Origin of the sequence: Roseomonas gilardii (assembly GCF_001941945.1) — a bacterium.
Taxonomy (GTDB): Bacteria; Pseudomonadota; Alphaproteobacteria; order Acetobacterales; family Acetobacteraceae; genus Roseomonas.
Map to the genome: position 1 here is coordinate 1295523 of NZ_CP015583.1, position 56639 is coordinate 1352161.

Genomic DNA, 56639 nt, shown 5'->3' on the forward strand with positions numbered 1-56639 from the left:
AGCGGCCGCCCGACACCTCGATGCGCTCCACCGGGATGTCCTCCAGCCGCGACACCAGGGCCAGCGGCACCGTCTTGGGCGTGGCGTCGCCCGCGGTGAAGAGCAGCAGGGCCGAGGCCGCGCTGGCGGTCCGCGCCGCGACGGGCTTGCGCTCCGCTTCCAGCCCACGGTCGCTGCCGATGCCGGCGGCGCGCGCGATGCCGGCGGGATCGGCGATCATGATGACGGTGCCGTCGCCCAGGATGGTGTTGCCGCTGAACACGGTGAGGTGCCGCAGGATCGGCGCCACGGGCTTCACCACGATCTCCTCGGCATCGAAGATCCGGTCCACGACGATGCCGAAGAGGTCGCTGCCGACCTGTGTCACCACGACGAAGCCGCCTTCCTCGCCCGCGCCGCCATCCAGCCGCAGCAGGCCGGACAGGGAGACCAGCGGCAGCAGCCGGTCGCGCAGCCGCAGCACGGCGGCATCCTTGATGCGCTCGATCCGGGCGCCGCTGCCACCCACGCGCACCAGCTCCAGCACGCCGATCTGCGGGATGGCGAAGCGCTCGCTCCCCGCCTGGACCACCAGCGTGGAGACGATGGCGAGCGTCAGCGGGATCTTCACCACGAAGGTGCTGCCCTTGCCCTCCCTCGAATGTACCTCGACCGTGCCGCCGATGCGCTCGATGTTGGTCTTCACCACATCCATGCCGACGCCGCGGCCGGACACGGCGGTGACGGCGGCGGCGGTGGAGAACCCGGGATGGAAGATCAGCCGCTGCACATCGCGCTCGCCCATGGCGGCGAGCTCGGCCTCCGTCGCCAGGCCCTGCGACAGCGCCTTGGCACGGATGCGCTCCAGCGCCAGGCCGCGCCCGTCGTCGCCCACCTCCATGATGATGTGCCCGCCCTCGTGATAGGCATTGAGCAGGATGCGGCCGGTCTCCGGCTTGCCGGCGGCGCGGCGCTGCCCGGCATCCTCCAGCCCGTGATCGGCGCTGTTGCGCACCATGTGCGTCAGCGGATCGCGGATCATCTCCAGCACCTGGCGGTCGAGCTCCGTCTCGGCGCCGCGCATCTCCAGCTCGATGCGCTTGCCGAGCTCGTGCGACAGGTCGCGCACCAGCCGGGGCAGCTTCTGCCAGGCATTGCCGATCGGCTGCATGCGCGTCTTCATCACCCCTTCCTGCAGGTCGGAGGTGATGTGGGACAGGCGTTGCAGGGGCACCGAAAGGGTGGCGTCATCGCGCCCGCGCACGCTCTGCAAAAGCTGGTTGCGGGTCAGCACCAGCTCGCTCACCAGCACCATCAGCTCCTCCAGCACCTCCACCGAGACGCGGATGGTCTGTTGCTGCGCCACGGGCGCGGCCTCCGGGGCCTCGGCCGGCGGGGCGGCAGCCCTGGTGGGACCCGCAGGCTCGGGCGGCGGCTGCACGGGCGCGGGGAGCGTGGTAGGTGCGACGGCTTCGGGGGCCTCGGCCAGCCGTCCCGCATAGGCTTCGTCCAGCGCGTGCAACAGCGCGGTATCGTCGCCTTCCAGCTCCGCCCCGGTGCCGGCGATATCGGCGACGATGAGCTTCACGCGGTCCAGCGCCGAAAGGATCAGCGTGACGCCGGGCGAGGTGACGGGGAGCTGCCCGTCGCGGTAGCGGCCCAGCAGGTTCTCCGCCGCATGGGTGACGCGCTCCAGCCTCGGCAGGCCGAGGAAGCCGCAGGTGCCCTTGATCGTGTGCACCAGGCGGAAGATCTCGGAAAGGGTCTGGCGGTCCTCCGGCGTTCGCTCCAGCCGCAGCAGCGCGTCGTCGAGGGCCACCAGCCCTTCATTGGTTTCCGTCAGGAAATCGGCGAGCAGCTCGTCCATCGTCGTCCCGCTTCGGTCGCGGCGATGGGATAGCGCACCGGTCACGAAGATTCCGTGAAGACGGCGCCGGAAGCCCGCGGTTCGGCGGGGCGATCAGCGGGCCGAAGCGCCGGTCAGCGCCAGCGGCGGTGCATCCAGAGCCACTGCCCCGGATGCTCGCGCACCCAGCCGGCGATGACGTCGTTCATCGCCTGCGTGGCGCCATCGACGTCGATCCGGCCCTCCGCATCGCGCGGCAGGTCCAGCGGCTCCGTCACCTCCACGCGGAAGCGTCCGCCGGGAAGGCGGATGGCGCGCACGCCCCGCACCGGGCAGTCGAAGCGCCGGGCCAGGTTGGCGAGCAGGGGATTGGCCGGGGTCGGGCGCCCGAGGAACTCGATCTGCGGCCCGCGGCTGAAGCGCTGGTCCACCAGCATGGCGACGATGCCGCCGGCCTGCAGCACCTTGGCCAGCTTCGTCGGGGCGGTGATGCCGGCCGGGACCATCTCGCCCATCAGGTCGCGCCGCATGCCGATGATCAGCCGGGCGATCGCCTTGTTGTTCGGCGTCCGGTAGAGCACAGCGGTGTCCAGCCCGTGCTTGCGCGCCGCCACGGCCGGCAGTTCCCAGTTCGCGAGATGCGAGGCGAAGACCACCACGGGCCCGCCGCTCTCGCGCACCTGCTGGAAGCGCGTATAGGTCGCGTCGTCGATCTCGACGCGGCCGCCCGGCCGGCGCTCCTCGGTCAGGTCCCAGATCGCGCCCAGATGCACGTATTCGCAGGCGGTGCGGCCGAGATTGTCCCAGGCCTCCAGCGCCACCTGCTGGTGCCAAGCCTCGTCCCGCTCCGGGAAGGAGGCGCGGATGTTCTCCAGCGCGATGCGATGCTGCTTGAAGAGCGGGCCGAGCTTCCGGGCCACGGCGGCGCCGAAGCGCGGGCCGCGGTCCGGCCCCATGGCGCGCATGGCCGCGAACGCGCCGCGCACCAGCAGGGCCAGTGCCTGGTCGCGCCATTGCAGGGCGCGGAGCTGGGCCTTGCGCCAGCGGTAGCGGAGTTCCGGGGTCACGGTCTCGGCTTTACAGCGTCACCACGATCTTGCCGAAGACCCGGCGGCTTTCCAGCCGGTCCAGCCCCTCGGTGAAGCGCTCCAGCGGGATCACCGTGTCCAGCACCGGGGTCATGCCGCCCGCCATCTTGGCGAGGCCATCGGCCACGTTGCGCATCGAGGCACCGAAGGAGCCGAAGATCCGGAGCTGGCGCTGGAAGATCATCATCAGGTTGGTCTCGGCCGAGACGCCGGAGGTCGAGCCGCAGGTGACCAGCCGCCCGCCCATCCGCAGCGACAGCAGCGAGCCCGCCCAGGTGGAGGCACCGACATGCTCGAACACCACGTCCACGCCCCGCTTGCCCGTGACGCGCCGGGCGACGGTGGGGAAGTTCTGGGTGTTGTAGTTCACCACATGGTCGGCGCCGAGCGCCTTCGCCTTCGCGCATTTCTCGTCGTCACCCGCCGTGGCGATGACGGTGCAGCCGATGGCCTTGGCCTCCTTGATCGCCACCGTGCCGATGCCCGAGCCCGCGGCCTGGATCAGGATCGTCTCGCCCGGCTCCAGCCTCGCATTGTCGAAGAGCATGTGCTCGACGGTGGAGAAGGTGATGGTGGCGCAGGCGGCGTCGTTCGTGGCGACATTCTCCGGCACGCGGATCAGCAGCCGCGCGGGGATGTTCACCAGTTCCTGTGCGAAGCCGTCGAGATGGAAGCCCATCACGCCGCCGACATTCTCGCAGAGGTTGTCGCGCCCCTCGCGGCAGGCCCGGCAATGGCCGCAGGTGAGCGCGCCATAGGGCGCCACGCGGTCCCCCGCCCGCCAGCCCGTCACGCCCTCGCCGGCGGAGACCACCTCGGCCACCGCTTCGGCGCCCGTCACCAGCGGCAGGTTGCGCCTGGCGAAGGCCATGCCGCGCCAGCCCCAGACGTCGATATGGTTCAGCGCCACCGCCAGCGGGCGGATCTGCACCTCCCCCGGGCCGGGCGGCGGGGGCGGGGCGATGTCGTCGATCCGCAGGTCGCGGTCGCCATGCAGGCGCAGGGCGCGCATCAGCGGGCACTCCGATTCACGTTACGCATCAGCGTGGCTCCGCCGAGAGGACGAGGCAGGTGTTCTGCCCGCCGAAACCGAAGGAGTTGGACAGCACATGCGTCACCCGGGCGTCGCGCGCCACGTTCGGCACCACGTCCAGGGTGATGCTCGGATCGGGCTCGTCGTGGTTGATGGTGGGCGGCAGGCGGCCGTCGCGGATGGTGAGCAGCGAAAACACCGCCTCCAGCGCCCCGGCGGCCGAGAGGGTATGGCCGATCATCGACTTGTTGGAGGAGATGGGCGGCGCGTCCTCGCCGAAGACGGCGCGCATGCCGAGATTCTCCATCTTGTCGTTCTCGGGCGTGCCGGTGCCGTGCGCGTTGACGTAGGAGATGTCCTCAGGCTTCAGCCCGGCATCGGACAGCGCCACGCGCATGGCGCCGATCACCGCGTTGCCGTCCGGGTTGGAGCGGGTGCGGTGGAAGCTGTCGGCCCGCTCGCCGCAACCGGAAACGAGGCCGAGGATACGGGCGCCGCGCGCCACGGCGCTGTCATAGTCCTCCAGCACCAGCGCCGCCGCGCCCTCGCTCATCACGAAGCCCGCACGGTTCTTCTCGAAGGGGCGGGAGGCCTTCTCCGGTTCCTCGTTGCGGGTGGACAGGGCCGAGAGCAGCGAGAAGCGGATCAGCGATTCCGGCTGCACCGTGCCATCCGCGCCCACCGCGATGCAGGCCGTGGCCTCGCCGCGCTGGATGGCCTCCACGCCGAGCTGGATCGAGGAGGCGCCGGTGGCACAGGCGGTGGTGATGGCCACCGGGGCGCCGCGCGTGCCGAAGCGCTCGGCCAGGCGCTCGCCGATGCCGCCATAGAGGATGCGCTCGTGGATCTCCGGGTGGCCGATCGCCGCACGGGTCATCGCGGCATAGCCGGGGCCGGCCTCGCGGGCGAGGGTGAAGCGTTCCGGCCATTCCATCTCCACCGGCGGCATGCCGAGGAAGAGCGGGCCGGGAAAGCTGCCCGGCTGGCCCAGCGCGGCCATCTCCAGCGCCTCCTGCACGGCGATCGCGGCGATGCGCTCCACGCGGACGGGGGTGGAATAGGGCTCGTGCCCGGCTTCCTCCGGCAGGTCCACCGTGCCGGCGATGCTGGTCCGCAGGTGCTCGGTGGGGAAGCGGGTGATCCGGCGCAGGCCCGAACGGCCGGCCAGCAGCGCGGACCAGCTTTCCGCCACGCCGAAGCCCAGCGGGGTGACGGCGCCGATGCCGGTGACGGCGACCATGGGCCGCCCGAGATGGTCCTGCATGCCGCTCACGCCTTCGCTTTCGACAGGCTGGCCAGGGCCTCGCCGCGCCACTGGCCGAAGCCGGTGACGAGGATCCGCCGGGGCGCCGCGGCCTCGGCCGTTTCCGGGTCCGCCGGGTCGATCGGCGGATAGAAGCCGTCGCGCGACAGCGCCAGCGCCGCCAGGGCGGTGTTCACCATGAAGGCGCCTTCCAGCCCATGCCCGATCAGGCTGCCGGTCCGGCGCGGCACCACCCGCTCCCCGCCCTCGCCGAGCGAGGCCAGGAAGCGCTCCTCCTCGGCCCAGGCGGCGGGGGCGCCGGAGGCGCCGGAGATCACCGCGCGGGCCGGGCCGCCCACCAGCGGCAGCAGCGCCGTGGCCGATGCGGCGGACTGGCCCGGGGTGGAGCGGCGGGCGGAATCCGTGGCCACGGCATCGAGCCGGGCCAGCGCCCTGGCGCCGCGCGCGCGGGCATGGTCGGCGGCTTCCAGCACGAGATAGGCGGCCATGGAGCCCAGCACCATGCCGCCGCCCTCGCGCTCGGACAGGGGGCGGAACCCGCCCTGCCAGAGGCCGCTGCGGGCATAGAGGATCAGCATGTCCCAGCGCGAGGCGGCGAAGCCGCCGCCGACCAGGGCGATCTCGCCGCGCCCTTCGCTGATCCGCGCCCGGGCGATGCGCAGCGCGTCGGCCGCGGCCACCTCCTCCCCCATCAGGGTGCGGGAGGAACCGGTGACGCCGTGCACGATGGAGATGTTGCCGGCCACGAGGTTGGAGAGCTGCGCCAGGAACAGCGTCGGCCGCAGGCCGGTGGCCAGCATCTCGTTCAGCCGGGCGCCCCCGTCATTGCTCTGGGCCAAGCTTTGGGCCAGTTCCGCGGTGATCTGCTCGTCCAGCGCCACGTCGCGCTCGCCGCCGCCGGCGGCCACCACCAGATGCGTCTCGCCCACCAGGTCGCGCGCCCCGGCATCGTCCAGCGCGAGGCCGGCGGCATAGGTGTTGAGGCGCTGCCAGGGCTCCATCTGCCGCTGGTCGCCCCGCTTGGGGATCTGCCGGTCGAGGTCCAGGGCGGGAAGGGGATGCACCATCCAGGGCGCGAAGCCCGTCTCGTCCAGCACCGGGCGGCGGTCCGGCGCGTGCAGCGCTTCCCAGTGCGTGTCGCTTCCCTCGCCCAGCGAGGTGACGAGGCCGATGCCGGTGATGACGACGTCGCGCTGACGCATCAGCTGGTGGCTCCCTGAGCGGAGGGCTGGGCGGCCAGGATCTCGTTCAGCCCGATATCGGCGGCGCGCTCGCGCATCGCCCTCTCCAGATCCGGCGCGGGGAAGGGCATGATGCGCAGCATGATCTCCGCGTCGCAGAGGCGCTTGCCGCCGCTCTCGATGCGCGCCGCGGTCACGGCATAGCCGGAGCCGTCATGCGCGATCCGGGCGGTGACATCGAGCCGCGCGCCCGGCCCGACGAAGGAGCGGAACTTCGCCTCCTTCACCGAGGACAGGAAGGGCATGGCCGAGAGGCCGTTGCGCGCCAGCAGCAGCCAGCCCGCGGCCTGGGCCATGGTTTCCACCAGCAGCACGCCCGGCACCAGCGGATGGCCGGGGAAATGCCCCTCGAAGACCGGCGAGGCGTCCGGCACGGTGCTTTCCACCGCGATGGCGTCGCCATCGAAGGACCGCACCCGGTCCACCATCATGAAGTATTCCAGGCGCACCGGCGTCCTCCGTCTCTGGCCGTCCTGTCCGGCGGTGCCGGGAGGCTTGGGCGTCAGGCGCCCTTGGCCGCCACCAGTTCCTCGACCCGGGTGGCGAGGTTCTTCATGACGAAGTACTGCTCGGCCGGGGCGGTGCCGGCATTCACGTCCTGCGTCCACTTCTCGACAGGCACCTTGATGCCGAACTCCTTGTCGATCGCGAAGACGATGTCGAGGAAGTCCAGGCTGTCGATGCCCAGATCGTCGATCACATGGCTGTCGGGCGTGATCTTGTCGCGGGGGACTTCGGAATTGGCGGCGATGATGTCGGCGATGCGCTCGAAGGCCGAGGCCATGGACGGCTCCTGAATGGGCAAGGGTCGCCGCCCGTACCCCCGGTTCGGGGGAAATCCCAGCCGGGAAAACGAGGGCGTCGGTCGGATTAGGGAGCGGGTGATGGACCGGAATGGGGGCGGGTGTCCATAGGGCTTGCGGCCCCGCCCTTTTCCAGGGGCGCCCCGTGGGCCGGACGGCCCCGGCAGGCCGCGGGGACAAGGTTATCCGCTCCGCGGCGGATCGCCGCGGGGCGCCACCGCCAGACGGCGCGGAGCCGTTCCCCGGACACATGCGATCGGGCTTCCGCGGCGGAGGCATGTGACCCGGGCAGGCCCTAGCCATCACGGCCGCTCCCCGGCCGCCGCCAGCCCTCCTGGGCCAGCACCCAGGCTTCCTGTTCCGGTGTCTCGATCGCCCCCGGTCTTGCCCGCCGCACCTGCGCGATGGCCTCGGGCGCCGACAGCCCCCTGGCCAGCAGCAGCGCGGCGGCCAGGGTGCCGGAACGGCCCCGCCCGCCCCAGCAGTGGATCGCCACCCTTTCCCCGGCATCGAGCCGTTCCAGGGTCTGGCCCGCCAGCACCCTCCAGGCCGGCCCCGGGGCGGGGATGCCATAATCCGGGATGGGAAAGCGGACCCAGCCGATACGCGCGCGGGCAAGCCGCGCCTCCAGCGCCGCGGCATCGGGGAACTCGCGCGGTTCGCAGAGGCTGAGCAGCCAGTTCGCCCCCCAGCGCCGCAGGGCGGCCACATCGGCGGTGAGATCGCCATGGCGGCCCGGGCACTGCATGGCGGCCAGCGCGCCCGGCGGCGGCCAGGGCAGGGGCGTCAACTCCGGGGGCGGCGGATGGGCGGAAAGGGGACCGGTCTCGATGGCGGCATGTCTCCGGGCAGGTCAGGCGCCGGGCCGAACCGGGGCGAGGAGGCGCAGGGCCCGGTCCGCCAGCAGGGCCAGCCAGGCGGTGAAGATGCCACCCTGCAGCACCCAGGCGGGATTGCCGTTCGACAGGCCGACCACGATGGGCGTGCCCAGGCAGCGCGCCCCGGCGACCGCCCCCACCGCCGCCGTGGCGATGGACAGCACCACCGCGACGCGCAGGCCGGACAGGATCACCGGCAGGGCCAGCGGAAGCTCGACCTGGAAAAGCTGCCGCGCCGGGCCCAGGCCGAGCCCCTGGGCGGCGTCACGCACCGGGCCGGGCACGGCGTCCAGCCCCCCGCCGCCGCACGCATCACCGGCAGGGCGGCGTAGAGCACCAGGGCCAGCAGGGTGGGCGCGGCGCCGAAGCCCAGCAGCGGCAGGGCCAGCGCGATCACCGCCACCGGCGGCACCGACTGGGCCAGGGAGAAGAGCGCGTCCAGCAGCGGCCGCAGCCGGCGCCCGGCGGGGCGGCTGGCCAGCACGCCCGCCGCCAGCCCCAGCGCGGTCGCCATCAGCGCCGCGCCCAGCGACAGGGCAAGGTGGCTGCCGAGCAGGACGAACCAGCTTTCCGAGGTCCAGACCGGCCGCGACACCTCCGGGAAGAGGCCGCCCCAGAGCGCGCCCAGATGCGGCGCGGCCAGCAGGGCCAGCAGGAACAGCGCCGCCTCGGCCATGAGGCGCGGCAGGCGGCGCCTCATGGCGGCGCCCGGTCGCCGGACATGACCGGGGACAGCAGGTCACCCAGATGCAGGATGCGCGGAGGGCCGGCTTCCTCCGCCTCCAGCACGAGGCGGTCCGTGCGCCGGTCCAGCATCAGCAGCAGGGCCTGCTTCAGCGTGGCATCCGCCGGCAGCAGGGGCAGGTCCCGCTCCCCGGGTTCCGCCGCGACACGCGCATGGCGGCGGGCGGGCTGGGTGGCGAGGCGGTGGAAGGCCAGCGCCTCCTCGCCCAGCAGCTCGCGCACCGCGCCATCCGCCTGCCGCTCCAGCACCTCGGCGGGGGTGCCGCTGGCCACCAGCTTCCCGTCCCGCAGCACGGCGAGCTGGTCGGCCAGGGTCAGAGCCTCCTCCACGTCATGCGTCACGAAGAGGATGGTCTTGCCGGTGCGGGCATGGATGGCCCGCATCTCCCGCTGCAGGCTGCGGCGGATGCTGGGGTCGAGGGCGGAGAAGGGCTCGTCCATCAGCAGCACCGGCGGGTCCGCCGCCAGGGCCCGGGCCAGCCCGACCCGCTGCGCCTGCCCGCCGGACAACTCGTGCGGCCAGCGTTCCGCGAAGCGCTCCGGGTCCAGCCCCACCAGTTGCAGCAGCTCCTCCACCCGCCGGGCGATCCGCGCCGCGTCCCAGCCCAGCAGCCGGGGCACGGTGGCGACGTTCTCCGCCACCCGCCAGTGCGGAAACAGCCCGACCGACTGGATCACATAGCCGATGCCCCGGCGCAGCGCTTCCGGATCGGCCTGGGCGACGTCGCGCCCGTCCAGCGTCACGCGCCCGCCATCCGGCCGCACCAGCCGGTTCACCATCCGCATCAGCGTGGACTTGCCGGAGCCCGATTCCCCCAGCAGCACGCAGAAGCGCCCGTTCCGGATCTCCAGGCTCACGGCATCCACGGCGCGGCGGGTGCCATAGGTCTTGGTGGCCCCCTCGAAGCGGATCACGACGCAGCCCCCTGGCGCCGGGCCAGCCAGGCCTGCACCGCCGCCAGCCCGGCATCCGCCGCCAGGGACAGCGCCACCACCGGCAGCACGCCGAGCAGGATCAGGTCCGTCGCCAACTGGCCGACACCCAAGAAGACCAGCCGCCCCAGCCCCCCGCCGCCGATCAGCGCGGCCAGGGTGGCGAGGCCGATCGCCTGGATCACCGCCGTCCGCACCCCGCCCAGCACGATCCCTGCGCCGAGCGGCAGCCGCACGCGCCAGAGGATCTGCGACGGGCCGAGCCCCTGGCCGGTGGCCGCATCCAGCACCGGGGCGGGGACGGCGCGCAGCCCGGACAGCAGCCCGGCCGCCAGGGGCAGCAGCAGGTAGCCGCCGATCGCCAGCACCGCTGGGGCGGGCCCGATCCCGCCGATGCCGAGACTGCGCAGCACGGGAAAGGCGGTGGCGAGAGCCGCCAGCGGCGCCATCAGCAGGCCGAACAGGGCGATGGAGGGCACCACCTGCAAGCCGTTGGCGAGGCCCATCAGCGCGGCCTCCAGCCTGGGCCGCCGCAGCGCCAGAACCGAGAGCGGGACCGCCACCAGCGCCGCCAGCAGCAGCGCGGCGGCAGCGATGAAGACATGTTCCACCAGGGCACCGCGCAGCTCGGCGCCCCGCGAGGCGGCCTCCCGCAGCAGGGACAGGGCATCGAGCGTGCCGCTGCCCACCAGCAGCACGAGGCCCAGGCCAAGGCCCAGCAGGAAGCGCCCCGGCGTGCCGCCGCGCCCGGCGGCGCAGCAACCGGCGGCCAGGGCGGACAGCAGCAGGCCGACCCAGACCCCGGCGGCGGGTGCCGCCCGGGCGACGGAGGAGGCGTCCCGCAGGGCTGCCGCCGCTCCCAGCCCCGTGGCCGCCAGCATGGCGAGTGCGGCCAGGGCTACCATCGCCTCGGCCCAGGGCAGCAGCGCCGCGCGCCGGGCAAGGATCGCGGCGCCCAGGGCGGAAAGCAGGAAGACCGCCACGGCCGCCCAGACGGATGGCGTCAGCGGCAGCGCCACCGGGCGTGGGGAAACCAGCCGGTTCGGCGCCACCGAGAGCCAACCCAGCAGGAAGGGCGAAAGGGCCGCCAGGGCCAGGAGGACGCCCGCTGCCAGGGCCTCGCGCGGGATCGGGGCTGCGGCCGCCCGGTCACGGAGCGCCGGCAGCGCCGCGCTGCGGGCCATTCAGCGCGCCGCGCCGAGACTGCGCAGATGCGCCTGCGCCACGTCGCGCGGGTTGGCACCCTCCACCACGACCTTGGCGTTCAGCGTCTGGAGCACCTCCAGGCTGAGGGAGTCGAAGACCGGCTTCAGCCAGTCGCCCATCTTCGGATGGGCGTCGAACACCGCCTGACGTACCACCGGCGCGGGGCGATAGACGATCTGCGCCCCCTTCGGGTCGGCCAGGACCTTCAGCTCCAGCGCCTGGATCGCGCCGTCGGTGCCATAGACCATGGCGGCGTTCACGCCGTTCAGCCGCTCCGCCGCGGCGCGCATCGTCACCGCCGTGTCGCCGCCGGCCAGGACCAGCAGCCGCCCGGGCGGCAGAGTGAAGCCATAGGCCTTCTGGAAGGCGGGCAGGGCGGCCGGGCTTTCCACGAATTCCGCCGAAGCGGCCAGCTTGAAGGCGCCATCGCCGCTCAGATGGCGGGCAAGGTCCTCCAGGCTTTCCAGCTTCGCGCTCTTCGCCAGATCCTGCCGCACGGCGATGGCCCAGGTGTTGTTGGCCGAGCCGGGCGTCAGCCAGACCAGCCTGTTGCGCTCCAGGTCCAGTGTCCGGACCTTCTCCGCCCCCGCCTGCGGATCGTGCCAGGCGGGATCGTCCTCCATCTGGAAGAAGAAGGCGCCGTTGCCCGTGTATTCGGGATAGACGTCCACCTCCCCGTTCAGGATGGCGGCGCGCAGGATGCGGGTCGGCCCCAGTTGCAGCTTGCGCTCGACCGCCACCCCCTGCGCCTCCAGCACCAGGGCGATCATCTGGCCGAGCAGGGCGCTTTCCGTATCCAGCTTCGACCCCACCACGACCGGCCGTCCGGAGGCGGCCTGCGCGCGGACGCGGCCGGGCAGGATGGCGGGCAGGGAAAGGGCAAGGCCAGCCAGGAGGATGGCGCGGCGGGAGAGGGCGGGGGTCATCCAGGGCTCCTCGCATCTCGCCCGGAGCCCCGGGCGGCATGGCGCACCCACGGCGGGAGGGCCGGGGACAGACGGTTACATAGCCCGCGGCCATGCCGGCGTAAGATGGCAGGAGCGCATCCGCCGCACACGCCTTAGCGATGACACCCTGCCGGATACGGTTGCGCGGAGCCTCATTTCCGGATGGACGCCCGGTTCAGGCCGGAGCCCGCGGCCTGGCGCACCTTCGGAAGGACTCGAACTCCGGTCTCCTTCGGGCTGCCGGATCGGGGACCGACGTCCGCTGCGAGGAATGGTAGGGGCGGCCGGACTCGAACCGGCAAGCCTGTGAAGGCAAACGATTTTGAGTCGTTCGTGTCTACCGTTCCACCACGCCCCCGAATGCCGAGAGGGCCCCTGAAGCGGCGTCGGCCACCTCGGAGGGCCCCCGTTGGCGGCGGGAGATTTAAGGGAAGCGGAGGCACAGTCAACCGCAACCGGAGCCGGGGAAGCGGCCGGTTCCCCACGGGTGTCCGCTCCTCCGCAACCACCGCCCGGGGCGGGTGCTTTCCAGCCTGTCCCGGCATGGAGGCGAGAGGGGATGGCGGGTTTCATCGGGCGCTGGCTTTCCGATTCGCTGCGGATCGGGTTGGCCCTGGTCCTGGGAGTGGCGGCGATGCAGGTCCCGGCACTGACGCATGCCTATGACACGGCCCTGCAGCAGGTGAGCGGGGACGCGCGGCGCGACATCGAGCAACGCAAGGAGAAGGCACGGCAGTTCTACGGGCTGGCGACCGGCACGGACGAGGGTGTCATCGCGGCCTTGCGGCAGGCCGAGCCGTCGAATGCCGAGGGGTTGGCCGTCTCGGTCGCCAAGGCGGAGACGTTGCGCCGGGCGCATGAGCGGATCGAGCGTGCGCCGCCGCTGCTGCAGCCGCTGGACGCGGCCTGGGACCTGATCAGCGAGCCCGATGCCGACAAGCGCGCCGTGCTGCGGACGGCGGTCGACACGCACGTGCCGCAAGTCATCCTCGGCAGCGCCGCCGCCACCTACGGGCTTTGCGGCCTGGTCCTGGGCCTGTTCCTGGCGCAGGCCCTGATCTCTCTGCCGGGCAGCCTCGCGCGGCGCAGGCGGCGGCGTCCCTTGCCCGCCTGACGGCGCGGACGCAGCGTGGCGGCCATGATTCGCCGCTCCTCCCTGTCGCTGGCCGTGCTCGCCGCCGCCGCGCCCCTGGCCGCCCTGGCGTCCGAAACCTTCCTGGGCCTCGCCCCCTGCGCCCTCTGCCTGTGGCAGCGCTGGCCCTACTGGGTGGCGGCGGTGCTGGCCCTGCTGGCCGCCTTCCTGCGATCGCGTGGCCTGCTGGCTCTGGCGGCCCTCGCCGTGCTGGTGTCGGGCGGCCTCGCCGTGCTGCATATCGGGGTGGAGCAGCAGTGGTGGCCGTCGCCCCTTCCATCTTGCCAGGCTCCCGCGGCCACGCTGGGGCTGAGCGTGGACGACATGCTGAAGGCCATGGCGGCCAAGCCCGACAAGCCCTGCGACGCGCCGACCTATGTGATCCCCGGACTGCCTGTCACCATTGCCCAGTTGAACCTGCTTTACGCGCTTCTGTTGGGCGGCTTCGGGCTTCGGCAGGCGCTGCGCCGCGACGCCTGACCGGCGCCGGTCCGGGGGCGGAGGGCACCGCCTTCGGGCCAAGGGAGCCGGCCTGAACCTGTCCGGCCGGCAATCTGGCCCGGCCGGAAATGGCCGGGCATCGAGCTTGGTGATGTCCATTTTTTGCGTGTGGACGACAATAATCCCCAAATGTGGGTGAATGACTTCCAATCGTAGCCATAAATAGAACAAATGAGGAACAAATCGTTACCAGGAACCCTCGAAACATGAATTTCACGAATTCCTGATTAATCCCTCTCGCATTTGTGTTTGTTGATGCTACCTAGGGTTGTAAGCGGATAAGGGATTGCACCTGGCAAGGGTGTCTGCCTCTGCCCCGCATGGAAGAATTTTGTCCTTAAATACAACCATGGGTTGCAAAGATGGCGAGCACGACGGCTTCCCGCGCCGGGGATTTCATCGATTCCCTTGGTGTCAACATCCACTCCCAGTTCTACGACACGCCCTACTACGACATCGATCAGGTGCTGGCCTCGCTCCAGTATCTGGGCATCGGCAGCGTGCGCGACGCCACGGGCTATGCCTCGCTGCAGCTCGACCGGCTGGCCTATCTCGGTGAGAACGGCATCAAGCTCGACATGATGGTGGGTGTTCAGGGCGACACCTACGCCAACCAGTTCGCCCTGGTGGAAAAGCTCGCGCCCTATCTGCGCAGCCTGGAAGGCCCGAACGAGGTCAACTACTGGGAGGCCACGCTGAACGGCGTGGGCGGCATCGCCGGCGCCCGGGCGGTGCAGAAGCTGATCGCCGACTATGTGAGCTCCAGCGCCGCGCTGAAGGACGTGCCGATCATCAACTTCAGCGTCGCGGCCTCGGATTCCGGCAGCTTCGCGGCCTATGGCGACAACTCGGCCAATGCCGATTACGGCAACGCGCATATCTACTACGGCGGCGGCGCGACCTCCTACTCCGTGCTCAGCACCTATGTGCCGATGGCCAACCAGATGAATCCGGGCCAGCAGATGGTCATCACGGAATCAGGTTATCCGACACAGACCTCCGGCGCGGGCAACCAGGGTGTGAGCGAGGCGGTCCAGGCCAAGTACACGCTGAACCTGCTGCTGGACACCTACAAGCTCGGCTATGCGGCGACCTATCTCTACGAACTCGTGGACTCCTTCCAGGACCCCACCGACACCAACCAGGAGGCGCATTACGGCCTCTTCAACTACGACTGGTCGGCCAAGCCCGTGGCGGTGGCCATCCACAACCTGACCACCATCCTGTCCGACACCGGCAGCACGGCGGAAAGCTTCACCACCGGTACGCTGGGCTACTCGGTCTCGGGCCTGCCCGCTACGGGCAACACACTGCTGCTGGAGAAGTCCTCCGGCACCTACGAGCTGGCGGTGTGGAACGAGCAGAAGCTCTGGGACAGCGCCACCCTCAGCGAGATCGCGGCCAAGAGCACCACGGTCACCGTGACCCTCGACCACACCTTCGGCACCGTGAAGGTCTATGACCCGCTGCTCGGCACCGACGCCCAGAGCATCTACTCGAACGTCAGCCAGCTCCAGATCAGCCTGACCGACCATCCGCTGGTCATCGAGATGGCGGATGCCAAGAGCGTCGCCATCTCGCCGGGTGGCACCACCAGCACGACCGACGCGCACACGATCACGCTGAAGCTGTCCGGAGACAGCTGGCAGGGCGATGCCCAGGTGAAGGTCTTCATCGACGGCGTGGCGATGAGCGACACGGTCACCGTGACCGCCCAGCACGGCAGTGGCCAGACCCAGGACCTGACGCTGAGCGGCCATTGGGATGCCGGCGCCCACACCATCTCGGTGCAGTTCCTGAACGACGCCTATGGCGGCACGGCCGGCACCGACCGGAACGCCTATGTCGACCAGATCCTCGTGGACGGCAACGAGTTGCTGACCAGCGCCTCCTGGCTGACCTACAACCGCACGATCGACTACGCCGTCTCCCTGACCGACCAGCTCGTGGCGGGCAAGACGCCGGTCACGATCAGCAGCGCGGTGAGCACCACCCTCGCCTCCACGGCGGACAACCTGGTGCTGACGGGCTCCGCCGCGCTCAAGGGTGTCGGCAACGCGCTGGACAACACGATCACCGCGAACGATGCGGGCAACAATCTTTATGGCAAGGACGGGGCGGATACGCTGAACGGCGGCGCCGGCAACGACTACCTCGATGGCGGCACCGGCGCGGATCACATGGCGGGCGGCCTGGGTAACGATATCTATGTGGTGGACAATGCCGGCGACGTGGTGACCGAGGCGGCCAATGGCGGCGACGACAGGGTCTATGCCTCGATCAGCTACACCCTGACCGACAATGTCGAGCGTCTGACCCTGAAGGCTGCCGGCCTGACCGGCACCGGCAACGCCCAGGACAATATCCTCTACGGCAGCGACGGTGCCGATACGCTGAAGGGCATGGCGGGCAATGACACGCTCTACGGCAATGCCGGCAACGACACGCTGGAGGGCGGCGACGGCAACGACACCCTGAATGGCGGCACCGGCGCGGACCGCATGACCGGCGGTGCGGGCAACGATGCCTATATCGTGGACAATGCCGGCGACGTGGTAGTTGAGGCGGCCAATGGCGGCGACGACCGGGTCTATGCTTCGATCAGCTACACCTTGACCGACAATGTCGAGCGACTGAGCCTGACGGTCTCCGGCCTGACCGGCACCGGTAACGCCCTCGACAACATTCTTTACGGCAGCGACGGCAAGGACGTGCTGAAGGGCATGGCGGGCAACGACACCCTCTATGGCTATGCCGGCAACGACACGCTGATCGGCGGAGCAGGCAATGACGTGCTCTTGGGCGGCGCCGGGGCCGACACCTTCCTCTTCCTGAAGAGCGACGGTGCCGGCCGCGACACGGTCGTGGACTTCAGCCATGCCGAGGGCGACGTCATCAAGCTGCAGGGCTTCGGCGTCGATAGCTGGGCCGAGGCCCATGCCGCGATGAAGCAGTCCGGCACCAATGTCATCATGACCCTCGATGGCGGGGAGGTCATCACCTTCAAGAACATGACCGTCGCCGGCTTCCACGCCAGCGACTTCCTGTTCGGCTGAGGATCGGTCCGCCGGTCCCGCGAGGCGCCCGTCCCATGGCCGGGCGCCTCATGCTGAGCGGACTGGCCCGTCAGCTCTCCAGCTCGCTGTCCCAGTACAGGTAGTCGCGCCAGCTCTGGTGGAGATAGTTCGGCGGAAAGGCCCGCCCATTGTCCTGCAATTCCCAGGAGGTGGGCTGGCGCGGCGCCACGCGCGGGATCATCTGGCAATCCCGGGGCAGGCGCGAGCCTTTGCGCAGGTTGCAGGGGCCGCAGGCGGTCACGACATTCTCCCAGGTCGTCCGCCCGCCGCGGGAGCGGGGGATCACATGATCGAAGGTCAGTTCCGGCGTGGGAAACCCGTCGCCGCAATACTGGCAGGAGAAGTGATCGCGCAGGAACACGTTGAAGCGCGTGAAGGCCGGCTTGCGCGCCGAGGGGATGTACTCCCGCAGTGCGATGACGCTCGGCAGCTTCATGGTGAGAGTCGGAGACCGCACCTCGTGCTCGTATTCGCTGAGCACGGAGACACGGTCCAGGAACACGGCCTTCACCGCATCCTGCCAGGACCAGAGCGACAACGGATAATAGGACAGCGGCCGAAAATCCGCGTTCAGCACCAGCGCTGGGAAAGTGTGACCACCGTCAGGCAAGTGTGGCTCCCCATCCCGGAGGGACGGGGCCACCAGCGCTGGGGCCTGTCCGGACGATCAGGCCCCAGATGAAGTGGCGCCGTCCGATGTGTGTGGCTGGTTTGCCATGCAGTGGGCCGGGCCGCAACAGCTTGTGCCGCAAAGGTCACGAAGGCTTCATGCAGCGCCGCAGGAAGGCCGCGCCCGCCATCATGCCATCCGGCGAGATGGTGTGGTCCACGCCCGGCTCGAACCGGGAATCCACCGGCACGCCGAGCTGCCGCAGCCGGAGTGCGGCACGGCGGGATGCCTCGGCGGGGACCACGGGGTCGGCCTCGCCATGCACCAGCAGGACCGGCGGGGGAGGGTGCACCAGCGCGTGCTCCAGCCCCTCCGGGTCCAGCAGCGCCCCCGCATAGGCGAGGATCGCGGCGGGCGGGCGGGGCAGGCGAAGCCCCGTATGGAGCGCCATCATGGCGCCCTGGGAAAAGCCGAGCAGCACCAGATCACCGTGATCCAGTCCCAGCCTTTCCAGCCAGAAGGCGATCCGGCGCGCCAGGAGCGGGGCGGCCGTCTGGATGGCGGGCACCAGCACGGCAGGGCGCCGGTCACCCAGGGAGAACCATTGCCGGCCGAAAGGCGCGCCGTCATAGGGTTCCGGTGCATCCGGCGCCAGGAAGAGCGCGTCCGGCAGGACCCCGCCCAGGGCGGGGGCGAAGGGCAGCAGATCGTCGCCCCGGGCGCCGACACCGTGCAGCAGCACCACCAGATGCCGGGGCGCCCGGCCCGAAGGCGGGCCCCAGCTCCGCACCACCGTGCCCTGCCCAGGCTCCGGCCCGTCCGGCAGGGTGTTGGAACTCTCCTGCGCCATTGCGCCTTCTCCTTCCTCGCTTTCCCTGGACGGAAAGCGGCGATAGAGCCTGCCCCGCCTGCCAGGCGTTCAGGATCCTCCGATGCCCCGCGAACCTCATCCCGCCGTATCGGACCAAGGCATCGCCGTCTCCGCGGCCGGAGCGCATCGCGTCGGAGCGGCGCCGTGACGGCGGAGGCGGTCACGCGCTTCGCACCGAGTCCGACGGGCTACCTGCATCTCGGCCATGTGCGCTCGGCCCTGCAAGGCTGGCGCGCGGCGCGGCAGGCGGGCGGGCGCTTCCTGCTTCGCATCGAGGATATCGACCCGACACGCTGCCGCCCCGAATACCGCGCGGCGATCGAGGAGGACTTGCGGGCGCTCGGGATGGACTGGGACGGTCCGGTGCGGGTGCAGTCCGGGCACCTGCCGGAATACCGCCGGGTCCTGGCCAGCCTGGCGCGGCGCGGCCTGCTCTACCCCTGCTTCTGCACCCGCGCCGAGATCGCGCGCGAGATCGCCCGCAGCGGCGCGGCCCCGCATCCGGGGGAAGCCGGACCGGAGGGGCCCGTCTATCCCGGCACCTGCCGCCGCCTGGACCCGGCGGAACGCGCCGGCCGCCTGTCGGCCGGGGAGCCGCACGCGCTGCGGCTGGACATGGCAGCCGCCCTCGCCACCCTGGATGGCCCGCTTTCCTACGAGGAACAGGGGCATGGCCGGGTCCGCTGCGAGCCGGCCCGCTTCGGCGACGTGGTGCTGGCGCGCAAGGATGCCCCGGCCTCCTACCACCTCTGCGTCACGCATGACGACGCGCTCCAGGGCGTGACGCTGGTGACGCGGGGCGAGGACCTGCGGGCCGCCACCGACATCCACCGTCTGCTGCAGGCGCTGATGGGCTGGCCGGAACCTCGCTACGCCCACCATCCGCTGCTGCTCGGGCCGGACGGGAAGCGTCTGGCGAAGCGAGACGGCGCGAAGCCGGTGCGGGAACTCCTGCGGGACGGGCTTTCCCCCGGGGAGATCCTGGCCCTGGCGGAAGGGGCCGCGACGGGCGGGACGGCACCCCCTGCTTGACGGGGCAGGGGGAAATATGCGCCCCCTCCGCGCATGGTTCCGCACCACACCACCCCGCCCTCGGCCGAGGACATCGCCAGCCTGGCCGAAACCGCCCTCTGCGCGTTGCCGGAGGAGTTGCGCATCTCCGTGCGCAACCTCGCCATCGCCGTGGAGGAGGTTCCCGACGAGGAGACCCTGGAGGAGATGGGGCTGGAGCATCCCTGGGAACTGACCGGCCTCTACCGTGGCGTGCCGCTGACGGAACGCTCCGCCAGCGACCTGCCGCGGGAACCCGACATGATCACGCTGTACCGGGAGCCGATCCTCGTGGAATGGGTGGAGACCGGCGGGGATCTTTTCCGGCTGGTGCGGAACGTCATCATCCACGAGGTCGGCCACCATTTCGGCTTCTCGGACGAGGAGATCGCCCGGCTGGAAGGCGAGGGGGACGAGGCCACGCCGGGCTGAGGCCGCTCCACCCCCTCGGGCAGGGCACGAGGCTGCCTGCGCGGCCCCGCCCCTTACCCTGTCCTCAGACGGGCTTCTCCGGCGAGCGCCCCGGCTCGTCCCGATGAGGGTCGGCCCCTTCCTTGCCGGTGCCGTAATCCTCGTCCGTCCGTTCCTGCTTCTGCCGGTCGGACTGGTCCTGTCCCTCGTTCGGCAGATTAGGGTCGTCGCCCCAGCTCCGCTCGTTCTGGCGCCGGGCGTGCTCCCAGTCCTCGCTCTGATCGACCGGCTTCTTCGGGTTGTTCATGACTCGTCTCCCTGGCGATATGCCTTCCGGTAACGCGGCAGTGGGGATTTGGCTCCCTCGCCGTGCCGTGCCGGGGTGGTTCCGGGGTCAGGGGAGCGGCCAGGGCGCCACGCGGCCACCCTGCCGGGAGAAGTTGGTCCATGTCCGGCAATCCACCAGCGCCCAGCCGGGGCCCGGGCTGTCCGAGAAGGGAACCGGCCCGCAGCGGCCGGTGCGCGCGAACCACCGGCCCCGTTCCGCCGTGTCGGGCAGGAAGGCGCCGTTGTTCCAGCGCTCCCACCGCACCATGCCGAGATCGCGGGCGAACCAGAAGCGTTCCAGATGATCGGAGGCGGCGATCTCCGTCCGGGCATAATGCTCGGAGACGATGGCCTCCACCGGCAGGCTCCCGGGCGTGGGGTCGTCGTGCCAGCGCATCGGCAGGGCGATCCGCGCCCGCCGCCAGCGGGTCAGGGCTTGGCCGAAATCGCGCGGGCAGGCATCGGGCGCGGAGGCGATGTTGATCGGCGCGATCCGCTCGGCCCAGCGGCCCTCGGGAACCTCGCCGGCGAAGGCCAGCCAGGCCGGCGCGGGGGGCTCGCCCGGGCGGCAGTCGGGGGAAAGGAACCATTGCAGCACGCCGGGCCGCCCGCCGTCCTGCGTGACCACGAAGCTCGCCTCCACCCCGCCGGGGCCCGGGCGGAGCAAGGCGGCCTGTCCGCCCTCGTCGGGCTCGAAGCGGCCGAACTCATGGCCCTGGAAGCCGCCGCCGATGTCGAAGGTCTGGATGATGGCGGGACGGCCCAGCAGCCGCCCGACCACGGCATCGGAGGCCATGTAGCCCTGGGGCCGGGCCACGGCGGCGGCGCTGTCGGGATAGTCGGTCTTGCGCCAGGGCAGCACCTCGTCGATCCGGGCCGGGCGGCGGCGGTCGCAGCCGGGCTCGAAGGGCAGGCGGCCGGGCACGGGACGTCCGGCATCGTCCAGGCAGACGGACTGCGCCAGGAAGGCCGTGGCCTCCGCCTCGCCCGGCCCGTCGCCGCCACTCTCCCGGGCGTCCGTGGCTCCGGCGGAAAGCGCCAGCAGCATGGCCAGCAGAATTCCTCGGAGGCGTGGGCCGGGCCGGGCCAGGGCGGCGCTCACCCCGCCAGCACCTCCCGCACCACCTGCCGCAGACGGGGGATGACCTCGGCCTCGAACCAGGGATTCTTCGCCGCCCAGGCCAGGGTGCGCCAGGAGGGATGGGGCAGGGGAAAGTGCCGGGGCAGGAACTCCTCATGCCGCCGCACCCGATCCGCCAGGCTGCCCGGCCCGAGCACGAGGCGCTGGGCGTAGCTGCCCACCAGCAGCCGGCAGCGGACCTCCGGCATCAGCGGCAGCAGGCGCGGATGCCAGAGCGGCGCGCATTCCGGCCGGGGCGGGGCATCGCCACCGCGCGGCAGGCGGCCGGGATAGCAGAAGCCCGTGGGCAGGATGGCGACGCGATCCGGATCGTAGAAGATCGCCTCGTCCAGCCCCAGCCAGTCGCGCAGCCGGATGCCCGAGGCATCCTGGAAGGGAATGCCGGACAGATGCGCCTTGGTGCCCGGGGCCTGGGAGGTGATCAGCAGACGCGCCCGCGTGCCCACCTGCAGGATCGGGCGTGGCCCCAGCGGCAGAACCGGGGCGCAGAGGGTGCAGGCGCGGGCCTGGGCCTCCACCCGTTTCAGGCCCAACGGGCCAGGACCTCCGACACCCATTCCGGCACCAGCCGCGTGGCCGGGCCGTGCCGGGCCTCGTCGAAGAGATGCGATCCGGCGGAAGGCTCCAGGTTCAGCTCCAGCGTGTCGGCGCGGTCCCGCACCCCGGCCACGAAGCCCGCCGCCGGATAGACGCTGCCGGAGGTGCCGATGGAGACGAAGAGGTCGCAGCCCTCCAGCGCCGCCTCGATCCGCGCCATGTGCAGCGGCATCTCGCCGAACCAGACCACGTTCGGCCGCATCCCGCCCGCCTGGGTGCAGGCGGGGCAGGCCGTGTCCGTGGAAAGATCATCCTCCCAGGGGGTGACCGCGCCGCAGCGGGTGCAGCGTGCCTCGCGCAGCGCGCCATGCATCTGCACGACGCGGCGGGAACCGGCCCGCCCATGCAGCCCGTCCACGTTCTGGGTGACCAGCAGGAAATCCCCAGGCCAGCGCGCGTCCAGCTCCGCCAGCGCGCGGTGCGCGGCATTGGGCTCGACCTCGCGCAGCCGGGCGCGGCGGGAATTGTAGAAGGCATGCACCCAGGCGGGGTCGCGGGCGAAGGCGGCGGGCTGGGCCACCTGCTCCAGCGGCACCTTGGCCCAGGTCCCGTCCCGGTCGCGATAGGTGGACAGGCCGGATTCCCGGCTGATCCCGGCACCGGTGAGGACGACGATCTTCGGCGGGGAAGCCATGCCCTTTTGGGACATGGCACCCCGCCGCCCGTCAAGCGGCCCGGCGGTCACGCTGCGGTGGGCGGGCCACTCAGGCCAGGGCGTACTCCACCTCCGGCGTATAGACCGAGTGCTCCTTGCCGAGCAGCGAGGAGAAGAGCGTGAACTGCTCCATCCGCACCGGCGGCGCGCGGAACAGGTTGTGCGCCTGGACATAGGAGACGAGCTTCGGCACCTCGGCCCGGTCCACCCGCGCCAGGGTGATGTGCGGCGCGAAGCGGCGGCGCTCCGGTTCCAGCCCCACGCGCTGCAGGGCGGTCTCCACCTTGGCCTGGAGATGCGACAGCGCCTCGGTACGCTCCACCCCGACCCAGAGGCTCTGGATCCGCCCCGCCTTCTCGAAGGTGCCGACGCCGCAGAGCGAGAGGTCGAAGGGGCGGGCACGGATGGCGGCGAGCGCCTCGTCCACCTCCTCGGCCCGCCAGCGCTCGATGGCCCCGATGAAGCGCAGGGTCAGGTGGTAGTTGTCGGGCGGCACCCATTTCGCCCCAGGGATGCCGCCGACAAGGCCGGCAAGCTGGTCGCGCAGCAATTCGGGCAGGGCGAGAGCCACAAACAGTCGCAACATCGGATCGGAAAGCCCCCATGGCGTCGTGACGGTGGTCGTGCGGGGGACTCGGCGGCCCCGCGGCTCTGGTGCGTCGGTCTTGGCTCCTGGCTGCCCGGTCCTCCCTCCTCCTTCTTCCCCCGGCTTCCCCTCGGCTGCCGCGTCAGCTCCCGCCGGAGGCCCCGGCGGGAAGGCGGGCGATCAGCTCCTCCACCGCGGGCCGCATCCGCTCCACCATCACCTTCACCCCCTGCGGGTTCGGATGGATGCGGTCGGCCTGGTTCAGCGCCAGATCCCCGGCCACGCCATCCAGCAGGAAGGGGTAGAACACCGCCTCTGGATGCGCCTTGGCCAGCCGCGCGAAGGCGCCGGAGAAGTCCCGCCCGTAATCGGCGCCGAGATTGGGCGGCGCCAGCATTCCCGCCAGCAGGGCCGGGATCTTCCGCGCCTTCAGCGTGTCCAGGATGGCGCCCAGATTGGCCTCGGTATCCCGCGGCTCGATCCCGCGCAGGCCGTCATTGCCGCCGAGCGCCACAATCACCGCATCCGGCGAATCGGCCAGCGCCCAGTCGAGGCGGGACCGCCCCCCGGCGGTGGTGTCGCCGGACACCCCGGCATCGGTCACCTGCACCGGACGGTCGGGCCGTGACAGCGCCGCCTGGAGCTGCGCGGGCAGCCCATCCTCCCGCGACAGCCCATAGGCGGCGGTGATGGAATCGCCCAACATCAACAACTTGACCGGCTTCGCCACCGCCCGGGCCGGCCGGGCGACCAGGAGCGGCAGCGTCATGGGCGCGGCCAGACACAAAGCGAAACGGGAAAGCCCCCTGTGCAGCGCAGCGCGCCGGGACAATCTCTGGGCGATGCCGGACATGATGACCTCCTCCTCGCCCCCCGCCGGACCTCTCGTCGAGGCCCGGCGCGTGACCTTCAACGTGGTTGCCAGCGGCGGACCGGTCAACATCCTCAAGGGGCTGGACCTCTCGATCCGGGCGGGGGAGGCGGTGGGCATCGTCGGCCCCTCCGGCTCCGGCAAGACCTCTCTGCTGATGCTGCTGGCGGGGCTGGAGCGGGCGAGTTCCGGCACGCTGCGCGTGGCGGGCCAGGATCTGGGCGCGCTGGACGAGGATTCGCTGGCGCGGCTGCGGCGGGACCGGATCGGCATCGTCTTCCAGGCCTTCCATCTCGTGCCCACCATGACGGCGCGGGAGAACGTGGCCGTGCCGCTGGAATTCGCCGGGCGCCGCGATGCCTTCGAGCGCGCGGAGGCGGCGCTGCGCGAGGTCGGACTCGGCCACCGGCTCGACCACTATCCGGGCCAGCTTTCGGGCGGCGAGCAGCAGCGCGTGGCCCTGGCGCGGGCCTTCGTGGGGGAGCCGGCGCTGCTTCTCGCCGACGAGCCTACCGGCAATCTCGACCGCGCGACCGGCGAGACGGTGATGAACCTGCTGTTCGGCCTGCGCCAGCGCCTCGGCACGACGCTGGTGCTGATCACCCATGATCCCGCCCTGGCGGACCGCTGCGAACGTCAGGTGCGGATCGAGGATGGGCGGATCGTGTCCGACACCGCCACCCATGGCGGGTCGCCCGGCCGGCAGTCCGACCCTGCGGAAGCCACGGGCGGCGCCGCGCTGGATCTCGGCGTCGCGGGCTCCCCCTCGGCATGAGCGCCTCGGCCTTTCCGGGACAGGCCGCCGGGGGCGGGGCCTCCGCCGGCACGCTGGCCCTGGCCTGGCGCCTGGCGCGGCGCGAGCTGCGCGGCGGGGTGAAGGGGCTGCGCATCGTCCTGGCCTGCCTGGCCCTGGGCGTCGCTGCCATCGCCGCCGTCGGCACCCTGCGCGCCGCCGTCGAGAGCGGGCTGGCGGCCGATGGCGCGCGGCTCCTGGGCGGCGACCTGGAGGTCCGGGCCTCGCAGCGCCCGATGCCGGAGGAGGGACGACGCTGGCTGGAGGCGCAGGGCGCGCGGGTCAGCGAGGTGGTCTCCATGCGCGCCATGGCGGTGGCCCCCCATGTGGTCCCGTTGGCGGCCCCGCAGGCGGCAGGCGGCGGAACAGCGCCCGCCGGTGCGGAGGCGGAGCCGCGCTCCGGCACCGACCGCTCGCTGGTGGAGCTGAAGGCGGTGGACGGCGCCTACCCGCTCTATGGCACGCTGGAACTCGACCCGCCCGGCCCGCCGGACCACCCGTTGGGCGACAGCCCCGACGCGGAGGGCCGCTGGCCGCTGGCGCTGGACCGTCTGGTGCTCGACCGGCTGGGCCTGAAGGTGGGCGACACGGTGCGGATCGGCGAGGCGCGCTTCGTGCTGCGCGGCACCGTGGCCTCCGAGCCCGACAAGGTGGCCAGCGCCTTCCAGTTCGGGCCGCGCGCCATCGTCCCGCTCGCCGCCATCCCGGCGACGCAGCTCGTCCAGCCCGGCTCGCTCGTGACCTATGCCTATCGCCTCCGCCTGCCGCCGGGGACGGACGAGGCGCGCTTCACCGCCGCGCTGCGCGCCCAGAGCTTCGCCGACAGCGGCTGGCGCATCCGCGATGCCTCGGACGGCGCGCCGGGCGTGGGGCGCTTCGTGGACAATGCCGCCTCCTTCCTCACCCTGGCCGGGCTGACGGCGCTGCTGGTCGGCGGCATCGGCGTGGCCACCGGCGTGCGTGCCTGGCTGGACCGGCGCGCGCGGACCATCGCCACGCTGCGCTGCCTCGGTGCCCCGGCGCGCGTGATCTTCGCCACCTACCTGCTGCAGCTCCTGGTGCTCTCCGCGCTGGGGATCGCGATCGGCCTGCTGGGCGGCACGGGGCTGACCTGGCTGGCGGCCAAAGCCCTGGCCGGGGTGCTGCCGGTTCCGCCGCGCTTCGGCTTCTATCCGCTGCCGCTGCTCGTGGCGGCGGTCTATGGCCTGCTCGCGGCGCTCGCCTTCTCGCTCTGGCCACTGGGGCGGGCGCGGGAGATCCCCGGCGCGGCCCTGTTCCGCGATGTCGTGCAGCCCGTGGCCGGGCGCCCGCGCCTTTGGCTGCTGCTGGTGAACGGGATCATGATCGCCCTGCTGGTGGCGTTGGTCGTGCTCAGCTCCGAGCAGAAGCTCTTCGCCCTCTGGTTCTGCCTGGGCGCGGCGGTGACGCTGGCATTGTTCCGGGGCGGGGCCTGGGCGCTCCAGGCGCTGGCGCGGCGTTTCCGGGGCGTGCGGCGCCCCGAGCTGCGGCTGGGCCTCGCCAACCTGCACCGCCCCGGCGCGCCGACCGCGCTGATGCTGGTCTCGCTGGGCATCGGGCTCACCACCCTGGCGGCAGTGGCGCTGATCGAGGGCAACCTGCGCCGCCAGATCGGCGAGCAGATCCCGAACGGCGCGCCGAGCTTCTTCTTCATCGACATCCAGAACGACCAGGCGCAGCGCTTCGACGCGCTGGTGCGCGGCCTGCCGGGCGTGCACGAGGAACAGCGCGTGCCCTCGCTGCGCGCCCGCATCGTGGCGGTGAAGGGAATCCCGGTGGAGCAGCTCCGGGTCAGCGAGGACTCCGCCTGGGCGCTGCGCGGCGACCGTGGCCTGACCTATGCCGCGACGCCGCCGGAGGGCACGCGCCTCACCGCCGGGCAGTGGTGGGCGCCGGACTACAAGGGGCCGCCGCTGGTCTCGCTCGACGCCAATCTCGCGCGCGGCTGGGGCGTCGGCCTCGGCGACACGGTGGCGCTGAACATCCTGGGCCGCGACCTGGAGTTCCGCATCGCCTCGCTGCGCGACATCGAGTGGCGGGGGCTGGGGCTGAACTTCGCCCTGGTGGCCTCGCCCGGCCTGCTGGAAGCCGCGCCCCACACGCATATCGCCACGATCCGCGCCGACCAGGCGGCGGAGGGCGGCATCCTGCGCGCCGTGACCGATGCCTTCCCCAACGTCACCGGCATCAGCGTGCGCGAGGCGCTGGACGCGCTGGGCGAGATGCTCGGGCAGCTCGCCATGGCCATGACCTCCACGGCGGCGCTGACGCTGATCGCCGGGGCGCTGGTGCTGGCCGGCGCGGTGGCGGCGGGACAGGCGCGGCGCATCCGCGACGCGGTGGTGCTCAAGACGCTGGGCGCCACGCGCGCGCAGATCCGCAATGCCTGGCTGGTGGAGTTTGGCCTGCTCGGCGTGACGGCGGGGCTGATCGCGGCGGCGGCCGGAACGCTCGCCTCCTGGGGTGTGGTGCGCTTCGTGATGCGCATGGACTGGGTCTTCCTGCCCGGCACGCTGCTGCTGACCGTGCTGGGTTGCGCCGTGCTCACCCTCGGCATGGGCTGGGTGGGCACCGCTCTGGCGCTGCGGGTGCGCCCGGCGCCGCTGCTGCGGAACGAATAGCACCGGGACAGGGGAGGGGGCTGCCCTGCCCCCTCTTTGCTATCGGGTACATGGGGATGGCGCCGTTGCCGGCGGCCGAATAGCGGAAGGGGCCGGATCGTGGAAGGAGCCGGGGCGGCGCGTCCGCCCCGGTCGCCTCAGCCCGCCGTCACATGCACGCCGGGGCGCTTCCCATCGTTCCAGCGCCCGCCGATGGCGCGCTCGATCTGCGCCGCCAGTTGCAGCAGCACCCCGTCGCCCGCCTGCCGCGTCTGCGCCTGGATGCCGAGCGGCAACCCGCTTTCCTGCCAGGCGAGGGGCAGGGAGATGGCCGGGATGCCGCAGAGGTTGGAGAGCGGCGTATAGGCGAAGTTGCGCCAGAGATTGCCGAACCAGTCATAGACATCCGGATTGTCGCTGATCGTCAGGTACTCGGTGGTGCCGATCACCGGCGTCGGCAGGGCGGTGATCGGGGTGAGGATGATGTCCCAGTCCTCGAAGAACTCCCCGAAGGCGCGGGAGGTGCTGTTGAACACCGCCTGCATCCGCGCCCGCTCGGTGAAGCTGGTGTTGATCCCCGCCTCCCAGATGCGGATGTTGATCGGCTCCACCTTGTCGGCCGGCGGGCGGTCGAGGCCCAGCGGCGCGATCAGGTTGTTCACCGTCTGCGCGAAGTTGCTGACGTAGCAGGTGGTCTGCGCGGCGAAGGCGGCGCGGAAATCCACCCGCGGCAGCGCCCATTCGACATGGTGGCCCAGGCTTTCCAGCAGCCGGCCCACGCGCTCCAGCTCCGCCACGAAATGCGGCACGCCGCGGTAGTCGCCCCATTCATGCGACAGCGCGATGCGCAGCGGCCTCGGGTCGCGCCGGATCAGCGACGAATAGGGCTCGTCCGCCTTCCAGTAGGGCATGAACTCGCCCGGCGCGCCGCCGCGGCAGGCATCGACGAAGAGCGCCGTGTCGCGGACGCTGCGGCTGTGGCAGCCCTGGATGGAGACGAGGCCGGTCAGGTCCGAGGCATAGGGCGCGATGGAGAAGACGCCGCGCGAAGGCTTCAGCCCGATATTGCCGGTGGCGCCCGCCGGGATGCGGATCGAGCCGCCGCCATCCGTGGCATGCGAGATCGGCAGCACCCCCGCCGCCACCGCCGCCGCCGTGCCGGCGGAGGAGCCGTTGGTGGTGTAGCCCGTGTTCCAGGGATTGCGCGTCACATACATCGCCGGGTTCTCGGCGGCGGAGCAGCAGCCGAATTCGGGCGTGGTGGTGCGCCCCAGGATGTTCAGCCCGGCGCGGCGGATCTGCCCGGCGAGGAAGCTGTCCGCCTGCGCCCGGTTCCCCTGCATGAGATGCGAGCCCATCTCCTGCAACCGTCCCTTCAGGGTGGGGCCGAGATCCTTCATCAGATAGGGCACGCCGGCGAAGGGGCCGTCCGGGGCGGTGCCATCCCGGAAGGGCTCGGCGACGAGATCCTCGAAGACCTCGACCACGGCGCAGAGTTCCGGGTTCACCTTGGCGATGCCGGCGGCGGCCTGGGCGGCGAGTTCGGCCGCGCTCACCTCGCCGGCCCGGACGCGATCGGCCAGCGCCACCGCGTCATGCTTCGCCCATTCGTCCCAGCTCATCGCCAGCGTCATGTCGCGCCCCATCGGAAATGCGCCGCGAGCCTAGGTGAGAGGCATCCGGGGTCAAGGCCGCGCCGAAGGAAGGCCAGCGATGGATGGTGGCGCATATAAGTTCGATATCGAAATTAACTTGCCGTGGCGAGCCGGATGGATGCACGGTCAGCGGGGAGCTCTTCTCCGGTTCGCGGACGGGACGGCAGATGGCCATCGTCGCGACAGGCCACGCCCGACTTGCCTTCCGACCCCGCGACACGCCGGCCCGGTGCCGCGAACGGGACATGAATGCATCGGAGGACGACCAGGATGGACGAGGCAAGGCTTCATCAGGTGATAGGCCAGATGCTCGGCGATCTCGGGGGTGCCTGCAGCGTGGCACTCGTCCGTCTCGGTGACCGGCTGGGCCTCTACAAGGCGCTCCAGGCCCGGGGTCCCATGACCCCGGCCGAGCTGGCGGCGGAGGCGGGCGTGGCCGAACGCTATGCCCGGGAATGGCTCTCGCATCAGGCGGCCTCCGGTTACCTGTCCTACGATCCCGGCAGCGGACGCTTCACCCTGCCGCCGGAGCAGGCGATGCTCCTCGCCGACTCCGAGGGGCCGCTCTTCATGCAGGGCGGCTTCGACATGGCGGCCGCGCTGATGGACAACGAGCCGCTGGTGGAGCGCGCGTTCCGCAGCGGCAAGGGTGTCGGCTGGGGAGGGCAGGCGCCCTGCCTGTTCTGCGCCGTCGGGCGCTTCTTCCGCCCCGCCTATCAACGTGACCTCGTGGCGTCCTGGCTGCCCGCGCTCGGGGATGTCGTGGCGAAGCTGGAGCGGGGTGCGACGGTCGCCGATGTCGGCTGCGGCCATGGCTTCTCCACGATCCTGATGGCCCGGGCTTTCCCGAATTCGCGCTTCACCGGATACGACTTCCACGCGGGCTCGGTGGAACAGGCCCGGCTCCATGCGGAAGAGCATGGCGTGACGGCCAACACGCGGTTCGAGGTCGCCCTGGCCAGCGACTTCCCGGGCCAGGACTTCGATCTCGTGACCTTCTTCGACTGCCTGCACGACATGGGCGACCCGGTCGGGGCGGCCCGGCACGTGCTCCAGGCGCTGAAGCCGGAAGGCTGCTGGATGGTGGTCGAGCCGCGGGCGGGCGACCGGCTGGAGGAGAACCTGAACCCGGTGGGCCGCCTCTACTACGCGGCCTCGACCATGATCTGCGTGCCGACCTCGCTGGACCAGCCGGTGGGCGCCGCCCTCGGCGCGCAGGCGGGTTTCGCCCGCGTTTCCGACACCATCAGGGAAGGCGGCTTCCGCAACCTGCGCAAGGCGGCGGAAACGCCGTTCAGCATGGTCATCGAGGCGCGCCCGTAAAACATGCCGCGCTCCGCCGTGTCCGGGTGATCCCGTCCGGACGCGATCGCCTCCAGGCGCGGGCGGCCGCGCCCCCGGAAACGCCATAGGCCCCAGGGCCGCACCGGCACCGGCACCGGCACCGGCCAGCGCCGCCGCGCCCTTCCACCCTCACGCAGCACCATGTCGCACCCCACTGGCATCGGGCCACAAGCCCGGATGACGGGCCCCCTTGTGGCAGGACGGGCCGGATGGCGGCAGCCGTGCGGAATGCGAGGCTTCGTGAACCATTCGGTTACTTTTTTGCCCCGCACCACATAAATTACCTTAGAGATGGACGTTAATTAAGTAACCACAAGGTTACTTTCGCTTGGTGCCACCGTCCGGAAGTGGGAACCTCGGTCAGATCCGGGCGCAACGACGCCACGGACAGGGAAACGGACGGAGAGATTGCGGATGCCTCAGGCAGCCAAGCCCTGGCACGTCGTCATGGCCTGTTTTCTGGGCTGGACCATCGATGCCTTCGACTTCTTCATCCTGGTCTTCGTCGTGAGCGACGTTGCCCGGGAATTCGGCACCTCGATCACCACCATCACCTGGGCGCTCACCCTGACCCTCGGCCTGCGGCCCGTCGGCGCCCTGCTCTTCGGCCGCCTGGCCGACCGCTATGGCCGCAAGCCGGTGCTGATGGCGAATATCCTCAGCTTCTCGCTCCTCGCCGTGGCCACCGGCTTCGCGCCGAACCTGATGGTCTTCCTGCTGGTGCGCGCACTCTTCGGCATCGCCATGGGCGGCGAATGGGGGATCGGCGCCTCGCTCACCATGGAAAGCATCCCGGCCCGCTGGCGCGGCACCGTCTCCGGCATCCTCCAGTCGGGCTATTCCTTCGGCTACCTGCTGGCGGCACTGCTCTACGGCATCGGCTACTCGACGCTGGGCTGGCGCGGGCTCTTCCTGGCCGCCGTGGTGCCGGCCCTGCTGGTGCTCTACATCCGCCGCGCCGTGCCGGAGAGCCCGGCCTGGGAGCGGCAGCGGCAGGCGGGCGGAGTGGCGGCACGCGTTTCGCTCGGCCAGTCGCTGCGCCGCCACCGGCGCCTCTACCTCTATGCCATCCTGCTGATGACGGCGGCCGCCACCTTCAGCCATGGCACGCAGGACCTCTACCCCGTCTTCCTGCGGGAGCAGCACCACCTGGGCGCTCGGGAGATCTCGATCCTGGCGGTGATCTTCAACATCGGCGCCATCCTCGGCAGCCTCTGCGGCGGCTCGCTCTCGCAGATCATCGGGCGCCGTCGCCAGCTCGCCCTGGCCAGCGGCCTTGCGCTGCTGCTGCTGCCTTTCTGGGCCAGCGCCTCCGGCGTGGTGGCGCTCGGCGCCACGGCCTTCCTGATGCAGTTCCTGGTCCAGTGCACCTTCGGCGTGATGCCCGCGCATCTGAACGAGATCTCGCCGCCCGAGGCGCGGGCGACCTTTCCCGGCTTCACCTATCAGTTCGGCAACATGCTCGCGGCGGGCAACGCGACGGTGCAGGCCGCGCTCGCCGCGTCCTTCGGCGGCAATTACGGACTGGGCCTGGGCATCGTCGTGGCGGTCGGCGCCGTGGCCTTCTGCCTGCTCGCGCTGTTCGGCGTGGAGGCGAAGGAGACGGACATGTCGATCGATCCCGTTCTGCCGCCGGAACCGGCCTCCGCCCCGGTGTTGCCCCTGGGGCAGCCCAAGGGACAGCCGATCTCCCCCCGACTGGTCTGAGCGTCCTCCCCGGCGGGGCGGGCCAACCGCCCCGCCATGCGTCCGGTCCGCCCCCGGGGCTCTTGTGCGGCGGCCCCGCTGCTTCCAACCTGCGCGGGCCCGAGGCGCCCGGCTCCGCATTCGCGGCCGGCATGGCGGCGGCCTGCGGCACGACCCGGCGCCACGGGCGTCCGACTTCGAGGAACCACCGATGACCGAACCCTGTGATCTGTCCGCCGTCGAGGCGCGCGCGCTGATCGGCGAGAAGAAGCTCTCCGCCACCGAGCTGCTGGAAAGCTGCATCGCCCGCATCGAGGCGGTGGATCACGCGGTGAACGCCATGGTGGCACGCGATTACGACCGTGCCCGCGCGGCGGCGAAGGAGGCCGATGCGGCGGTGGCGCGCGGCGATGCGCTGCCGGCCCTGCATGGCCTGCCGATCGGTGTGAAGGACCTGGAGGATGTGGCCGGGCTGCGCACCACCTATGGCAGCACGCTGTTCCGCGACCATGTGCCGGAAAAGGACCAGCTGATCGTCGCCCATACCCGCAAGGCGGGGGCGGTCGTGCTCGGCAAGACCAACACGCCCGAATGGGGCGCCGGCGCCAATACCCGCAACGCCGTCTATGGCGCCACGGGCAACCCCTTCGACCCGTCGCTTTCGGCGGCGGGCTCCTCGGGCGGTTCGGGCGTGGCGCTGGCCTGCGGCATGGTGCCCATCGCCACCGGCTCCGACACCGGCGGCTCGCTGCGCAACCCGGCGGCCTATAACGGCATCGTCGGCTTCCGCCCGACGCCGGGCCTGGTGCCGAACGAGAAGAAGCCGCTGGGCTGGGCCGCGCTCGGCGTGCTCGGGCCGATGGCGCGCACCGTTCCGGATCTCTGCCTGCTGCTGTCCGCCATGGTCGGCGACGATGCCGGCGATCCGCTGGCCACCACCATCGAGGGCCGGCAGGTGCGCCGCCCGGAGGACTTCGCCGTGCCGGGCGCGGTGGATCTCGCCTCGCTGAAGGTGGCGCTGACGCCGGATTTCGGCTTCGCCCCGACCGAGAAGCACATCCGCGCGGTTTTCGCCGAGAAGACCGGCCTGTTCCGCCATGTCTTCGCCCGGGCGGAGGATACCACCCCGGACTGCGCCGGTGCCGACGAGTCCTTCGAGGTGCTGCGCGCGCTCTCCTTCATTGCCGGCTTCCACGAGAAGGTGCGGGACACGCCGGACCAGGTCGGCCCCAATGTCCGCGCGAATGTGGAGGAAGGGCTGGGCTACAGCGCGCTCGACGTGGCGCAGGCGATGAAGCTCCAGACGGCGATGTACAAGCGCTGGCAGGGCTTCTTCGCGGTCCACGATGTCATCCTGGCCCCGGCCGTCACGCTCAGCCCGCGCCCCTGGACCGAGCTCTACCCGGCCGAGATCGACGGCAAGCCGACCCGGACCTACTTCCACTGGCTGGCGCTCGCCTATGCCGCGACCCTGGTCGGGCACCCCGCCATCTCCCTGCCGGTGGGGCTGGACCATAACGGCATGCCCTTCGGCCTGCAGATCGTCGGGCCCCGCGGCGGCGATGCCAAGGTGCTGGCCGTCGCGGCGGCGCTGGAGCGCCTGCTGGCCGGGGATCCGCGCACGGCCCGGCCGGTGCCGGACATGGCGAAGCTCAAGGCCGCCACGCCGCTGCGCGAGAGCCCGGGCTTCATGGGCTTCGGCTGAGCCAGGGCACCGGGGCAGGACGGGCGTGCCGGAGGGGCCATCCCTCCGGCGGCCGTTTCGCCGGGACATCCGATCAGCCCGGAAAACGAAAACAGGGACTGACATTCTCACGAAATATCATTAAAAAGACAATTGAAGTCATTTTGGATTGCGCATCCATGCACAGCTTCCTGCCCCGCGCCCCAGGTCGCTACCCCTGGCAGGGGACCGAGAGCGCGGAGGAAGTCTGGGGCAGCGGCTGGGCCGATACGACCTGGGGCACGGCGACCGTGCCCGCCCCGCCTCCTGCCGGGGTCGGGACGTCGCGCGAATCGGGCCGCGCAACGACATGGGCCATGCGGGCGACGGCGCAGACCCTCGTACAGCCGCCACCCGCGACACGGCTTCCGGCATCCGACGGAGATGCGGAACAGACCTGGATGGGCTGATTTCGGGCAACCGGGCCCGGCGAGTGCCAATCCGTCACCATTTGCAATCCGCAGGACATGGAAAGCCCATGGTCCTTCCTCCCCCAGCGCATCATCTTTCCCTGCGGAAGAGGAGGTTTTCCCGGCATGTCCCGGATCGGGCTCGCGGTTTCCGTCATGAAGGACGGCCAGCCGTCACACCGTGTCCGGGCCCGCACAATAGCCGGCCGCTGGCGGCGGGATCGTGCTATCCTGCCAGGACGTGTCGGGTGCGGCCCCATGCCGCCGCTTCCCGCCCGGGGAGGAAGGGAAGGGACCCCGATCGCGGCTCCTGGCGCGAGGCAGCCCGAAGGGCCGGGCCGCTCTCGGCCATTGATCCGCATTACAGAATGTCCATATAATTCCGCGACCGCGGGGATGGCCCAAACCTCATTCCCGCCAGGAGGAGTCCTAAACACACCATGGCACTGCGTCCCGACAACCGCTTCACGACCGGCGGCTCGGCGTGGACCCAGCCTCTGGGGCGGGCGAGCACGGATGCCGCCGTCCTGGATGCCGGGCTCCGCGCCTATATGCTGCGGGTCTATAACTGGATGGCCTCCGGCCTCGCGCTGACCGGCATCGTTGCCTATGTCATCGCGAACACCGCGCTGTCCCAGGCCTTCTACACCGTGGGCCGTACCCAGTCCGGCTACCTCGTCACGCAGCCCACGCTGCTGGGCTGGGCCGCGATCCTGGCGCCGCTGGCCTTCGTGCTGGTGCTGTCCTTCGGCGTGAACCGCATGCAGAAGACGACGGTGCAGGCGCTGTTCTGGGCCTTCGCCGCGGCGATGGGCGCCAGCATGGCGAACCTCTTCGTCATCTACGCGGGCACCTCGATCGCCACGACCTTCTTCGTGACGGCCGGCATGTTCGCGGCGGTCAGCATCTACGGCTACACCACCAATCGCGACCTGACCCGCATGGGCAGCTTCCTGATGATGGGCCTGATCGGCATCATCATCGCCGGGCTGGTCAACATGTTCGTCGGCTCCACGGCGCTGCAGTTCGGCATCAGCGTGCTGGGCGTGCTGATCTTCGTGGGCCTGACCGCCTATGACACGCAGCGCATCAAGGCGGACTACATCGAGTACGCCTATGCCGAGGGCAGCGACGAGGCCGCCAAGCGTTCCGTCTTCGACGCGCTGGGCCTTTACCTGAACTTCGTGAACCTGTTCCAGTTCATGCTGCAGTTCATGGGCGTGCGGAACCAGTCCAACTGATCGATCCCGGCCCCGCCCCAGGCGAGGGCCGGAACGGCGAAAGGCCCCGGGGAGCGATCCCCGGGGCCTTTTCCATATCCCCCGCCGGCCGGCTGCGGATGGCCGGGGAAAGGAAGCCTCTCCCCGGCACGCCCCCGCCCCCATGCCGGGGGGTAAAGGGATCACTCCCCCTTGTCGGCGCTCTTGTCGGCCTTGTTCAGGTGCTCCATCAGCTTCACCGTAGCCTTGATCTTGTCCGTGGCATCGCGCGCCGCGACCTCCATGGCCAAGCGGTCCAGCGCCAGCTCATAGATCTGCCGCTCGGAGAAGGACTGGTCCGGCTGCCCGGCATTGCGGTGCAGGTCGCGCACCACCTCGGCGATGGCGATCGGGTCGCCGCTGTTGATCTTCTGCTCGTATTCCTGGGCGCGGCGCGACCACATGGTGCGCTTGATGCGGGCCTTGCCGCGCAGGGTCGCCATGGCCTCGTCCATCACCTTCGGCGAGGCGAGCTTGCGCAGGCCCGAGGAAGGCGCCTTGGCCATGGGCACCTTCAGCGTCATCCGGTTCTCCTCGAAGGTGATCACGATCACCTTCAGGGTCGTGCCGGCGACGGGCACTTCCTCGATGCCCTGCACCTGGCCCACGCCATGGGTCGGATAGACCACATGGTCGCCCGCCTTGAAGTCCTTGCCCTGGTTGCCGAGTGGCTTGGGCGGCGGGGCGGGGCGGATCGGACCGCTGGGAACGGAGCTGGCCTGGCTTTCCTCGGCACGGGGCTCGGGGCTGGCGGGGGCGGCGTCGGCCACGGTCTCTTCCGGCTTCGGATCAGCACTCATGCCCGGCCACTCCCTTGCTGGTTCCATCCGGATATGACGCCGGCGCTTGCGCGGGAGCCTTCATTCTCTACCTCCAGTGCGGATGAACGCGACCCCGCGGCGAGGGCTGCCTTCTCCGGATCGGGCCATGCCCATCCCCCCGGTCCCACCCTGCTGGAACGGAACCGGCCGGGCGGCGGAACGGGCCCGCCACGGGAGATTGGGGATGCTTTGACCGAAAACGAGCGGCCCCATAGCAGAAAATACGCCCCTCGTCACATGCGGGGTGCGGGCGGGCGAAACGCCGGCTGGGACAGGGAGACCGCCGGGGAGAAGCCGGGAAGGGGCGGCGGGCCGGAAAGCCTGCCGCCAGCGGCGCTCAGGGCTTGCCGGGGTTGGGGCTCAGCAGGCCGGCCTTGTCCGGCTTGCCGTTCCACTCCTCCGCATCCGCCGGCGCCTCGCCCTTGCGGGTGATGTTGGGCCATTGCTGGGCATAGGTCCGGTTGACCTCGGCCCAGGCGGTCGCGCGGTCGTCGCTGTCCGGCAGGATCGCCTCGGCGGGACATTCCGGCTCGCAGACGCCGCAGTCGATGCACTCATCCGGATGGATGACCAGGAAGTTCTCGCCGACGTAGAAGCAGTCCACGGGACACACCTCGACGCAGTCCATGTACTTGCAGCGGATGCAGTTCTCGGTGACGACGTAGGTCACTGCGGCAGTCTCCTGTCCGGTATCTCTTCCGGCACGCTGGCGAAAGTTCCGGCGTCACATGGCGCGAACGGGGCTTCCCGGCAAGCCGTCCAGGCCGCCGGGCTGCCCCGAGGGGACATCTCCCCTGTGCGCCGTCCCCTGTGCGCCGGCCGCGTCAGGCCATGAGGCGCAGGGCCACGGCCTCCAGCGCGGCCCGGGCCTCCGCCGGGGCGAGGCGCAACTGCAGGCCACGCTGGCCGCCATTCACGAAGACATAGGGTTCGGCCAGGGCGGCCTCCTCGATCGCCGTGGGCAGGCGGCGCCGCTGTCCGAAGGGGCTGATGCCGCCGACATGATAGCCGGTGAGCCGTTCCGCTTCCCCGGGCGGCATCATCTCCGCCGATTTCCCGCCGAAACCGGCGGCGAGGCGCTTCATGCTCACCTCCTGGTCCGAGGGCAGCAGCACGCAGACGGGCCTGCCGTCCACACGGGCCAGCAGGGTCTTCAGCACGCGCGACGGCGGCTCGCCGATGGCCTCCGCCGCCTGGAGGCCGATGCGCTCCGCCCCCGGGGCATAGTCGTAGTGCCGGCGCTCATAGGCGATGCCGGCCTTGTCGAGGAAGCGTGTGGCGGGGGTGGCATTCGACATGGAGCCCGATCCGGCGGAATGGCGCTGCCGGCGGAGGGGCCGCGCGGCCTGCGGGGGGCGGCAGTCTAGGCCGGGTGGCGGGGACCAGGGATGGCGCGGTAGGAAACCCTGCTCCACCGCTGGAGCGAAGCCGCGTTCAGTCCACCAGCTCCTCGTAGAGCCGCCGGGCCTCGGGCGCCGGGCCACGGCGCTGGGCGAGGGACAGGACACGCCAGACCTGGATACGCCCGTGCTCGGGCCCGCCCAGCGCCAGGGTCAGCACATCCCCGGCGCGCAGCCGGGCATGGGCCTTCTCCACCGGCTGGCGGTTCAGGCGGACGGCACCGGCCTCGACCAGCCGGGAGCAGGCCGCGCGGGTCTTGGCCACCCGCGCGCACCAGAGCCAGGCATCCAGCCGCTGCCAGTCCCGGCCCTCCTCCGGGCCTTCGCCCGCGCCGCTCAAGCCCTCACTTGCCGAGCTTCAGCTTGGCCAGGGCCGCGAAGGGGCTGTCCGGATCGGGGCCGGAGTCACGCTTGCCACCGATCTGGAAGACCCTCGGCTCGCGGTCGCCCCCCCTCCGGTCGCGGTCGGAGAAGGGACGGTCGCCCCTCGGACGGTCGCCGCGCGGCCTGTCGCCCCCCTGCCTGTTTCCCTGGGGCCTGTCTCCCTGCGGCCTGTCTCCTCGGGGCCTGTCGCCCCCGGAACGCTCGCCGCGCTCCTTGTCGCCACCCTGGCCCGGGCCCTTGCCGTGGCGCTCGTCGCGGCGGCCATGGCGGTTGCCTTCGCGCGGCCTCTCGTCGCGCGGGCGCGGCGCTCCGTCCGGGGTTCCGGAGGCCGGCTGCCCGCCCTGACCCTCGGCCCCTTGACCCTCGGCCCCCTGGACCTCGGCCGCAGCCGGGTTCTCCCCTTCGGCGGCGGTGGCCGGCGCAGGGCGGTTCGCCCCACGGCCTTCCCCTTGGCCACTCCCCTGGCCACCCCGCTCGCGCCCCCGTCCGCCCTGGCCAGCGCCGGGCTGGCCCCGGCCGCGATGGTCATGGCGCCCGTGGCGGTGATGGTCCTCGCGCCGTGCGGCCACCATCAGAGGCGCCGGCGGGCCGAACATCTCGTCCGGCAGCGGCTCGGCATTCAGCAGGCGGAAGCCCAGAGCCGTCAGCGCCGGGGCCAGGGCCTCGGCCTTCACGCCCAGGCGGCTGGCGATATCGCCGGGCAGCAGCGCCGGGGCGCGCCGGGTCAGATGACCCAGCTCGCCCGCCACGCGCTCCGCGACATCGAGGCGGATCATCACCTCGCCCGCCAGCACCCAGCCCATCTGCGCGGCGAAGCCGGCGGGCCAGTTGGAGGGTGGGGTGATCGAGACCAGCCCGCCCACCGGCAACGGCGGCACCGCGCTCTCGGCGGCCAGTGCCCAGAGCTGCGCGCGCAGCGCCATGGGCCTGGGCTTCAGCATCTCCGGCAGATAGAGGGCGAAGCGCCCCGCCCGCACGCCGATGCCCTTCAGCTTCGCGCGGAGCTCCGGGGTGATCTCCCGCTCCGTGCCGCCGGGCACCAGGCCCAGATATTCCCGCAGCCGGAAGAGATGGCCACGCAGGCTGGAATCCTCGGCCGCCTTGGTCTCGGCGGCCTCCAGCGGCGCCATGGCCTTCTTGATCGTGTTCTCCAGCCAGGTCGCCAGCCGGGCGCGCACGCGCTCCCGCTGGGCGCTGTCCAGGAACTCGGAGTTCAGCGGCTCGACCAGCGGCTTGTCCGCGCTCGGCCCGGCCTTGAGCCGCGCGATCTCGGCCGCCTCGTGACCGGGCGATCCGGGGGGCGGGGAGCCGGGCAGGGTCCAGGTGACGCGCTGCAGCGGGGTCAGGCCAAAGGCGTCGTCGTTGCTCGCCTCCAGCAGGGAGACGCGGCGCGGCATCTCCTCCTTCAGGGCCCGGCGGGCGGCGCGGAGCAGGGCCTTGCGCTCCTCCTCGCCGGCCCCGGCCTCGGTCGCGGCCTCGAAGTTGAAGCCGGAGATCTTGCCGACCGGATGGCCCTCGACCACCACCTCGCCCCGGCGGGTGACGGCGGAAAGCAGCTCCTCCTCGCCATCGTCCAGCTTGCGCATCAGATGGGCGGCGCGGCGGTCCACGAAACGGGCGGTCAGGCGCTCATGCAGCGCGTCGGAGACCCGGTCCTCGGCCTCCCGCGCCTCGCCCTGGAAGCGGGCGGCGTCGCGGAACCAGTCATTGCGCACGGCGACGAAGCTCCAGACCCGGATCGAGGCGAGGCGGGCCATCAGCGTGTCGAGGTCGCCCTCGATGCTGTTGCAGGACGCGATGCCGGAGGCGATCCAGTCCTCCGGCAGATGCCCGTCCTGGGCCAGATGCTTGAAGGCGCGGGCGCAGAAGTTCTGGTGCGTCTCGTCGGCCAGCTTGCGGAAGTCCGGGATCTGGCAGGCCTCCCAGAGCAGCGCGACGCGGGAGCGGCTGTTGGCCAGGCCGCGGACATCCTCCATCCGTGCCAGGGCGGCGAGAGTGATGTGGTCGTCCGCGTCGTTGCCCTTGGCCAGCCCGGCAAAGGGCGGCGGGGCGGCGAGGCTTTCCAGCAGCGCCTCGGGCGAGGCGAAGTCGAGCGCCGAATTCCGCCAGGCCAGCGTCTGCAGCGGCTCGAACTGGTGGCTCTCGATCTTCTCGACGATCTCGTCCGACAAGGGCGGGCAGTCGGCGGTGACGCCGAAGGTGCCGTCGCGCATGCCGCGCCCGGCGCGGCCGGCGATCTGCGCGGCCTCCTGGGCGCTCAGCTCGCGCGAGCGGTGGCCGTCGAACTTGGTGAGCGAGGCGAAGGCGACATGGTCCACATCCATGTTCAGCCCCATGCCGATGGCGTCCGTGGCCACCAGGAAATCCACCTCCCGCTCCTGGTACAGCGCCACCTGGGCGTTGCGGGTGCGGGGGGACAGGCGGCCCATGACCACGGCGCAGCCGCCCCGGCGGCGGCGGATGGCCTCGGCGATGGCATAGACCTCGCCGGCGGAGAAGGCGACGACGGCGGAGCGCGGCGGCAGGCGGGTGAGCTTGGCCGGGCCGGCATAGGTGAGCTGGGACAGGCGGGGGCGGGTCTCGATCTCCGCCCGGGGCACGAGGCGCTGGAGCAGCGGCCGGATGGTTTCGGCGCCGAGGAACATGGTTTCCACCATGCCGCGGGCATGCAGCAGCCGGTCGGTGAAGACGTGGCCCCGGTCCGGATCGGCGCAGAGCTGGATCTCGTCCACCGCCAGGAACTCGACCTTCCGGTCGAGCGGCATGGCCTCCACCGTACAGGCGAACCACCTCGCCTCGGGCGGGATGATCTTCTCCTCGCCGGTGATCAGGGCGACGTGCTGCTCGCCCTTGGCGGCCACCATCCGGTCGTAGTTCTCGCGCGCCAGGAGGCGCAGCGGGAAGCCGATGATGCCGGAGCTGTGCGCGAGCATCCGCGTGATGGCGAGATGCGTCTTGCCGGTGTTGGTCGGCCCCAGGACAGCCTTGACCCGGGGCTCGAACATCTGCGTGTCGTGGTGACTCATTCCGGGCGGAGTGTGTGGCAATGGCCGAGGCGCTTGGCAACCGTCACCGGGCCGGAGAATGCGCCCCACGCCCCGCCATGACGCGATTCCGTGCCCCGGGACCACCTTCCGGCGGTATCGGGGTGCTCGCCGGCGACCGCGCCGGGCATTTCAGGCGGAACCGGTCCTGATCTGGCCCGGATGCTGCTAGGGGGTGCATCCATCTCCCCGGATCGGCCCCACTGGCCGGGGGCCGGGCCCGGATGTCCCCTTCCGGCCCGCATTCGTCGCGCGGACGGTCTGGCGGCGGCCGGGCCACGGGCGGATAACTGACGTTTGACTGGCGTTCGCCCTGGGGAGGGGCCGCCTTGGAAAGGGAAGTCTCGATCATGATCTCACGACGCCTGATGGCCAGGACCGGCGGCTTCGCGGCACTCGCGGCAGGGTCCGGACTCGGAGCCTCGCTGGGAATCCCTTCCGCCGCGGCGCAGACGCCCCCGGCCGAGAGCGGCGAGCCGACGCTGGACCGGATCAAGCGCACGAAGAAGCTGCGCTTCGGCGCCGTCGCGGGGGCCACGCCCTACTACGTGAAGGACCTCGCCACGGGGGAGTGGAAGGGGTTCTACATGGATCTCGGCCGTGCCCTGGCACAGGAGCTGGAGGTCGATCTGGATCTGCACGAGACCACCTGGGGCAATGCGGTGCTGGACCTGCAAAGCAACAAGCTCGACGTCTTCTTCGGCCTGAACCCGACGCCGCGCCGCGCCCTGGCGGTGGATTTCTCGGTGCCCTGCTTCAACAATGCCTTCTCCTTCATCACGAAGAAGGGCTTCACCTTCGAGACCTGGGAAGACCTGAACAAGCCCGAGATCCGCATCGCGGTGGACAGCGGCTCCTCCCAGGATGGTGCGGTCACCCGCCTTTGCCCGAAGGCCACCATCTCCCGCTTCAAGACCGCGGACGAGGCCACCATGGCGGTGCAGACCGGACGGGCCGACGCCCAGTGCATCGTGATCATCCTGGCCCTGACCGTGAAGAAGAAGGTTCCCAATCTCGGCGAGATCGTCACGCCGAAGCCGGTCTTCCTCACCACCTCCAATGCCGGCTTCCGGCGCGAGCCGGACAAGACCTGGCGCGACTTCGTCAATGTCTGGATCGACTACAACCGCGGCCTGGGCGTGGTGCGGCAGGCGATCGTGTCGAACATGAGGCTGGTCGGCGTCGAGGAATCCGATTTCCCGGCGGGCCTGACGCTCTGATCCCGCTTCGCTGCCGCCCCGCCGCCCGGGCCCCGCGCCCGGCCGGCGGTGGCGGCGTCCTGTCCCCGCCCGCCCCGCGCTGAGGGGCAGGGGCTTAAGGGGAAGGCCGGGCCGCGTCGCGTGGCCCGGCCATCCGCCCCGCCTTCCGGGCCGGGCGGGCGGCACGAGAGAGACCATATGTACGAGTGGGACTTCTACTTCATCTGGGGCTACCGCTGGCTCTTCCTGCAGGGGCTCGGCGTCACCATCGCCTTCACCGTCGGCATCGTGCTGATCGGGCTGGTGGTGGGGCTGGTGGCCGGGCTGGGGCGGCTCGCGCCCTATGCCATCGTCCGCTGGATCGCCCAGGCCTATATCGAGGTCTTCCGCTGCACCCCCGTGCTGGTGCAGCTCGTCTGGTTCTACTACGCCCTGCCCATCCTCTCTGGCATCGACATGTCGGCGACCTCGGCGGCGATGCTGGCGCTCTCGCTCTATGGCGGCGCCTTCTATGCCGAGATCATCCGTGGCGGCATCGTCTCGATCGACGCGGGACAGCGGGAAGCGGCGGAGGCGCTGGGCATGACGCCCGGCCAGTCCATGCGGCGCATCATCCTGCCGCAGGCCATCAAGCGCATGATCCCGCCGCTGATGAACCAGTCGATCATCCAGTTCAAGAACACCTCGCTGGTCTCGGTGCTGGCGGTGCCGGACCTGCTCTACCAGGGCCAGGCCATCGCGCACGACACCTACCGGCCGCTGGAGACCTACTCCCTTGTGGCGGTGATCTACTTCGCCGTGCTCTTCCCGCTCACCCTGCTGGTGCAATACCTGGAGCGCCGCATGGCGCGCAGCGACTGAGGAGGGCGTGATGAGCGCATCCCAACCCAAGATCGACGTCGCCGCGCTGCGCAAGAGCTTCGGCGACAACACCGTGCTGCGCGACATCAACTTCCGGGTGGAGCCCGGGCAGGTGGTGGCGCTGATCGGCCCCTCGGGCTCCGGCAAGTCCACCCTGCTGCGCTGCCTGAACCTGCTCGTCGTGCCGGATGGCGGGCGGGTGCGGATCGGCGGCCAGGGCTTCGACTTCGCCGCCGGACAGCGCCTGCCGGGGCGGCGGGAACTTGCCCGTTTCCGCGCCAATACCGGCATGGTCTTCCAGCAGTTCAACCTGTTTCCGCACCTGACGGCGCTGGAGAACGTCATGGAGGGCCCGGTCACGGTGCGCCGCATGGCGAAGCCGCAGGCCGAGGCGCTGGCGCAGCGGCTGCTCGCCCGGGTCGGGCTGGCGGACCGGGCGGGCTACTTTCCCTCCCGCCTCTCGGGCGGGCAGAAGCAGCGCGTGGCCATCGCCCGCGCCCTGGCCATGGAGCCGGAGGTGATGCTCTTCGACGAGGCGACCTCGGCGCTCGACCCCGAACTGGTGGGCGAGGTGCTGGGCGTGATGCAGAGCCTCGCCGCCGAGGGGATGACCATGGTGATCGTGACGCACGAGATCGCCTTCGCCCGCGAGGTCGCCGACCGCGTGGTCTTCATGCGCGACGGGGTGGTGGTGGAGGAGGGGCCGGCGCGGCAGGTGATCGACGCCCCCCGCGAAGCCGCCACGCGCACCTTCCTGTCGCATTTCCATCGCCAGGGAGGGCTGCCGGAAAGCCCCCCTCCGCAGCAGTTCCCCGGCGCCACGGCCTGAGAAGACAGAGACATGATCATCGACCGCATGCGGCTCTTCCTGGTGGAGAGCCCGATCAAGATGGCCCGCGCGCAAGGCGTGGGCTCGGTGAAGGGCAGCGTGAAGCGCGTGCTGATCGCCCTGTCCACCGCCGACGGGCTGACCGGCTGGGGCGAGGCCGCGCCCTGGGAGGTCTTCACCGGCACGCCGGAAGGCGCCTTCTCCGCCCTCGACACCTATCTGCGCGCGCATGTGGTCGGCCATCCGGCGCTGCGGCTGCGCGCGATGCTGGCGCGGATGGACCGCGCCCTGATCGGCCATACCGATGCCAAGGCGGGCGTCGAGATGGCGGTGCTGGACCTGCTGGGCAAGGCGAAGGGCCTCTCGGTCGCCGATCTGCTGGGCGGCCGGGTGCGCGACACGATCCCGCTCTCCTTCTCCATCGCCGATCCGGATTTCGAGGCCGACATGGCGCGGATGCGGGAGATGGTCCCGGCGGGGCACCGGCTGTTCAAGGTGAAGACCGGCGTGAAGCCGCACCGCGAGGACATGGCGCATCTGGAGGCGATCCGCGGCGCCTTCGGTGACGCGGTGGACCTGCGCCTCGACTACAACCAGGCGCTGGAGCCCTTCGCGGCGATGACGGTGCTGCGTGATGTGGACCGCTTCCGCCCCACCTTCATCGAGCAGCCGGTGCCGCGCCGGCACCTCGACGCCATGGCCGGCTTCGCCGCCGCGCTGGACACACCGGTGCTGGCGGATGAGAGCTGCTACGACGCGGTGGACCTGCTGGAGGTGGTGCGCCGCCGCGCGGCGGATGCCATCTCGGTGAAGCTGATGAAGTGCGGCGGCATGCTGAAGGCGCAGGCCATGATGGCCATCGCCGACACGGCTGGTCTGCCGGGCTATGGCGGCACGCTCTGGGAAGGCGGCATCGCGCTGGCCGCCGGCACGCAGATGATCGCGGCGACGCCCGGCATCTCGCTCGGCTGCGAGTTCTACATGCCGCACCACGTGCTGACCGAGGACGTGCTGGAGGAGCGCGTGCCCAACCGCGACGGCGCCGTGGTGGTGCCGGAGGGGCCGGGCCTGGGCATCCGGGTCAGCGAGGCCTCCGTCCGCAGCGGGGCGCGCATCCTGGCCGAGGCGGGATAGCACCGCGCGGCCGTCCCCGGGCAATTGGGCAGGGCCCCGTCGCGCGGCGGGGCCCTGTGCCATCATGGGCAGCGACAGGCGAATCTGTTACAAATCCAGTCCGAAATGACCATCCGCCGCGTCACCTGCCGCAAGGACCCGCCGGGACGGCCCGGCATTCCCGGCGACCATGGCCCGGGAAGGATCGCCGTCCCGGCGCGCCCGGATTCCGCCATCGGTCCCGGCGGAGCCGCCCTTGGCTGAGCACAACCCGGAAGAGGCCGGGCCGGTGCTGATCCTGGCCCCGACCGAGCGGGACGGGCTCGGGCTGTTCCGCCTCCTGGCCAGCGAGAGGATCGACGGCCGCCAGGTCGAATCCCTCCCGGCCCTGGCCGAGACCATCGGCGAGGCCACCGGCCTGGTGCTGGTGACGGACGAGCTGCTGTTCCATGCCGATCTCGGGCCGCTGACCGGCCGCCTCTCGCAGCAGCCGCCCTGGTCGGACCTGCCCTTCATCGTGCTGAGCCAGATGGGCACGCTGGCGCGGCGCCAGATGGACGAGATCCGGCTGGCCGACCGGCTCGGCAATGTCCTCTTCATCGAGAGGCCGCTGAACGCCGTCACGCTGCTCAGCGCGGTGAAGACCTCGTTGCGCGCCCGTTCCTGGCAGCGCCGCCTGCGCGGCCACATGGAGGCCGAGGCCGCCGCGGCGGAGCGCATGGCGGAACTGCTGGAGGAACGCGTGCGGCAGCGCACCGCCGCGCTGGAGGCGGCCGAGGCCGAGCGCCGCCGCATCGCCGCCGCCCTGGCCCAGGCGCAGAAGATGGAAGCGGTGGGCCAGCTCACCGGCGGCATCGCGCACGACTTCAACAACATGCTGACCGGCGTGCTCGGCAGCCTCGACCTGATGCAGGCGCGACTGGCGAAGGGGCGCTTCTCGGAGCTGGAGCGTTTCCTCGGCCTGGCGCGCGCCGGGGCGGAACGCGCCGCCGCGCTGACGCAGCGCCTCCTGGCCTTCTCCCGCCGCCAGGTCCTGATGCCGCAGCCTGTGGAGCTGCAGCGGCTCGTGGCCGGGATGGAGGGGCTGATCCGCTCCACGATCGGGCCGGAGATCGACATCGGGGTGACCACGCCGGCGGAATCCTGGCCCGTGCTCTGCGATCCGCACCAGATGGAGAACGCTCTGCTGAACCTCTGCATCAATGCGCGCGACGCCATGCCGGGCGGCGGCCGGCTGGCCATCGCCCTGGCCAACCTTCCCGCGTCCGGCGCCCCGGATGGCGCCCCGGATGGCGGCGGGGAGGACCAGGTCATGCTGTCGGTGAGCGACACCGGCAGCGGCATGGCGCCGGAGGTGATGCGGCGCGCCTTCGACCCCTTCTTCACCACCAAGCCGATCGGCCAGGGCACCGGGCTGGGCCTGTCGATGATCTACGGCTTCGTGCAGCAGTCCGGCGGCCAGGTCACCATCGAGAGCGCGCCGGGACAGGGCACCACGCTGCGCCTTTGCTTCCCACGTCACAGGGGGGCCGCCATCGCGGCACCCGAGGCCGGAAAGCCGCGAGCCGCCATCGCCGGCCTGGGCGGCACGGTGCTGGTGGTCGATGACGAGCCCTCGCTGCGCCTGCTGGCGGCCGAGGCGTTGCGGGAGCATGGCTGCACGGCGCTGGAGGCCGCGGATGCCGCCGCGGCCCTGGAGATCCTGCGCGGGGGGACGGCGATCGACCTGCTCGTCACCGATATCGGGATGCCCGGGGGCATGAACGGGCGCGACCTGGCCCTGGCGGCCCGAGAGCTGCGCGGCCGGCTGCGGGTGCTCTTCATCACCGGCTATCCCGAAGCGGCGCTGGAGGGCGTGGCCCTTTCCGGCCCGGACACGCAACTCCTGACCAAGCCCTTCACGATGGAGGTCCTGACCGGACGCATCCGCCACATGATGGCGCAGGGCTGAACGCGGCGGCGCGTCAGGTGGCGATCTCGGTCGCGCGGTTCAGCGCCAGCCTTTCCCAGCCCTGGCCGTTCCAGGCGCGCGGCTCGCAGGCGATGCCCTCGGGGCCGATGGTGAGGCGGTTATAGGTGTTCACCTCGTTGCGCAGCCTGACGGAGGTGGCGGAGCCGGCGCTGACGATCTGCAATCCGCTCCCTTCCGCCACGATGTTCTCGTATTGCGAGGTATAGGTGCGGTGCAGGTGGCCGCTGAGGACCAGCCGCACGCCCGCCCGGGAAAGGACGGCCAGGGCCTTGCGCGCCCGCCCGGCCAGCACCGTGTCCGGCGCCCAGGGCGGGGCCAGGAAGGGGTGATGCGCCACGATGATCCGCACCGCGCCGTCCGGCAGGGCGCGGAGCCGTTCCAGCAGCCGCGACAGGCCGGCCAGGTGCACCGTGCCGTCGGCCCAGTTCATCCGCAGGCCGCCGCGGCTGACGGTGTTCAGCCCCAGCACCGCGATCTCCTGGTCCACCCAGGCGGGCTCGATCTCCTCCTGGATGAAGCGCCGCCAGCGGGCATAGGGATTGGTGAAGCGCTCCCAGGGGTCGTAGTAGGGGATGTCGTGGTTGCCCGGCACGGCGATCCAGGGCGCCTTCAGCGCGCGCAGGAACTCCGCCGCGGCGGCGTATTCGCCGCGCCGCGCGCGCATGGTGAGATCGCCCGAGATCGCCACCAGATCCGCCGGCGCGGCATTCAGCTCGTCCAGCAACCCGGCCACCACCGCCTCGTCCACCCGGCCGAAATGCAGGTCGGAGATATGGTCGATCCGCCTCATGCCGGCTGGGTCTCGCTCTGCGCCGCCACGTCCGCCTCCGTCACGGGGGCGAGGGAGAGCACGCGCAGGGCCCGGGGCTGGATGTGGAAGCGCAAAGGGGGCGTCAGCATCTGGATCTCCCCGTCGGTGGAGACGCGCAGGCTGGGGCGGCTCGATTCGATGGTCAGGGCGGGGGTGAGGAAATGGTCCACCTCCTCGGTGCGCCGCCACAGGCCGAGACCCATGGCCGCCAGCATCACCAGCGACCAGAACAGGCCGAAGCGCTTCGGGCGGTGCACGGCCAGCACCCCGCTGTCGAGCCTCGGGCGGTGGAAGAAGCTGCCCAGCGCCTCCTCATAGGGATTGTTGACCACGGACAGCGCGCGGGCCCGGACATGCCGGCGGATCGTCGGCCCGCCCGCCCGCTCGGACCAGACGAGGTTCAGGCTCAGGGGCGGGCGGCCGAAGGCGCGCAGGGTGCCGAGGATGGTGCGCATCCGCGCGGCGATGCCGGGCGTGCGGCGGTTCGCCTGCCGCAGCCGCGCGAAGCGGTTCGGCAGCCCCAGCACGGCCTGACAGGTGAAGATCTCGCCGTTCACCTCGCCGATATCGATCCGCCGCGCCTCGGCACCGGCGAGCGCCTGAGCGGCTTCCAGCGGATCGAGCGGCATGCCGAGGTCGCGGGCAAGGATGTTGAGCGTGCCGAGCGGCAGGATGCCGAGGGCGATCCCCGTGCCGGCCAGCCTGCCGGCGGCGCCCCGCACCGTGCCGTCGCCACCGCCCACGATCACCAGCGCCGCCGGCAGGCTCCGCGTCGCGGCGATGGCGGCATCGAGCCGGCCCTCCATGTCGGAGGCGGCATCCTCGGCGATGATGTGGAGGTCGAAACCGGACTCGCGCAGGGCGTCTTCGATCTGTCCGGGCAGTTCCGGCCGGCCTGCGAGCGTTCCGGCGCGGTTGTTCATCACGAGTACGGCACGCGTCATCCCGGTTCCCCTGCCTGTCCCAGCGCGGGCAGCCGAGGCGGCAACGCGGCCCCGGGCGGGATGGTTGCCCATCCCGCCCGCAGCGGCCGGGGGGTATGGCCCCCCGGCGTATGCGGCGTCAGGCCGCCTGCGCCATGGAGCGCAGCACGTAGTGCAGGATGCCGCCCTGGCGGTAGTACTCGACCTCGTCGGCCGTATCGACGCGGCAGAGCAGGGTGGTGCGGTGCTCGGTGCCGTCGGGGCGGTGGATCACCAGCGTCACGTCCATGCGGGGCTTGATCTCCTCCAGCCCCAGGATGTCGATGGTCTCCTCGCCGGTCAGGCCCAGGGTCTCCCGGCTCTCGCCGTTCTTGAACATCAGCGGCAGCACGCCCATGCCCACGAGGTTCGAGCGGTGGATGCGCTCGAAGCTCTCGGTGATCACCGCCTTCACGCCCAGCAGGAAGGTGCCCTTCGCCGCCCAGTCGCGGGAGGAGCCGGTGCCGTATTCCTTGCCGCCGAAGATCACCAGCGGCACGCCCTCGCTCTTGTAGCGCATGGCCGCGTCGTAGATCGGCAGCACGTCGCCGGAGGGCAGGTGCTTGGTGATGCCGCCCTCGATGCCCGGCACCATCTCGTTCTTGATGCGGATATTGGCGAAGGTGCCCCGCATCATGACCTCGTGGTTGCCGCGGCGGGCGCCATAGCTGTTGAAGTCCGCCTGCCGGACCTGGTGCTCCAGCAGGTACTCGCCGGCGGGCGAGGCCTTCTTGATGGAGCCGGCTGGAGAGATGTGGTCGGTGGTGATCGAGTCACCCAGCTTGGCCAGGATGCGCGCACCCTCGATCCCGCCGCGCGCCTCGGGCTCCATCGTCATGCCCTCGAAATAGGGCGGGTTCTGCACATAGGTCGAGCCGGAGTTCCAGCGGTAGGTCTCGCTGTCCGCGTCGATCTTGATCGCCTGCCACTGCGCCGTGCCCTCGAAGACATGGGCATAGCGCTCCTGGAACATCTCGCGGGTCAGGGACTGGGCGACGATCTCGTTGATCTCCGCCTGGGTCGGCCAGATGTCCTTCAGGAAGACGTCCTTGCCGCTCTTGTCCTGCGCGATCGGCTCCTTGGTGATGTCCTTGGTGATCGTGCCGGCCAGGGCATAGGCGACCACGAGCGGCGGGGAGGCGAGGTAGTTCGCTCGCACGTTCGGGTGGATGCGGCCCTCGAAGTTGCGGTTGCCGGACAGCACCGAGACCGCCACCAGCTTGTTGGCCTCGATCGCATCGACGATGTCGTCGCTGATCGGGCCGGAATTGCCGATGCAGGTGGTGCAGCCATAGCCCACGGTCTGGAAGCCGATGGCGTCCAGGTCCTCCTGCAGGTTGGCGCGGTTCAGGTAGTCGGTCACCACCTGGGAGCCAGGGGCCAGCGAGGTCTTCACCCAGGGCTTCGGCTGCAGGCCCAGCGCCCGCGCCTTGCGGGCCACGAGGCCGGCGGCGACCAGCACATAGGGGTTGGAGGTGTTGGTGCAGGAGGTGATGGCCGCGATCACCACGTCGCCATGGGCGATGTCATGGTTCGCGTTGGCCACGCCGTGGCGCTTCGTGACGTCGGCGTTCGGGCTGCCGGACAGGCCCGGCAGCTCGCGCAGGAAGGCCGGGGCGGCGTCGCTCAGCAGCACGCGGTCCTGCGGGCGCTTCGGACCGGCGATGGAGGGCTGCACCGTGGAAAGGTCCAGCTCCAGCGTGTCGGTGAAGACCGGGTCCGGCGTGCTGGTCTCGCGCCACATGCCCTGGGCCTTGGCGTACTGCTCCACCAGCTTGATGCGGCTCTCCTCGCGGCCCGACAGGCGCAGGTAGTCGAGCGTCACGCTGTCCACCGGGAAGAAGCCGCAGGTCGCGCCGTATTCCGGGGCCATGTTGCCGATGGTGGCGCGGTCGGCCAGCGGAAGCTGGTCCAGGCCCTGGCCGAAGAACTCGACGAACTTGCCGACCACGCCCTTCTTGCGCAGCATCTGCGTGACCGTCAGCACCAGGTCGGTGGCGGTGACGCCCTCGCGCAGCCTGCCGGTCAGGCGGAAGCCGATCACGTCGGGGATCAGCATGGCGATCGGCTGGCCGAGCATGGCGGCCTCGGCCTCGATGCCGCCGACGCCCCAGCCCAGCACGCCCAGGCCGTTCACCATGGTGGTGTGGCTGTCCGTGCCGTAGCAGCTGTCCGGATAGGCATAGGCGATGCCGGCCTCGGAGCGGGTCCAGACGACCTGCGCCAGATGCTCCAGGTTCACCTGATGGCAGATGCCCGAGCCCGGCGGCACCACGCGGAAGTTGTCGAAGGCGGCCTGGCCCCAGCGCAGGAACTCATAGCGCTCGCCGTTGCGCTCGTACTCGATGTCCACGTTCTTCTGGAGCGCGTCGGCGCGGCCGGCGACATCGACCATCACCGAGTGGTCGATCACCAGGTCCACCGGCACCAGCGGGTTCACGCGGCGCGGCTCGCCGCCCAGCTTCAGGATGCCGTCGCGCATGGCGGCGAGATCGACCACGGCGGGAACGCCGGTGAAGTCCTGCATCAGGATGCGCGTCGGGCGGAAGGGCACCTCGCGCTCGCTATGCGCGTTCTCCAGCCAGCCGGTGAAGGCCTTCGCGTCCTCGACCGTGTAGGCGCGGCCGTCCTCGAAGCGCAGGACGTTCTCCAGCAGCACCTTCAGGCTGTTGGGGAGGCGGGAGAAATCCGTGCCCAGCGCCTTCCCGGCTTCGGGCAGGCTGAAGTAAGTGTATTCCTTGCCATCCACGGAGAGAGTGCGGCTGGTCTTCAGACTGTCCTGCCCGATCATTCGCATGGCGCGTAAAACCCCTGCTAGACGTTGGTGACGTTTAACCGGCTTGAAGCATGGCGGCCGGTGCGGGTCCAGGGGGACCACAGAAGCAGTCATAAGGTGGGGACCGTGCTGACGGCGGAAAAGCTGCATTTGCGCCGTGGGGGCCATGACGTGGTCGCCGATTTGGACTTCACTGTGAGTCCTGGCGAAGCGATAGTAATTCTCGGTCGCAACGGCGCCGGCAAGTCCTCGCTTCTTCGGGCCCTGGCCGGGCTGCTGCGTCCCGCCGGGGGGCTGGTCGCCTGGAATGGCGCCGACATCGCCGCCGACCCCGCCGCCCATGCCCGCCGCCTGCGCTGGGTCGGGCATCTCGATGCCGCCAAGCCCTCCCTCTCCGTGCGGGAGAACCTGGAGTTCCTGGCGCGGCTCCTGGGTGGGTCGGTGCAGGCGGCGCTGGATGCCCTGGCGCTGAACGCCATCGCCGAACAGCCGGCCCGCGCCCTGTCCTCCGGCCAGAAGCGCCGCCTCGCCCTGGCGCGGCTGGCGCTCTCGCCCGTCCCGCTCTGGCTGCTGGACGAGCCGACGGTGGGGCTGGACACCGCCTCCGTCGCGCGGCTCGGCCCGCTCCTGGCCCGGCACAGGGCGGGCGGCGGCATGGTGCTGGCCGCGACGCATCTGCCGCTGCCCCTGCCGGACATGCGGGAGATCACGCTGTGAGGCGCCGCCCGATCACGGGGGCTGCGCGGTGAGGCCCTGGCTCGCCGTCCTGTCCCGGGAACTGCGGCTCGCGGTCCGCCATCCAGGCGATGCATTGGCCGCAATGCTGTTCTTCCTCGTGGTCTGCTCTCTCTTCCCCTTCGGCGTGGGCCCGAGTCCGGAGGCCCTGGCGCGCCTCGCGCCCGGCGCGCTGGTGGCGGCCGGGCTGCTGGCCGCGCTGCTGCCGCTGGACCGGCTCTTCGGCGCGGAGGCCGAGGACGGGTCGCTCGACCTGCTGCTCCTCTCCGGCCTCTCGCCGGCCGCCCTGGCGCTGGCCAAGGCCACCGGCCACTGGCTGACCACCGGCCTGCCGTTGGTGGCGGCCGTGCCGCTGGCCGGCGCCATGCTGAACCTCGATCCCGCGGCCTGGCCCACCGCCTGCGCCGCCCTGGCCCTGGCCGGGGTGGTGCTGTCGCTGCTCGGCACGCTCGGCGCGGCGCTCACCCTGGGCGCGCGGCGCGGCGCGGCGCTGCTGCCCGTGCTGGTGCTGCCCCTGTCCGTGCCGGTGGCCATCTTCGCCGCCGCCGCCATCGAGGCCGCCACCGCCGGCCTGTCGCCGCGTCCCTACCTCCTGCTGCTGGCCGCCCTGGCCGCGCTGGCCACGCCCCTGGCGCCCCTGGCGGCCGGGTCGGCCCTGCGGGGCGATTGACGCCGGCCTCACCGCACAGGAGAGCGATGAGTCCCTTGAATCCCGCCGCCAGCCGGTTCATTCGGAAGACCAAGGAGAAACCACGGTCATGCCGACCTTCAAGGGCAAGCCGCCCGGCGCCGGCGCCGGCGAGATTTCCCGGCGCACCGCCGCCCTGCGCCCATCGATCGCACTGGAGCCGAAGCAGCGGGACAAGGCGCGCCAGCTCCGCCGCCAGGGCCATGAGCCCGAACAGATCGCCAAGGCGCTGAACGTGCCGCTGGAGGAGGTCGAGAAGGCGCTGGTGCAGATGCGCATGCCGCGCCCCGAGACCACGCGCGGCACGCTGAACGTCACGCTGGACGCGCATCGCCTCGTGATGAGGGAGCGCAAGGGTGACGAGCCCGTCTGGGTCACCATGGACCGGCTGCTGGGCGAACTGCTGCGCCTGCGGGCGGACCGGGACCGGCCGAAGCGGCTGAAGGAGAGCCAGGCCGCGCTGCCGCTGTTCAACAGCGAGGCGTGAGGGCGCCCGCCATGCCGCCGGACGGGACGAGGGCGGCCCCGGACCGGCGATCCCGGCGTCCCCGGGCCGGGCTGGCCCTGCTGCTGCTTCTGTCGGGGGGCGCTGCGGCGGCGGAGCCACTGCGGACGCCCTTCGTCCCGCTGCCGCCCGCGACGGGGCCGGCGGCGCAATGCCCGGCGCCCCCGGAGGCGATGCGCAGCATCGAGGGCGTGTCCTTCTACACCGACCCGGCCTTCTCCCGCCCCGATCCGGAGCGGCTGGCCGCCGATGCCGCCGTGCAAAAGCGGCTGGATGACTGGCTGGACGCGGTGCAGGCCGCCGTGGAGCAGGCCCGGAACGGGCAGGCGGGGGCGGCCGCCTGCGCCCTGTCCCTGCTCGACGACTGGGCCAAGTCCGGCGCCATGCTGGGCGCCGTGAACCAGCAGGGCGCCTATCACCGTGTCTGGGCCCTGGCCGGCGCCGGGCTCGCCTTCCTGCGGATCCGTGACGCGGCGGGGCTGGAGCCCGTCTCGATCGGGCGTGTCGGCCGCTGGATGCGCGAGGTCGCGACGGCCATCCAGCCCCGCTACGACCGGGAATCCCGGGCGCTGGTCAGCGATGTGCGCAACAACCACGCCGCCTGGGCCGGGCTCGCCGTGGCGGTGGCCGGCATCGCCAGCGACAGCCGGGCGCATTTCGACTGGGGCATGGCGCGCCTGCACGCGCAGCTCGCCCAGGTGACGGGGGAGGGGGCGCTGCCGCAGGAACTCGCGCGCGGCGCCCTGGCACTGCACTACCACCTCTTCGCGCTGGAACCGATCTCGGCGCTGGAACGCCTCGCCGCCGCCAACGGCGTGGCCCTGCCGTCCGGGGAGCAGGCATCGCTGGAGCGCCTGACCGGCTTCGTCCTGGCTGCCGCCAAGGACCCGTCGCGGATCGGGACGCTGGCGGGTGTGGTGCAGTCCGACCCCTGGCTGAAGGGCCGGTCGCCGCTTTCCGAAGCGGCGGGGCTGGAGATCCGTGCCCAGGCACGGCCCGATGCGGCGCTGGAGACCGCGCTCGCGCCGTTCCGCCCTTACCGTGCGCGCTGGCTCGGAGGAATGGTCACGGGGCGGTGGGCACCTGCTTTCCCGGCAGCGGAGGGAGAACCCGTTCCGACCCCGGAAAAGCCTTGAGCGGGCGCCCTCCCGGCCGCATGGCATGGGAGTGTGGCCGAAAGGACATGCGATGGAACATTCCGTTTGATGCACATTGAGATTGATAATCTCTCTGAATAAGAACCCCGGCTAAGAAAAATCCGCCGGAGACTGGAATTGACCACCGCACCGAAGCGTTCCGGCGCCCCGGGCATGGCAGGCCTCGCGCTGCTGGCCGTACCGCTGGCCCTGACTCCCCGGGCCGTCATGGCCCAGGACGGCACGGTGCAACTGCCGGAGGTCCAGGTGCAGGGACAGCGGCAGACCTCCACCGGGCCGGTGCAGGGCTATGTCGCCACGCAGAGCGCCTCCGCCACCAAGACCGACACGCCGCTGATCGAGACGCCGCAATCCGTCACCGTCGTCACGCGCGACCAGATGGACGACCGCGCCGTGCGCAACGTGGAGGAGGCGCTGGCCTACGTGCCCGGCCTCGCCACCGGCTTCTCGGGCAACGACACGCGCTTCGACAGCTTCCGCCTGCGCGGCTTCGACGCGCGGTCGAGCCAGTTCCTCGACGGGCTGCGCCTGCTGCGGCAGTTCGGCCCGACCTCGATGGAGCAGGAAGGGCTGGAGCGGATCGAGGTGATCCGCGGCCCCAACTCGGTGCTCTATGGCCAGACGCCGCCGGGCGGCATGATCAACATGATCAGCAAGCGCCCCACCGAGCGCCCCTTCGGCGAGGTGAACCTGCAGGCCGGTTCCTATGACCGCTACCAGGGCAGCTTCGACCTGGGCGGGCCGCTGACCCAGGACGGGCAGTTCCTCTACCGGCTGACCGGGCTGGTGCGGCAGAGCGGCACCCAGGTCGATCATGTCGATGACGACCGCTACTTCATCGCCCCGGCCATCACCTGGCGGCCCAGCGCGGACACGACGCTGACCCTGCTCGGGCGCTTCCAGTACGACCAGGGCGGCTCGCCCATCGGCCTGCCGGCCGTGGGCACGCTGCTGCCGAACCGCAACGGGACGATCAAGCGCAACTGGTTCGCGGGCGAGCCGGGCTTCAACAACTCCGACATCACCACCACCAGCATCGGCTGGAACTTCGAGCACCGCTTCGACGATGTCTGGAGCGTGCGGCAGAACGCCCGCTACATGCACAACCGCGTGGCCTACGAGACCATGTATGTCAGCGGCCTCTCGGCGGACCAGCGCCGCCTGACGCGCGGCAGCCTGCTGCAGCGGGAAAGCTCCGACACGGTCAACCTCGACAACAGCGTCGAGGCGCGCTTCGATACCGGGGCGCTGCGGCACACGGTCCTCGCGGGCTATGACTTCCGGCAGTACTGGGGCCACTACCAGGCCAATTTCGGCCAGACCGGCACCGTCCCGTCGCTCGACATCTTCACCCGCAACTACGGCGCGGCGGTCCCCGACCCGCGCCTCGGCACGGGCGCGAAGACCGACCGCAACGACGATTACGGCCAGCACGGCATCTATCTGCAGGACCAGGTCCGGCTCGACCGGCTGCTGATCACCGGCGGGCTGCGGCAGGACTGGTCCACCACCAGCCAGACCTCGCGCCGCAACGGGGTGCGCACGCGCTCCGACGACGATGCGCTGACCGGGCGCATCGCGGTGATGTACCTCTTCGACGTCGGCCTCTCGCCCTATGCGAGCTACACCACCTCCTTCGACCCCGTGATCGGTGCCACCGCGGCCCAGCGCGGCGCCACGCCGTTCAAGCCGACGGAGGGCGAGCAGTACGAACTCGGCGTGAAGTACCAGCCGCCGGGCCGCAACAGCTTCGTCACCGCGGCGGTGTTCGAGCTGACGCAGACCAACGTCACCACCCGCGACCCGGTCTATACCTCCTCCCAGATCCAGACGGGCGAGGTGCGCTCGCGCGGCGTGGAGCTGGAGGCCGTGGCGAGCCTGGCGGAAGGGCTCGACCTCACCGCCTCCTACACCTACCTCGATGCCGAGATCACCAAGAGCAACACGCTGATCACCGGCACGACGCGCACCACCAAGGGCAACCGCCCGGGGCTGGTGCCGGCGCATACGGCCAATCTCTGGATGAAGTACCGCTTCGACCGGGATTCGAAGCTGGCCGGCCTCGGGCTGGGCGGCGGCGTGCGCTACATCGGCAACCTCTAT

At 71.2% G+C, this 56639-nt stretch carries 52 protein-coding genes and 1 tRNA gene (2 of these 53 cut by a window edge); 22 read left to right on the forward strand and 31 right to left on the reverse strand.

Annotation, left to right across the window (positions count from 1 at the left end):
- From RGI145_RS05765 to RGI145_RS05825, 14 genes are all read right to left on the reverse strand, one after another.
- Positions 1–1846, reverse strand: partial view of a hybrid sensor histidine kinase/response regulator gene (locus RGI145_RS05765; protein ID WP_075797612.1) — the 5' portion only. It extends 692 nt beyond the left edge of the window; only the first 1846 of its 2538 coding nucleotides appear in the window; its start codon is at positions 1844–1846; its stop codon lies off the left edge, out of view.
- A gap of 113 nt (positions 1847–1959) precedes the next feature.
- Entirely contained in the window at positions 1960–2892 is a 933-nt protein-coding gene (locus RGI145_RS05770; protein WP_075797613.1) for a lipid A biosynthesis lauroyl acyltransferase, read from the reverse strand.
- A gap of 10 nt (positions 2893–2902) precedes the next feature.
- The gene (locus RGI145_RS05775) at positions 2903–3925 is read right to left on the reverse strand and encodes a zinc-binding dehydrogenase (RefSeq protein WP_075797614.1); all 1023 of its coding nucleotides are present in this window, start codon (positions 3923–3925) and stop codon (positions 2903–2905) included.
- Between the two features lie 28 nt (positions 3926–3953).
- Positions 3954–5210, reverse strand: coding sequence for a beta-ketoacyl-ACP synthase (locus RGI145_RS05780; protein ID WP_208863973.1), 1257 nt, complete (start codon positions 5208–5210; stop codon positions 3954–3956).
- A gap of 5 nt (positions 5211–5215) precedes the next feature.
- Positions 5216–6412, reverse strand: a complete 1197-nt coding sequence (locus RGI145_RS05785) for a beta-ketoacyl-ACP synthase (RefSeq protein ID WP_075797615.1) — start codon at positions 6410–6412, stop codon at positions 5216–5218.
- Positions 6412–6900, reverse strand: a complete 489-nt coding sequence (locus RGI145_RS05790; RefSeq protein WP_075797616.1) for a 3-hydroxyacyl-ACP dehydratase FabZ family protein — start codon at positions 6898–6900, stop codon at positions 6412–6414. Before RGI145_RS05790 ends, RGI145_RS05785 begins: the two co-directional genes overlap by 1 nt.
- 53 nt (positions 6901–6953) lie before the next feature.
- Positions 6954–7235 carry an acyl carrier protein gene (locus tag RGI145_RS05795; protein ID WP_027279903.1) on the reverse strand — a complete coding sequence of 94 codons (282 nt, stop codon included), beginning with the start codon at positions 7233–7235 and terminating at the stop codon, positions 6954–6956.
- A gap of 314 nt (positions 7236–7549) precedes the next feature.
- Positions 7550–8044, reverse strand: a complete 495-nt coding sequence (locus RGI145_RS05800; protein ID WP_083670461.1) for a phosphatase domain-containing protein — start codon at positions 8042–8044, stop codon at positions 7550–7552.
- 63 nt (positions 8045–8107) lie between these two features.
- Positions 8108–8416, reverse strand: coding sequence for an ABC transporter permease subunit (locus RGI145_RS25725; RefSeq protein ID WP_335740091.1), 309 nt, complete (start codon positions 8414–8416; stop codon positions 8108–8110).
- Positions 8323–8832 carry a hypothetical protein gene (locus RGI145_RS05805; protein WP_237183217.1) on the reverse strand — a complete coding sequence of 170 codons (510 nt, stop codon included), beginning with the start codon at positions 8830–8832 and terminating at the stop codon, positions 8323–8325. The genes RGI145_RS25725 and RGI145_RS05805 overlap by 94 nt, the downstream gene beginning before the upstream one ends.
- Positions 8829–9791, reverse strand: a complete 963-nt coding sequence (locus tag RGI145_RS05810) for an ABC transporter ATP-binding protein (RefSeq protein ID WP_075797618.1) — start codon at positions 9789–9791, stop codon at positions 8829–8831. The genes RGI145_RS05805 and RGI145_RS05810 overlap by 4 nt, the downstream gene beginning before the upstream one ends.
- Complete coding sequence (locus RGI145_RS05815) at positions 9788–10993, reverse strand: ABC transporter permease (protein WP_083670463.1); 1206 nt, start codon at positions 10991–10993, stop codon at positions 9788–9790. Before RGI145_RS05815 ends, RGI145_RS05810 begins: the two co-directional genes overlap by 4 nt.
- Positions 10994–11941 carry a glycine betaine ABC transporter substrate-binding protein OsmF gene (gene osmF, locus RGI145_RS05820; protein WP_075797619.1) on the reverse strand — a complete coding sequence of 316 codons (948 nt, stop codon included), beginning with the start codon at positions 11939–11941 and terminating at the stop codon, positions 10994–10996. It lies immediately after the preceding gene.
- A 293-nt stretch (positions 11942–12234) separates the two neighbouring features.
- Positions 12235–12320, reverse strand: a tRNA-Leu gene (locus RGI145_RS05825).
- Positions 12321–12521: 201 nt separating this feature from the next.
- Here RGI145_RS05825 and RGI145_RS05830 point away from each other — a divergent pair.
- The 3 genes from RGI145_RS05830 to RGI145_RS05840 all read left to right on the forward strand — a co-directional run bounded on the left by RGI145_RS05830 (position 12522) and on the right by RGI145_RS05840 (position 16651).
- Positions 12522–13076, forward strand: coding sequence for a DUF2937 family protein (locus RGI145_RS05830; protein ID WP_075797620.1), 555 nt, complete (start codon positions 12522–12524; stop codon positions 13074–13076).
- A 24-nt stretch (positions 13077–13100) separates the two neighbouring features.
- Positions 13101–13574, forward strand: a complete 474-nt coding sequence (locus tag RGI145_RS05835) for a disulfide bond formation protein B (RefSeq protein ID WP_075797621.1) — start codon at positions 13101–13103, stop codon at positions 13572–13574.
- Between the two features lie 383 nt (positions 13575–13957).
- Positions 13958–16651: a carbohydrate-binding domain-containing protein gene (locus RGI145_RS05840; protein ID WP_075797622.1), complete on the forward strand. Its 2694-nt coding sequence runs from the start codon at positions 13958–13960 to the stop codon at positions 16649–16651.
- 70 nt (positions 16652–16721) lie between these two features.
- Here RGI145_RS05840 and RGI145_RS05845 read toward each other — a convergent pair whose 3' ends face one another.
- Positions 16722–17282: an HNH endonuclease gene (locus RGI145_RS05845; protein ID WP_027279895.1), complete on the reverse strand. Its 561-nt coding sequence runs from the start codon at positions 17280–17282 to the stop codon at positions 16722–16724.
- Between the two features lie 145 nt (positions 17283–17427).
- Entirely contained in the window at positions 17428–18132 is a 705-nt protein-coding gene (locus RGI145_RS05850; protein ID WP_083670465.1) for an alpha/beta hydrolase, read from the reverse strand.
- A 165-nt stretch (positions 18133–18297) separates the two neighbouring features.
- Here RGI145_RS05850 and gluQRS point away from each other — a divergent pair, with 165 nt between their 5' ends.
- Both gluQRS and RGI145_RS05860 read left to right on the forward strand, forming a co-directional pair.
- A complete protein-coding gene (gluQRS, locus tag RGI145_RS05855) occupies positions 18298–19185 on the forward strand; it encodes a tRNA glutamyl-Q(34) synthetase GluQRS (RefSeq protein WP_075797623.1) in 888 nt (295 codons plus the stop codon).
- 33 nt (positions 19186–19218) lie between these two features.
- Entirely contained in the window at positions 19219–19635 is a 417-nt protein-coding gene (locus RGI145_RS05860) for a metallopeptidase family protein (RefSeq protein WP_075797624.1), read from the forward strand.
- Positions 19636–19699: 64 nt separating this feature from the next.
- Here RGI145_RS05860 and RGI145_RS05865 read toward each other — a convergent pair whose 3' ends face one another.
- The 6 genes from RGI145_RS05865 to RGI145_RS05890 form a co-directional block, all read right to left on the reverse strand.
- Positions 19700–19921 (reverse strand): hypothetical protein, encoded by a 222-nt coding sequence (locus tag RGI145_RS05865; protein ID WP_075797625.1) that lies wholly within the window; start codon positions 19919–19921, stop codon positions 19700–19702.
- Positions 19922–20008: 87 nt separating this feature from the next.
- Complete coding sequence (locus tag RGI145_RS05870; protein WP_156878445.1) at positions 20009–21043, reverse strand: hypothetical protein; 1035 nt, start codon at positions 21041–21043, stop codon at positions 20009–20011.
- Positions 21040–21639 (reverse strand): uracil-DNA glycosylase family protein, encoded by a 600-nt coding sequence (locus RGI145_RS05875; RefSeq protein WP_075797627.1) that lies wholly within the window; start codon positions 21637–21639, stop codon positions 21040–21042. Before RGI145_RS05875 ends, RGI145_RS05870 begins: the two co-directional genes overlap by 4 nt.
- Positions 21606–22328, reverse strand: coding sequence for an NAD-dependent deacylase (locus RGI145_RS05880; protein WP_237183219.1), 723 nt, complete (start codon positions 22326–22328; stop codon positions 21606–21608). The genes RGI145_RS05875 and RGI145_RS05880 overlap by 34 nt, the downstream gene beginning before the upstream one ends.
- Positions 22329–22383: 55 nt before the next feature.
- On the reverse strand, positions 22384–22920 hold the full coding sequence (gene thpR, locus RGI145_RS05885; RefSeq protein WP_186373965.1) for an RNA 2',3'-cyclic phosphodiesterase: 537 nt from the start codon (positions 22918–22920) through the stop codon (positions 22384–22386).
- A gap of 142 nt (positions 22921–23062) precedes the next feature.
- Entirely contained in the window at positions 23063–23689 is a 627-nt protein-coding gene (locus tag RGI145_RS05890; RefSeq protein WP_075797628.1) for an arylesterase, read from the reverse strand.
- Between the two features lie 73 nt (positions 23690–23762).
- Here RGI145_RS05890 and RGI145_RS05895 point away from each other — a divergent pair, with 73 nt between their 5' ends.
- Together RGI145_RS05895 and RGI145_RS05900 are read left to right on the forward strand one after the other, a co-directional pair.
- Positions 23763–24566 carry an ABC transporter ATP-binding protein gene (locus tag RGI145_RS05895; protein WP_237183220.1) on the forward strand — a complete coding sequence of 268 codons (804 nt, stop codon included), beginning with the start codon at positions 23763–23765 and terminating at the stop codon, positions 24564–24566.
- Positions 24563–27223 (forward strand): ABC transporter permease, encoded by a 2661-nt coding sequence (locus tag RGI145_RS05900; RefSeq protein WP_075797630.1) that lies wholly within the window; start codon positions 24563–24565, stop codon positions 27221–27223. Before RGI145_RS05895 ends, RGI145_RS05900 begins: the two co-directional genes overlap by 4 nt.
- Positions 27224–27360: 137 nt before the next feature.
- On the opposite strand, the gene RGI145_RS05905 is transcribed toward RGI145_RS05900, so the two are convergent.
- Positions 27361–28848 (reverse strand): amidase, encoded by a 1488-nt coding sequence (locus RGI145_RS05905; RefSeq protein WP_208863934.1) that lies wholly within the window; start codon positions 28846–28848, stop codon positions 27361–27363.
- A gap of 315 nt (positions 28849–29163) precedes the next feature.
- Here RGI145_RS05905 and RGI145_RS05910 point away from each other — a divergent pair, with 315 nt between their 5' ends.
- The 5 genes from RGI145_RS05910 to RGI145_RS05925 all read left to right on the forward strand — a co-directional run bounded on the left by RGI145_RS05910 (position 29164) and on the right by RGI145_RS05925 (position 35261).
- Positions 29164–30180 (forward strand): class I SAM-dependent methyltransferase, encoded by a 1017-nt coding sequence (locus tag RGI145_RS05910; protein ID WP_237183221.1) that lies wholly within the window; start codon positions 29164–29166, stop codon positions 30178–30180.
- Between the two features lie 435 nt (positions 30181–30615).
- Positions 30616–31908: an MFS transporter gene (locus RGI145_RS05915; protein ID WP_075797632.1), complete on the forward strand. Its 1293-nt coding sequence runs from the start codon at positions 30616–30618 to the stop codon at positions 31906–31908.
- Between the two features lie 190 nt (positions 31909–32098).
- Positions 32099–33592, forward strand: a complete 1494-nt coding sequence (locus tag RGI145_RS05920) for an amidase (RefSeq protein ID WP_075797633.1) — start codon at positions 32099–32101, stop codon at positions 33590–33592.
- A 158-nt stretch (positions 33593–33750) separates the two neighbouring features.
- Entirely contained in the window at positions 33751–34020 is a 270-nt protein-coding gene (locus RGI145_RS24945; RefSeq protein WP_156878446.1) for a hypothetical protein, read from the forward strand.
- A gap of 440 nt (positions 34021–34460) precedes the next feature.
- On the forward strand, positions 34461–35261 hold the full coding sequence (locus RGI145_RS05925; RefSeq protein WP_208863935.1) for a Bax inhibitor-1/YccA family protein: 801 nt from the start codon (positions 34461–34463) through the stop codon (positions 35259–35261).
- A 161-nt stretch (positions 35262–35422) separates the two neighbouring features.
- Here the strand turns inward: RGI145_RS05925 and RGI145_RS05930 are convergent, their stop codons facing one another.
- The 5 genes from RGI145_RS05930 to RGI145_RS05950 all read right to left on the reverse strand — a co-directional run bounded on the left by RGI145_RS05930 (position 35423) and on the right by RGI145_RS05950 (position 40889).
- The gene (locus RGI145_RS05930; protein ID WP_208863936.1) at positions 35423–36079 is read right to left on the reverse strand and encodes a CarD family transcriptional regulator; all 657 of its coding nucleotides are present in this window, start codon (positions 36077–36079) and stop codon (positions 35423–35425) included.
- A gap of 358 nt (positions 36080–36437) precedes the next feature.
- Positions 36438–36770 carry a ferredoxin FdxA gene (fdxA, locus tag RGI145_RS05935; protein ID WP_019461230.1) on the reverse strand — a complete coding sequence of 111 codons (333 nt, stop codon included), beginning with the start codon at positions 36768–36770 and terminating at the stop codon, positions 36438–36440.
- A 154-nt stretch (positions 36771–36924) separates the two neighbouring features.
- Positions 36925–37398 carry a Cys-tRNA(Pro) deacylase gene (gene ybaK / locus RGI145_RS05940; protein ID WP_075797634.1) on the reverse strand — a complete coding sequence of 158 codons (474 nt, stop codon included), beginning with the start codon at positions 37396–37398 and terminating at the stop codon, positions 36925–36927.
- Between the two features lie 136 nt (positions 37399–37534).
- The gene (locus RGI145_RS05945; RefSeq protein WP_075797635.1) at positions 37535–37840 is read right to left on the reverse strand and encodes an RNA-binding S4 domain-containing protein; all 306 of its coding nucleotides are present in this window, start codon (positions 37838–37840) and stop codon (positions 37535–37537) included.
- 4 nt (positions 37841–37844) lie between these two features.
- Complete coding sequence (locus RGI145_RS05950) at positions 37845–40889, reverse strand: helicase-related protein (protein ID WP_075797636.1); 3045 nt, start codon at positions 40887–40889, stop codon at positions 37845–37847.
- 389 nt (positions 40890–41278) lie between these two features.
- On the opposite strand from RGI145_RS05950, the gene RGI145_RS05955 reads away from it, so the two are divergent.
- The 5 genes from RGI145_RS05955 (at position 41279) to RGI145_RS05975 (ending at position 46881) form a co-directional block, all read left to right on the forward strand.
- Positions 41279–42148 carry a transporter substrate-binding domain-containing protein gene (locus RGI145_RS05955; protein WP_075797637.1) on the forward strand — a complete coding sequence of 290 codons (870 nt, stop codon included), beginning with the start codon at positions 41279–41281 and terminating at the stop codon, positions 42146–42148.
- Positions 42149–42325: 177 nt separating this feature from the next.
- Positions 42326–42988: an amino acid ABC transporter permease gene (locus RGI145_RS05960; protein ID WP_075797638.1), complete on the forward strand. Its 663-nt coding sequence runs from the start codon at positions 42326–42328 to the stop codon at positions 42986–42988.
- Positions 42989–42998: 10 nt separating this feature from the next.
- The gene (locus RGI145_RS05965) at positions 42999–43817 is read left to right on the forward strand and encodes an amino acid ABC transporter ATP-binding protein (RefSeq protein WP_075797639.1); all 819 of its coding nucleotides are present in this window, start codon (positions 42999–43001) and stop codon (positions 43815–43817) included.
- Between the two features lie 12 nt (positions 43818–43829).
- The gene (locus tag RGI145_RS05970) at positions 43830–44951 is read left to right on the forward strand and encodes an enolase C-terminal domain-like protein (RefSeq protein ID WP_075797640.1); all 1122 of its coding nucleotides are present in this window, start codon (positions 43830–43832) and stop codon (positions 44949–44951) included.
- A 235-nt stretch (positions 44952–45186) separates the two neighbouring features.
- Positions 45187–46881, forward strand: a complete 1695-nt coding sequence (locus RGI145_RS05975; RefSeq protein WP_237183222.1) for an ATP-binding protein — start codon at positions 45187–45189, stop codon at positions 46879–46881.
- A gap of 13 nt (positions 46882–46894) precedes the next feature.
- On the opposite strand, the gene RGI145_RS05980 is transcribed toward RGI145_RS05975, so the two are convergent.
- From RGI145_RS05980 to acnA, 3 genes are all read right to left on the reverse strand, one after another.
- Complete coding sequence (locus RGI145_RS05980) at positions 46895–47692, reverse strand: metallophosphoesterase family protein (protein WP_075797641.1); 798 nt, start codon at positions 47690–47692, stop codon at positions 46895–46897.
- Positions 47689–48657 (reverse strand): diacylglycerol/lipid kinase family protein, encoded by a 969-nt coding sequence (locus tag RGI145_RS05985; RefSeq protein ID WP_075797642.1) that lies wholly within the window; start codon positions 48655–48657, stop codon positions 47689–47691. Before RGI145_RS05985 ends, RGI145_RS05980 begins: the two co-directional genes overlap by 4 nt.
- A gap of 118 nt (positions 48658–48775) precedes the next feature.
- Positions 48776–51472, reverse strand: a complete 2697-nt coding sequence (acnA, locus tag RGI145_RS05990; RefSeq protein ID WP_075797643.1) for an aconitate hydratase AcnA — start codon at positions 51470–51472, stop codon at positions 48776–48778.
- Positions 51473–51622: 150 nt separating this feature from the next.
- On the opposite strand from acnA, the gene ccmA reads away from it, so the two are divergent.
- The 5 genes from ccmA to RGI145_RS06015 all read left to right on the forward strand — a co-directional run.
- Positions 51623–52168 carry a heme ABC exporter ATP-binding protein CcmA gene (ccmA, locus tag RGI145_RS05995; RefSeq protein ID WP_237183223.1) on the forward strand — a complete coding sequence of 182 codons (546 nt, stop codon included), beginning with the start codon at positions 51623–51625 and terminating at the stop codon, positions 52166–52168.
- Between the two features lie 28 nt (positions 52169–52196).
- Positions 52197–52856: a heme exporter protein CcmB gene (ccmB, locus tag RGI145_RS06000; RefSeq protein ID WP_075797644.1), complete on the forward strand. Its 660-nt coding sequence runs from the start codon at positions 52197–52199 to the stop codon at positions 52854–52856.
- Between the two features lie 88 nt (positions 52857–52944).
- Complete coding sequence (locus tag RGI145_RS06005; protein ID WP_075797645.1) at positions 52945–53361, forward strand: hypothetical protein; 417 nt, start codon at positions 52945–52947, stop codon at positions 53359–53361.
- A gap of 11 nt (positions 53362–53372) precedes the next feature.
- Positions 53373–54515 carry an alginate lyase family protein gene (locus RGI145_RS06010; protein WP_075797646.1) on the forward strand — a complete coding sequence of 381 codons (1143 nt, stop codon included), beginning with the start codon at positions 53373–53375 and terminating at the stop codon, positions 54513–54515.
- 138 nt (positions 54516–54653) lie between these two features.
- Positions 54654–56639 carry the 5' portion of a TonB-dependent siderophore receptor gene (locus tag RGI145_RS06015; RefSeq protein WP_237183224.1) on the forward strand. Its footprint extends 201 nt past the window's final position, so the window shows 1986 of its 2187 coding nt (coding positions 1–1986); it begins with the start codon at positions 54654–54656; its stop codon lies beyond the right edge, outside the window.

Bases quoted from the DNA above. Each gene is read 5' to 3' on its own strand.
- RGI145_RS05780 (WP_208863973.1), bottom strand. From the start codon at position 5,210: ATGCAGGACCATCTCGGGCGGCCCATGGTCGCCGTCACCGGCATCGGC.
- RGI145_RS06010 (WP_075797646.1), top strand. From the start codon at position 53,373: ATGCCGCCGGACGGGACGAGGGCGGCCCCGGACCGGCGATCCCGGCGT.
- RGI145_RS05875 (WP_075797627.1), bottom strand. From the start codon at position 21,639: ATGGGTGTCGGAGGTCCTGGCCCGTTGGGCCTGAAACGGGTGGAGGCC.
- RGI145_RS05775 (WP_075797614.1), bottom strand. From the start codon at position 3,925: ATGCGCGCCCTGCGCCTGCATGGCGACCGCGACCTGCGGATCGACGAC.
- RGI145_RS05965 (WP_075797639.1), top strand. From the start codon at position 42,999: ATGAGCGCATCCCAACCCAAGATCGACGTCGCCGCGCTGCGCAAGAGC.
- RGI145_RS05960 (WP_075797638.1), top strand. From the start codon at position 42,326: ATGTACGAGTGGGACTTCTACTTCATCTGGGGCTACCGCTGGCTCTTC.
- thpR (WP_186373965.1), bottom strand. From the start codon at position 22,920: ATGTTGCGACTGTTTGTGGCTCTCGCCCTGCCCGAATTGCTGCGCGAC.
- RGI145_RS05915 (WP_075797632.1), top strand. From the start codon at position 30,616: ATGCCTCAGGCAGCCAAGCCCTGGCACGTCGTCATGGCCTGTTTTCTG.
- RGI145_RS05880 (WP_237183219.1), bottom strand. From the start codon at position 22,328: ATGTCCCAAAAGGGCATGGCTTCCCCGCCGAAGATCGTCGTCCTCACC.
- RGI145_RS05920 (WP_075797633.1), top strand. From the start codon at position 32,099: ATGACCGAACCCTGTGATCTGTCCGCCGTCGAGGCGCGCGCGCTGATC.
- acnA (WP_075797643.1), bottom strand. From the start codon at position 51,472: ATGCGAATGATCGGGCAGGACAGTCTGAAGACCAGCCGCACTCTCTCC.
- RGI145_RS05970 (WP_075797640.1), top strand. From the start codon at position 43,830: ATGATCATCGACCGCATGCGGCTCTTCCTGGTGGAGAGCCCGATCAAG.
- RGI145_RS05930 (WP_208863936.1), bottom strand. From the start codon at position 36,079: ATGAGTGCTGATCCGAAGCCGGAAGAGACCGTGGCCGACGCCGCCCCC.
- RGI145_RS05925 (WP_208863935.1), top strand. From the start codon at position 34,461: ATGGCACTGCGTCCCGACAACCGCTTCACGACCGGCGGCTCGGCGTGG.
- RGI145_RS05835 (WP_075797621.1), top strand. From the start codon at position 13,101: ATGATTCGCCGCTCCTCCCTGTCGCTGGCCGTGCTCGCCGCCGCCGCG.
- RGI145_RS05900 (WP_075797630.1), top strand. From the start codon at position 24,563: ATGAGCGCCTCGGCCTTTCCGGGACAGGCCGCCGGGGGCGGGGCCTCC.
- RGI145_RS05955 (WP_075797637.1), top strand. From the start codon at position 41,279: ATGATCTCACGACGCCTGATGGCCAGGACCGGCGGCTTCGCGGCACTC.
- RGI145_RS05985 (WP_075797642.1), bottom strand. From the start codon at position 48,657: ATGACGCGTGCCGTACTCGTGATGAACAACCGCGCCGGAACGCTCGCA.
- RGI145_RS05830 (WP_075797620.1), top strand. From the start codon at position 12,522: ATGGCGGGTTTCATCGGGCGCTGGCTTTCCGATTCGCTGCGGATCGGG.
- RGI145_RS05840 (WP_075797622.1), top strand. From the start codon at position 13,958: ATGGCGAGCACGACGGCTTCCCGCGCCGGGGATTTCATCGATTCCCTT.
- RGI145_RS05895 (WP_237183220.1), top strand. From the start codon at position 23,763: ATGCCGGACATGATGACCTCCTCCTCGCCCCCCGCCGGACCTCTCGTC.
- RGI145_RS05850 (WP_083670465.1), bottom strand. From the start codon at position 18,132: ATGGCGCAGGAGAGTTCCAACACCCTGCCGGACGGGCCGGAGCCTGGG.
- RGI145_RS05950 (WP_075797636.1), bottom strand. From the start codon at position 40,889: ATGTTCGAGCCCCGGGTCAAGGCTGTCCTGGGGCCGACCAACACCGGC.
- RGI145_RS05860 (WP_075797624.1), top strand. From the start codon at position 19,219: ATGGTTCCGCACCACACCACCCCGCCCTCGGCCGAGGACATCGCCAGC.
- RGI145_RS05795 (WP_027279903.1), bottom strand. From the start codon at position 7,235: ATGGCCTCGGCCTTCGAGCGCATCGCCGACATCATCGCCGCCAATTCC.
- RGI145_RS05890 (WP_075797628.1), bottom strand. From the start codon at position 23,689: ATGACGCTGCCGCTCCTGGTCGCCCGGCCGGCCCGGGCGGTGGCGAAG.
- RGI145_RS05805 (WP_237183217.1), bottom strand. From the start codon at position 8,832: ATGAGGCGCCGCCTGCCGCGCCTCATGGCCGAGGCGGCGCTGTTCCTG.
- RGI145_RS05815 (WP_083670463.1), bottom strand. From the start codon at position 10,993: ATGGCCCGCAGCGCGGCGCTGCCGGCGCTCCGTGACCGGGCGGCCGCA.
- RGI145_RS24945 (WP_156878446.1), top strand. From the start codon at position 33,751: ATGCACAGCTTCCTGCCCCGCGCCCCAGGTCGCTACCCCTGGCAGGGG.
- RGI145_RS05910 (WP_237183221.1), top strand. From the start codon at position 29,164: ATGCTCGGCGATCTCGGGGGTGCCTGCAGCGTGGCACTCGTCCGTCTC.
- RGI145_RS05980 (WP_075797641.1), bottom strand. From the start codon at position 47,692: ATGAGGCGGATCGACCATATCTCCGACCTGCATTTCGGCCGGGTGGAC.
- osmF (WP_075797619.1), bottom strand. From the start codon at position 11,941: ATGACCCCCGCCCTCTCCCGCCGCGCCATCCTCCTGGCTGGCCTTGCC.
- ybaK (WP_075797634.1), bottom strand. From the start codon at position 37,398: ATGTCGAATGCCACCCCCGCCACACGCTTCCTCGACAAGGCCGGCATC.
- RGI145_RS05865 (WP_075797625.1), bottom strand. From the start codon at position 19,921: ATGAACAACCCGAAGAAGCCGGTCGATCAGAGCGAGGACTGGGAGCAC.
- RGI145_RS05905 (WP_208863934.1), bottom strand. From the start codon at position 28,848: ATGGGGCGCGACATGACGCTGGCGATGAGCTGGGACGAATGGGCGAAG.
- RGI145_RS05785 (WP_075797615.1), bottom strand. From the start codon at position 6,412: ATGCGTCAGCGCGACGTCGTCATCACCGGCATCGGCCTCGTCACCTCG.
- RGI145_RS06005 (WP_075797645.1), top strand. From the start codon at position 52,945: ATGCCGACCTTCAAGGGCAAGCCGCCCGGCGCCGGCGCCGGCGAGATT.